General features: G+C 64.4%; 52 protein-coding genes (1 of these 52 only partly in view). 41 read left to right on the top strand and 11 right to left on the bottom strand.

What is annotated here, in order from left to right; translation table 11 throughout:
• The 21 genes from ACM42_RS18620 to ACM42_RS18520 form a co-directional block, all read left to right on the top strand.
• Positions 1-168 carry the final stretch of a NuoB/complex I 20 kDa subunit family protein gene (locus ACM42_RS18620; RefSeq protein WP_371740171.1) on the top strand. It extends 414 nt beyond the left edge of the window, so only the last 168 of its 582 coding nucleotides appear in the window; its start codon lies beyond the left edge, outside the window; the stop codon is at positions 166-168.
• An 11-nt stretch (positions 169-179) separates the two neighbouring features.
• Entirely contained in the window at positions 180-791 is a 612-nt protein-coding gene (locus ACM42_RS18615) for an NADH-quinone oxidoreductase subunit C (RefSeq protein ID WP_271529320.1), read from the top strand.
• Positions 792-793: 2 nt separating this feature from the next.
• Positions 794-1,990, top strand: coding sequence for an NADH-quinone oxidoreductase subunit D (locus tag ACM42_RS18610; RefSeq protein ID WP_028178213.1), 1,197 nt, complete (start codon positions 794-796; stop codon positions 1,988-1,990).
• A complete protein-coding gene (locus tag ACM42_RS18605) occupies positions 1,990-2,955 on the top strand; it encodes an FkbM family methyltransferase (RefSeq protein WP_271529319.1) in 966 nt (321 codons plus the stop codon). Before ACM42_RS18610 ends, ACM42_RS18605 begins: the two co-directional genes overlap by 1 nt.
• Positions 2,956-2,965: 10 nt before the next feature.
• A complete protein-coding gene (gene nuoE, locus ACM42_RS18600) occupies positions 2,966-3,577 on the top strand; it encodes an NADH-quinone oxidoreductase subunit NuoE (protein WP_271529318.1) in 612 nt (203 codons plus the stop codon).
• A complete protein-coding gene (locus ACM42_RS18595; RefSeq protein ID WP_028178210.1) occupies positions 3,577-3,783 on the top strand; it encodes a hypothetical protein in 207 nt (68 codons plus the stop codon). The genes nuoE and ACM42_RS18595 overlap by 1 nt, the downstream gene beginning before the upstream one ends.
• 15 nt (positions 3,784-3,798) lie before the next feature.
• On the top strand, positions 3,799-5,124 hold the full coding sequence (gene nuoF / locus ACM42_RS18590) for an NADH-quinone oxidoreductase subunit NuoF (protein WP_028178209.1): 1,326 nt from the start codon (positions 3,799-3,801) through the stop codon (positions 5,122-5,124).
• A gap of 5 nt (positions 5,125-5,129) precedes the next feature.
• Positions 5,130-7,205: an NADH-quinone oxidoreductase subunit NuoG gene (gene nuoG / locus ACM42_RS18585; protein WP_271529317.1), complete on the top strand. Its 2,076-nt coding sequence runs from the start codon at positions 5,130-5,132 to the stop codon at positions 7,203-7,205.
• Positions 7,206-7,215: 10 nt separating this feature from the next.
• On the top strand, positions 7,216-8,283 hold the full coding sequence (nuoH, locus tag ACM42_RS18580) for an NADH-quinone oxidoreductase subunit NuoH (RefSeq protein ID WP_271529316.1): 1,068 nt from the start codon (positions 7,216-7,218) through the stop codon (positions 8,281-8,283).
• A gap of 8 nt (positions 8,284-8,291) precedes the next feature.
• On the top strand, positions 8,292-8,786 hold the full coding sequence (nuoI, locus tag ACM42_RS18575) for an NADH-quinone oxidoreductase subunit NuoI (RefSeq protein WP_191093171.1): 495 nt from the start codon (positions 8,292-8,294) through the stop codon (positions 8,784-8,786).
• A gap of 137 nt (positions 8,787-8,923) precedes the next feature.
• The gene (locus tag ACM42_RS18570; RefSeq protein WP_271529315.1) at positions 8,924-9,562 is read left to right on the top strand and encodes an NADH-quinone oxidoreductase subunit J; all 639 of its coding nucleotides are present in this window, start codon (positions 8,924-8,926) and stop codon (positions 9,560-9,562) included.
• Positions 9,559-9,867 carry an NADH-quinone oxidoreductase subunit NuoK gene (gene nuoK, locus ACM42_RS18565; protein ID WP_008547737.1) on the top strand — a complete coding sequence of 103 codons (309 nt, stop codon included), beginning with the start codon at positions 9,559-9,561 and terminating at the stop codon, positions 9,865-9,867. Before ACM42_RS18570 ends, nuoK begins: the two co-directional genes overlap by 4 nt.
• A gap of 8 nt (positions 9,868-9,875) precedes the next feature.
• Positions 9,876-11,960: an NADH-quinone oxidoreductase subunit L gene (nuoL, locus tag ACM42_RS18560; RefSeq protein WP_271529314.1), complete on the top strand. Its 2,085-nt coding sequence runs from the start codon at positions 9,876-9,878 to the stop codon at positions 11,958-11,960.
• Positions 11,961-13,469 (top strand): NADH-quinone oxidoreductase subunit M, encoded by a 1,509-nt coding sequence (locus ACM42_RS18555; protein WP_271529313.1) that lies wholly within the window; start codon positions 11,961-11,963, stop codon positions 13,467-13,469.
• A gap of 22 nt (positions 13,470-13,491) precedes the next feature.
• The gene (gene nuoN / locus ACM42_RS18550) at positions 13,492-14,928 is read left to right on the top strand and encodes an NADH-quinone oxidoreductase subunit NuoN (protein WP_271529312.1); all 1,437 of its coding nucleotides are present in this window, start codon (positions 13,492-13,494) and stop codon (positions 14,926-14,928) included.
• A gap of 1 nt (position 14,929) precedes the next feature.
• The gene (locus tag ACM42_RS18545) at positions 14,930-15,736 is read left to right on the top strand and encodes a biotin--[acetyl-CoA-carboxylase] ligase (protein WP_271529311.1); all 807 of its coding nucleotides are present in this window, start codon (positions 14,930-14,932) and stop codon (positions 15,734-15,736) included.
• Entirely contained in the window at positions 15,736-17,406 is a 1,671-nt protein-coding gene (locus tag ACM42_RS18540; RefSeq protein WP_271529310.1) for a ribonuclease J, read from the top strand. Before ACM42_RS18545 ends, ACM42_RS18540 begins: the two co-directional genes overlap by 1 nt.
• Positions 17,407-17,472: 66 nt before the next feature.
• The gene (gene mce / locus ACM42_RS18535; RefSeq protein ID WP_239623841.1) at positions 17,473-17,877 is read left to right on the top strand and encodes a methylmalonyl-CoA epimerase; all 405 of its coding nucleotides are present in this window, start codon (positions 17,473-17,475) and stop codon (positions 17,875-17,877) included.
• 9 nt (positions 17,878-17,886) lie between these two features.
• Positions 17,887-18,162, top strand: a complete 276-nt coding sequence (locus ACM42_RS18530) for a DUF1467 family protein (protein WP_271529309.1) — start codon at positions 17,887-17,889, stop codon at positions 18,160-18,162.
• A 239-nt stretch (positions 18,163-18,401) separates the two neighbouring features.
• On the top strand, positions 18,402-18,755 hold the full coding sequence (locus ACM42_RS18525; RefSeq protein WP_271529308.1) for a hypothetical protein: 354 nt from the start codon (positions 18,402-18,404) through the stop codon (positions 18,753-18,755).
• A gap of 27 nt (positions 18,756-18,782) precedes the next feature.
• Positions 18,783-19,391, top strand: a complete 609-nt coding sequence (locus tag ACM42_RS18520) for a class I SAM-dependent DNA methyltransferase (protein ID WP_271529307.1) — start codon at positions 18,783-18,785, stop codon at positions 19,389-19,391.
• A gap of 345 nt (positions 19,392-19,736) precedes the next feature.
• Here ACM42_RS18520 and ACM42_RS18515 read toward each other — a convergent pair whose 3' ends face one another.
• Both ACM42_RS18515 and ACM42_RS18510 read right to left on the bottom strand, forming a co-directional pair.
• Positions 19,737-20,000: a GlsB/YeaQ/YmgE family stress response membrane protein gene (locus ACM42_RS18515; protein ID WP_028178196.1), complete on the bottom strand. Its 264-nt coding sequence runs from the start codon at positions 19,998-20,000 to the stop codon at positions 19,737-19,739.
• Positions 20,001-20,032: 32 nt separating this feature from the next.
• Positions 20,033-20,482, bottom strand: coding sequence for a YidB family protein (locus tag ACM42_RS18510; RefSeq protein WP_271529306.1), 450 nt, complete (start codon positions 20,480-20,482; stop codon positions 20,033-20,035).
• 269 nt (positions 20,483-20,751) lie between these two features.
• Between ACM42_RS18510 and mtnK the strand changes: the two genes are divergently transcribed.
• Together mtnK and ACM42_RS18500 are read left to right on the top strand one after the other, a co-directional pair.
• Positions 20,752-22,041 (top strand): S-methyl-5-thioribose kinase, encoded by a 1,290-nt coding sequence (gene mtnK / locus ACM42_RS18505; RefSeq protein ID WP_271529305.1) that lies wholly within the window; start codon positions 20,752-20,754, stop codon positions 22,039-22,041.
• Positions 22,042-22,465: 424 nt separating this feature from the next.
• A complete protein-coding gene (locus ACM42_RS18500) occupies positions 22,466-24,226 on the top strand; it encodes a B12-binding domain-containing radical SAM protein (RefSeq protein WP_271529304.1) in 1,761 nt (586 codons plus the stop codon).
• 53 nt (positions 24,227-24,279) lie between these two features.
• Here the strand turns inward: ACM42_RS18500 and ACM42_RS18495 are convergent, their stop codons facing one another.
• Positions 24,280-24,906 carry a LysR family transcriptional regulator gene (locus ACM42_RS18495; protein WP_271529569.1) on the bottom strand — a complete coding sequence of 209 codons (627 nt, stop codon included), beginning with the start codon at positions 24,904-24,906 and terminating at the stop codon, positions 24,280-24,282.
• Positions 24,907-25,036: 130 nt separating this feature from the next.
• On the opposite strand from ACM42_RS18495, the gene ACM42_RS18490 reads away from it, so the two are divergent.
• Positions 25,037-25,312 carry a RidA family protein gene (locus tag ACM42_RS18490; RefSeq protein ID WP_271529303.1) on the top strand — a complete coding sequence of 92 codons (276 nt, stop codon included), beginning with the start codon at positions 25,037-25,039 and terminating at the stop codon, positions 25,310-25,312.
• Complete coding sequence (locus tag ACM42_RS18485; protein ID WP_271529302.1) at positions 25,305-25,994, top strand: L-2-amino-thiazoline-4-carboxylic acid hydrolase; 690 nt, start codon at positions 25,305-25,307, stop codon at positions 25,992-25,994. Before ACM42_RS18490 ends, ACM42_RS18485 begins: the two co-directional genes overlap by 8 nt.
• A 204-nt stretch (positions 25,995-26,198) precedes the next feature.
• Here ACM42_RS18485 and ACM42_RS18480 read toward each other — a convergent pair whose 3' ends face one another.
• The 4 genes from ACM42_RS18480 to ACM42_RS18465 form a co-directional block, all read right to left on the bottom strand.
• The gene (locus ACM42_RS18480; protein ID WP_271529301.1) at positions 26,199-27,224 is read right to left on the bottom strand and encodes an ABC transporter permease; all 1,026 of its coding nucleotides are present in this window, start codon (positions 27,222-27,224) and stop codon (positions 26,199-26,201) included.
• 11 nt (positions 27,225-27,235) lie between these two features.
• Positions 27,236-28,738 (bottom strand): sugar ABC transporter ATP-binding protein, encoded by a 1,503-nt coding sequence (locus ACM42_RS18475; protein WP_271529300.1) that lies wholly within the window; start codon positions 28,736-28,738, stop codon positions 27,236-27,238.
• Positions 28,739-28,759: 21 nt separating this feature from the next.
• The gene (locus tag ACM42_RS18470; RefSeq protein WP_028177658.1) at positions 28,760-29,782 is read right to left on the bottom strand and encodes a sugar ABC transporter substrate-binding protein; all 1,023 of its coding nucleotides are present in this window, start codon (positions 29,780-29,782) and stop codon (positions 28,760-28,762) included.
• A 95-nt stretch (positions 29,783-29,877) separates the two neighbouring features.
• The gene (locus ACM42_RS18465; protein WP_333921690.1) at positions 29,878-30,135 is read right to left on the bottom strand and encodes a hypothetical protein; all 258 of its coding nucleotides are present in this window, start codon (positions 30,133-30,135) and stop codon (positions 29,878-29,880) included.
• Between the two features lie 552 nt (positions 30,136-30,687).
• Between ACM42_RS18465 and ACM42_RS18460 the strand changes: the two genes are divergently transcribed.
• The 8 genes from ACM42_RS18460 (at position 30,688) to ACM42_RS18420 (ending at position 39,663) form a co-directional block, all read left to right on the top strand.
• Positions 30,688-31,053, top strand: a complete 366-nt coding sequence (locus ACM42_RS18460; RefSeq protein ID WP_271529568.1) for a DUF2946 domain-containing protein — start codon at positions 30,688-30,690, stop codon at positions 31,051-31,053.
• 95 nt (positions 31,054-31,148) lie between these two features.
• Positions 31,149-33,548, top strand: a complete 2,400-nt coding sequence (locus ACM42_RS18455; RefSeq protein ID WP_271529299.1) for a TonB-dependent receptor family protein — start codon at positions 31,149-31,151, stop codon at positions 33,546-33,548.
• 26 nt (positions 33,549-33,574) lie between these two features.
• Positions 33,575-34,786 (top strand): sialidase family protein, encoded by a 1,212-nt coding sequence (locus ACM42_RS18450; protein ID WP_271529298.1) that lies wholly within the window; start codon positions 33,575-33,577, stop codon positions 34,784-34,786.
• Positions 34,783-35,280, top strand: a complete 498-nt coding sequence (locus ACM42_RS18445; protein WP_271529567.1) for a TlpA family protein disulfide reductase — start codon at positions 34,783-34,785, stop codon at positions 35,278-35,280. Before ACM42_RS18450 ends, ACM42_RS18445 begins: the two co-directional genes overlap by 4 nt.
• A 27-nt stretch (positions 35,281-35,307) precedes the next feature.
• The gene (locus ACM42_RS18440) at positions 35,308-35,844 is read left to right on the top strand and encodes a copper chaperone PCu(A)C (protein ID WP_271529297.1); all 537 of its coding nucleotides are present in this window, start codon (positions 35,308-35,310) and stop codon (positions 35,842-35,844) included.
• A gap of 433 nt (positions 35,845-36,277) precedes the next feature.
• On the top strand, positions 36,278-37,597 hold the full coding sequence (proS, locus tag ACM42_RS18430; protein WP_271529296.1) for a proline--tRNA ligase: 1,320 nt from the start codon (positions 36,278-36,280) through the stop codon (positions 37,595-37,597).
• A gap of 73 nt (positions 37,598-37,670) precedes the next feature.
• Entirely contained in the window at positions 37,671-38,951 is a 1,281-nt protein-coding gene (locus ACM42_RS18425) for a lipoprotein-releasing ABC transporter permease subunit (protein WP_271529295.1), read from the top strand.
• Between the two features lie 7 nt (positions 38,952-38,958).
• Positions 38,959-39,663 (top strand): ABC transporter ATP-binding protein, encoded by a 705-nt coding sequence (locus ACM42_RS18420; protein WP_271529294.1) that lies wholly within the window; start codon positions 38,959-38,961, stop codon positions 39,661-39,663.
• Between the two features lie 94 nt (positions 39,664-39,757).
• On the opposite strand, the gene ACM42_RS18415 is transcribed toward ACM42_RS18420, so the two are convergent.
• Entirely contained in the window at positions 39,758-40,837 is a 1,080-nt protein-coding gene (locus tag ACM42_RS18415) for a zinc-binding alcohol dehydrogenase family protein (protein WP_271529293.1), read from the bottom strand.
• A gap of 108 nt (positions 40,838-40,945) precedes the next feature.
• On the opposite strand from ACM42_RS18415, the gene ACM42_RS18410 reads away from it, so the two are divergent.
• Entirely contained in the window at positions 40,946-41,731 is a 786-nt protein-coding gene (locus ACM42_RS18410; RefSeq protein ID WP_271529292.1) for a helix-turn-helix transcriptional regulator, read from the top strand.
• A gap of 255 nt (positions 41,732-41,986) precedes the next feature.
• Positions 41,987-45,136 (top strand): GAF domain-containing protein, encoded by a 3,150-nt coding sequence (locus tag ACM42_RS18405; RefSeq protein WP_271529291.1) that lies wholly within the window; start codon positions 41,987-41,989, stop codon positions 45,134-45,136.
• A 148-nt stretch (positions 45,137-45,284) separates the two neighbouring features.
• Here the strand turns inward: ACM42_RS18405 and pdxR are convergent, their stop codons facing one another.
• Positions 45,285-46,691, bottom strand: coding sequence for a MocR-like pyridoxine biosynthesis transcription factor PdxR (pdxR, locus tag ACM42_RS18400; protein WP_271529290.1), 1,407 nt, complete (start codon positions 46,689-46,691; stop codon positions 45,285-45,287).
• Between the two features lie 116 nt (positions 46,692-46,807).
• Here pdxR and ACM42_RS18395 point away from each other — a divergent pair, with 116 nt between their 5' ends.
• Together ACM42_RS18395 and ACM42_RS18390 are read left to right on the top strand one after the other, a co-directional pair.
• Positions 46,808-47,269 (top strand): carboxymuconolactone decarboxylase family protein, encoded by a 462-nt coding sequence (locus ACM42_RS18395; RefSeq protein WP_271529289.1) that lies wholly within the window; start codon positions 46,808-46,810, stop codon positions 47,267-47,269.
• A 42-nt stretch (positions 47,270-47,311) separates the two neighbouring features.
• Positions 47,312-47,950: an HD domain-containing protein gene (locus tag ACM42_RS18390; protein WP_271529288.1), complete on the top strand. Its 639-nt coding sequence runs from the start codon at positions 47,312-47,314 to the stop codon at positions 47,948-47,950.
• A gap of 52 nt (positions 47,951-48,002) precedes the next feature.
• Here the strand turns inward: ACM42_RS18390 and ACM42_RS18385 are convergent, their stop codons facing one another.
• A complete protein-coding gene (locus ACM42_RS18385) occupies positions 48,003-48,269 on the bottom strand; it encodes a DUF3551 domain-containing protein (RefSeq protein ID WP_271529287.1) in 267 nt (88 codons plus the stop codon).
• Position 48,270: 1 nt separating this feature from the next.
• Positions 48,271-48,579, bottom strand: a complete 309-nt coding sequence (locus ACM42_RS18380; protein ID WP_271529286.1) for a DUF3551 domain-containing protein — start codon at positions 48,577-48,579, stop codon at positions 48,271-48,273.
• Between the two features lie 255 nt (positions 48,580-48,834).
• Between ACM42_RS18380 and ACM42_RS18375 the strand changes: the two genes are divergently transcribed.
• From ACM42_RS18375 to ACM42_RS18360, 4 genes are all read left to right on the top strand, one after another.
• Entirely contained in the window at positions 48,835-49,560 is a 726-nt protein-coding gene (locus ACM42_RS18375) for an outer membrane protein (protein ID WP_271529285.1), read from the top strand.
• Positions 49,561-50,132: 572 nt separating this feature from the next.
• Entirely contained in the window at positions 50,133-53,636 is a 3,504-nt protein-coding gene (gene dnaE, locus ACM42_RS18370) for a DNA polymerase III subunit alpha (RefSeq protein ID WP_271529284.1), read from the top strand.
• Positions 53,637-53,765: 129 nt separating this feature from the next.
• Positions 53,766-54,509, top strand: coding sequence for a carbonic anhydrase (locus ACM42_RS18365; RefSeq protein WP_271529283.1), 744 nt, complete (start codon positions 53,766-53,768; stop codon positions 54,507-54,509).
• A gap of 360 nt (positions 54,510-54,869) precedes the next feature.
• On the top strand, positions 54,870-57,177 hold a 2,308-nt coding region (locus ACM42_RS18360), incomplete at its 3' end, for a caspase family protein (protein WP_271529282.1).

Genomic DNA, 57,177 nt, shown 5'->3' with positions numbered 1-57,177 from the left:
AATGGCGGCGGCTACTACCACTATTCCTACTCGGTCGTGCGCGGCTGCGACCGCATCGTGCCGATCGACATCTACGTGCCGGGCTGCCCGCCCACGGCGGAAGCGCTGCTCTACGGCGTGCTGCTGCTGCAGAAGAAGATCCGGCGCACCGGCACCATCGAACGCTAAGGTTTTACGTCATGGATGACGCCAAGCTCGACGCCCTGGGGCAGACGATCGTTAGTGCGCTTCCGGGCGCCGCTACCGGTCACTCGGTGGCGTTCAACCAGCTCACCGTGGATGTCGAGGCCGCCAAGATCGTCGAGGTGGTCAAGTACCTCCGCGACGATCCGAACTGCCGTTTCGTCAACATCACCGACATCACGGCGGTGGACTATCCCGATCGCGAAAAGCGTTTCGACGTGATCTACCACTTCCTGTCCCCGACGCTGAACACGCGGATCCGGCTCAAGGCGCAAGCGGACGAGACCACGCAGGTGCCGTCGCTGATCGAGGAATTCCCCGGCGCGGATTGGTTCGAGCGCGAGGCCTACGACCTCTATGGCGTGTTCTTCGTCGGTCATCCCGACATGCGCCGCCTCCTTACCGACTACGGCTTCGAGGGGCATCCGCTGCGCAAGGACTTCCCGCTCACCGGTTTCGTCGAGGTCCGCTACGACGATCAGGAGAAGCGCGTGGTCTACGAGCCCGTGCGGCTCAACCAGGAATTCCGCAAGTTCGATTTCCTCTCGCCGTGGGAAGGGGCGGACTATCCGCTGCCCGGTGACGAGAAGGCGGGGCCGAAGGTCTGATCATGAACGAGCAACCCGAAAACCTCCGTAACTTCACCATCAACTTTGGTCCGCAGCATCCGGCCGCGCACGGCGTGTTGCGGCTGGTGCTGGAGCTCGACGGCGAAGTGGTCGAGCGCGTCGATCCGCATATCGGCCTGCTGCATCGCGGCACCGAGAAGCTGATCGAGCAGAAGACCTATCTCCAGGCGATCCCGTATTTCGACCGGCTCGATTACGTCGCGCCGATGAACCAGGAGCACGCCTTCTGCCTCGCAGCCGAAAAGCTGCTCGGCATCGAGGTGCCGCGCCGCGGCCAGCTGATCCGCGTGCTCTATTGCGAAATCGGCCGCATCCTGTCGCATCTGCTCAACGTCACCACGCAGGCGATGGACGTTGGCGCGCTGACCCCGCCGCTGTGGGGCTTCGAAGAGCGCGAGAAGCTGATGGTGTTCTACGAGCGTGCCTCGGGCAGCCGCATGCACGCGGCCTTCTTCCGCGTTGGCGGCGTGCATCAGGACCTGCCTCAGAAGCTGGTCGACGACATCGAGGCCTGGTGCGATCCGTTCCTGAAGGTGGTCGATGACCTCGACCGGCTGCTTACCGCCAACCGCATCTTCAAGCAGCGCAACGTCGACATCGGCGTCGTGTCGCTCAAGGAAGCCTGGGAGTGGGGCTTTTCGGGCGTGATGGTGCGCGGCTCCGGCGCGGCCTGGGACCTGCGCAAGTCGCAGCCCTACGAGTGCTACGCCGAGATGGATTTCGACATTCCGATCGGCAAGAACGGCGACTGCTACGACCGCTATTTGATCCGCATGGAAGAGATGCGTCAGTCCGTGCGCATCATGAAGCAGTGCATCCAGAAGCTGAACGCGCCTGAGGGCAAGGGCCCCGTCGTCGTCGAGGACAACAAGGTCGCGCCGCCGCGCCGTGGCGAGATGAAGCGCTCGATGGAAGCGCTGATCCACCACTTCAAGCTCTACACCGAGGGCGTCCACGTGCCGGCCGGCGAAGTCTATGCCGCGGTCGAAGCGCCGAAGGGTGAGTTCGGCGTCTATCTCGTCGCCGACGGCACCAACAAGCCCTATAAGTGCAAGATCCGCGCGCCGGGCTTTGCGCATCTGCAGGCCATGCATCACATCTGCCGCGGCCATCTGCTCGCCGACGTCTCGGCGATCCTCGGCTCGCTTGACATCGTGTTCGGAGAGGTCGATCGCTGATGGGGCAGCAGGCGCCAATCCAGTTCGACCGCGCCTCGGGGGCCCTTGAAGGGGCCAACCTGTGGGAGCGGACGGCTGCCCTGGCGCTGATGACGGGATCGAAGATCTCCTCGCACTTCTCGCATATGGGCTACATCGCCTGCGCCAATCTGCTGCGCAGGACGCTGCCCGAGCGCAACATCGCGATCAGGCTCAATCCCGACGCCGTGTTCGAATTCCCTTACGGCGACGGCTACTGGAGCAAGCTGCTCAACCGCTCCTACAATTACGAGGACGAGCTCGAGCTGCTGTTCGCCGACTCGATCGACGTCGATTACACGCTGCTCGATTGCGGCGCCAATTACGGCTACTGGTCGGTGCTGGTGTCGAGCAAGCCGTTCGGTTCGCACAAGGCGATCGCGATCGAGCCATCGGGGCAGAACTATCCGAAGCTCGCCAACAACGCCCGCGTCAACGGCAACCGCTTCGAGACCATGAAGTGCGCCATCGGCGCGGCCCGCGGCACCGCGCGGCTGTCCGGCACCAAGCACGAGGCCTTCAGCATTGCCGGCGATCCGTCGGCGGGCGGTGAAGAAGTGTCCGTGATCGCGCTCGACAACCTCATCGACGACGGCAAGGTCGCGGCCACCGGCAAATACCTGATCAAGCTCGACGTCGAGGGCGTCGAGATCGAGGCGATCAAGGGCGGCGCCCGGCTGCTTGAGGCCGACAGCGTCATCATGTGCGAGGAGCACGGCAGCGACCGCTCCCATGCCGTGTCGCGCTTCATCCTCGAACAGACCCCGCTGAAGCTGATCGTGTTCGATCCGCGCAGTAACCGGATGGAGACCGTGACCGAGCTGTCGATCCTCGACCGCATCAAGGTCTCGACCCACGTCGGCTACAACGTTTTCGGCACCGCAAGCGCATTCTGGCAGGACAGGATCGATGCCCTGAATGCGAAAACCGCGCGCCGTATGCAGTGAGAGATTAGAGATGTCCGTTCGCCGATTAGCACCGAAGGAAGTCCAGCCCGCGAGCTTTGCGTTCACGGAGGAGAACCTCGCATTCGCCAGGCAGCAGATCGCGAAATATCCGGCCGGCCGCCAGGCTTCCGCTGTCATCGCCATCCTCTGGCGCGCGCAGGAGCAGAACGACGGCTGGGTGTCGGAAGCCGCGATCCGCGTCATCGCCGACATGCTCGACATGCCCTATATCCGCGTGCTGGAAGTCGCGACCTTCTACACGATGTTCCAGCTCGCCCCGGTCGGCAAGAAGGCCCATGTCCAGGTCTGCGGCACCACGCCGTGCCGCCTGCGCGGCGCCGAGGATCTGATCCACGTCTGCGAGCACCGCATCCATCACGAGCCCTTCCATCTCTCCAAGGACGGCAATTTCAGCTGGGAAGAGGTGGAGTGCCTGGGCGCCTGCGTGAACGCGCCGATGGTGCTGATCGGCAAGGATACTTACGAGGACCTGACCAAGGAAAGCTTCGGCAAGGTGCTCGACGGTTTTGCTTCGGGCAATCCGCCCAAGCCGGGTCCGCAGAACGGCCGCCAGTTCTCGGCGCCGATCACCGGGCCGACCACACTGAAGGAGATCACCTGATGCGTGATCTCTCGTCGCCGGCAATGCAGGGGAGCGGTGCCATGGAGAAGTGGGGCTTCATCGCGATGCACGCCGTTGTGGCGGCCGCTTTCATCTTCCTGCTTCAGCGCTTCGGCCTGAACGCATCGCTGGAATCTAGTCTGCTCTGGGCGCTGACGTTTGGTATCTGCGCCGCCGGACTTGCCTACAAGCAGTCCAATCGTTGATCGGAAAGCACTGATATGCTCGAGGACAAGGACCGCATCTTCAAGAACCTCTACGGCCTCCACGATTGGGGGCTCGAGGGCGCGCGGCGCCGCGGCGCCTGGGACGGCACGAAGAACATCATCGACAAGGGCCGCGACTGGATCATCAACGAGATGAAGGCCTCGGGGCTCCGCGGCCGCGGCGGCGCCGGCTTCCCGACCGGTCTGAAATGGTCCTTCATGCCGAAGGAATCGACCGACGGCCGGCCGAGCTATCTGGTCGTCAACGCCGACGAATCCGAGCCCGGCACCTGCAAGGATCGCGAGATCATGCGGCACGATCCGCATCTCCTGATCGAGGGCTGCCTGATCGCCAGCTGCGCGATGAACGCGCACGCCTGTTACATCTATGTCCGCGGCGAGTTCATCCGCGAGCGTGAGCACCTCCAGGCCGCGATCGACCAGGCCTACGAGGCCAAGCTGGTCGGCAAGGACAACGTCAACGGTTGGCCGTTCGACATCTATGTCGCCCACGGCGCCGGCGCCTATATCTGCGGCGAGGAAACCGCGCTGCTCGAAAGCCTCGAAGGCAAGAAGGGCCAGCCGCGCCTGAAGCCGCCGTTCCCGGCGAACGTCGGTCTGTTCGGCTGCCCGACCACCGTCAACAACGTCGAGTCGATCGCCGTTGCGCCGGATATCCTGCGCCGCGGCGCGGCGTGGTTCGCCGGCATCGGCCGCCCGAACAACGTCGGCACCAAGCTCTTCTGCATCTCCGGCCATGTCGAGCGGCCCTGCAACGTCGAAGAAGCCATGGGCATTCCGTTCCGTGAGCTGATCGAGAAGCATTGCGGCGGCATTCGCGGCGGCTGGGACAACCTCAAGGCCGTGATCCCCGGCGGCTCGTCGGTGCGCATGGTGCCAGCCGAGCAGATCATCGACACGCCGATGGATTTCGATTCCTTGAGCAAGCTGCGCTCGGGCCTCGGCACCGCGGCCGTGATCGTGATGGACAAGTCCACCGATTTGATCCGCGCCATTGCCCGCATCTCCTATTTCTACAAGCACGAGAGCTGCGGCCAGTGCACGCCGTGCCGCGAGGGCACCGGCTGGATGTGGCGGGTCCTGACCCGCATGGCCGAGGGCCGCGCCCACAAGCGCGAGATCGACATGCTGCTTGAAGTGACAAAACAGGTCGAAGGCCACACCATCTGCGCGCTCGGCGACGCGGCGGCCTGGCCGATCCAGGGCCTGATCACGCATTTCCGTCACGAGATCGAAGCGCGCATCGACCAGTATTCGCACAAGGCTGACATCGACGATATCGGCGTCCGCGATCCCGTGAACATGGTCGCGGCGGAGTAAGAGACATGACCAAGCTCATCATCGACGGCAAGGAGATCGACGTCCCCGCCGAATACACGCTGCTCCAGGCGTGCGAGGCGGCCGGTGCCGAGATTCCGCGCTTCTGCTATCACGAGCGGCTGTCGATCGCCGGCAATTGCCGGATGTGCCTCGTCGAGGTGAAGGGCGGCCCGAAGCCGGTCGCCAGCTGCGCCTGGGGCGTGCGCGACTGCCGTCCAGGCCCCAAGGGCGAGCCGCCGGAGATCTCCACCCGTTCGCCGATGGTGAAGAAGGCGCGCGAAGGCGTGATGGAGTTCCTTCTCATCAACCATCCGCTGGACTGCCCGATCTGCGACCAGGGCGGTGAGTGCGACCTCCAGGACCAGGCGATGGGCTATGGTGTCGACACCAGCCGCTTCGCCGAGAACAAGCGTGCGGTCGAGGACAAATATCTCGGCGCGCTGGTCAAGACCTCGATGAACCGCTGCATCCAGTGCACGCGCTGCGTCCGCTTCTCGGCGGAAGTCGCCGGCGCCCCCGAGATGGGCGCGACCGGCCGCGGCGAGGACATGGAGATCACGACCTATCTCGAGCACGCGCTGACGTCGGAACTGCAGGGCAATCTCGTCGACATCTGCCCGGTCGGCGCGCTGACCTCGAAGCCCTATGCGTTCGCGGCGCGTCCGTGGGAGCTCGGCAAGACCCAGTCGATCGACGTCATGGACGGCCTGGGATCGGCGATCCGCGTCGACACCCGCGGCCGTGAGGTGATGCGTATTCTGCCGCGCATCAACGAGGCCGTGAACGAGGAGTGGATCTCCGACAAGACCCGCCACGTCGTCGACGGCCTGCGCACCCAGCGGCTCGACCGGCCCTATATCCGCGAGGCCGGCAAGCTGCGCGCGGCGAGCTGGACCGAGGCCTTCGCCGCGATCGCCGCCAAGGCGGCGCGCACCGACGGCAAGCGCATCGGCGCGATCGCCGGCGACCTCGCCGGTGTCGAGGAGATGTTCGCGCTGAAGGATCTGCTCGCCAAGTATGGCTCGAGCAATCTGGCGGTGCAGGGCGGCGACGCCTTCGATCCCGCGCTCGGCCGCGCCTCCTACATATTCAACCCGACGCTCTTGGGCGTCGAGCAGGCCGATGCGCTGCTCATCATCGGCGCCAACCCGCGGAAAGAGGCGGCCGTGTTCAACGCCCGCATCCGCAAGCGCTGGCGTGCCGGCGGCTTCAAGGTCGGCGTGATCGGCACCAAGGCCGACCTCACCTACGACTATGACCACCTCGGCGCAGGCACCGAGACGCTCGCCGACCTCGCGGCCGGCAAGCACTCCTTCATGGACGTGCTGAAGAACGCCAAGAATCCTATCATCCTGGTCGGTGCGGGTGCGGCCGCCCGTCACGATGGCGCTGCCATCCTCGCTGCCGCCGCCAAGCTCGCGCTCGACGTCGGCGCGGTGAAGGACGGCTGGAACGGTTTTGGCGTGCTGCACGAGACCGCTTCGCGCGTCGGTGCGCTCGACATCGGCTTCTCCGCCACGGGCGGCGGGCTCAACGCTGCGCAGATGACGACGTTCGGCACGCTCGACTTGCTGTTCCTGTTGGGGGCCGACGAGATCAAGGCGCCGGACGGCACCTTCGTCGTCTATATCGGCACCCATGGCGACCGCGGCGCGCATCGCGCCGACGTCATCCTGCCGGCGGCCGCCTACACCGAGAAATCCGCGATCTACGTCAACACCGAGGGCCGCGTGCAGATGACAGGCCGCGCCGCGTTCCCGCCGGGCGAAGCCCGCGAGGACTGGGCGATCATCCGCGCGCTGTCGGAAGCGCTGGGCAAGAAGCTCGGCTACGATTCGCTCGCGCAGTTGCGCCAGGCGATCTTCAAGGCCGTGCCGCATCTGATGCGTCTCGACCAGATCGAGGCCGGCTCCGCCGACCAGATCAAGAAGCTCGCAGGGAAGGGCGGCTCGCCCGAGAAGGCGCCGTTCAAGCCGCTGGTCGAGGACTTCTACCTGACCAACCCAATCGCGCGTGCATCCGCCGTGATGGCGGAATGCTCGCGCCTCGCCTCCGGGCAAATGCTGACCGCAGCGGAGTGAGCGTGATCTGATGGAATTCTTCGAAAGCGCATTCTGGACCGGGTTCCTCTGGCCGCTGATCATCATGGTCGCGCAGAGCGTCCTGGTGCTCGTCGTCCTCCTGGTCGCGATCGCCTACATCCTGCTCGCCGACCGCAAGATCTGGGCGGCGGTGCAGATCCGCCGCGGCCCGAACGTGGTCGGCCCATGGGGCCTGCTGCAATCCTTCGCCGACCTTTTGAAGTTCGTGCTGAAGGAGCCGATCATTCCGGCCGGCGCCAACAAGGGCGTGTTCCTGCTGGCGCCGCTGGTGTCCTGCGTGCTCGCGCTCGCCGCCTGGGCGGTGATCCCGACCAATCTCGGCTGGGTGATCGCCGACATCAATGTCGGCATCCTCTTCATCTTCGCGATCTCGTCGCTGTCGATCTACGGCATCATCATGGCCGGCTGGTCGTCGAACTCGAAATATCCGTTCCTGGCCGCGCTGCGCTCGGCGGCGCAGATGGTGTCGTACGAAGTCTCGATCGGCTTCGTCATCATCACGGTGCTGCTCTGCGCGGGCACGCTGAACCTGTCGGCCGTCGTCGAGGCCCAGCACGCGCGCGGCCTCGCCAGCCTGATCGGGTTGCCGCAGCTCACCATCCTGAACTGGTACGTCTGGCCGCTGTTCCCGATGTTCGTCGTGTTCTACGTCTCGGCGCTGGCGGAAACCAACCGTCCGCCCTTCGACCTCGTCGAAGCGGAATCCGAGCTCGTCGCCGGCTTCATGGTCGAATACGGCTCGACTCCGTACCTTCTGTTCATGCTCGGCGAGTATGTCGCGATCGTCACGATGTGCGCGATGGCGACCATCCTGTTCCTCGGGGGCTGGCTGCCGCCGGTTGACCTGCCGCCCTTCAACTGGGTGCCGGGGATCATCTGGTTCTCGCTGAAGCTGTTCTTCATGTTCTTCCTGTTCGCGATGGCGAAGGCGATCGTGCCCCGCTACCGCTACGATCAACTGATGCGCCTCGGCTGGAAGGTGTTCCTGCCGCTGTCCCTGGCGATGGTGATCGTGGTGGCCGGCGTGCTGCATTTCGCCGGCATCGCGCCGAAGTGAGGGCCGTCATGGGTATCAACGTCAACGCCACTGCACGCTCGCTTCTTCTGTCGGAATTCGTCTCGGCGTTCTTCCTCGCCATGCGCTATTTCTTCCAGCCGAAGCCGACGCTGAACTATCCGTTCGAGAAGGGCCCGATCTCGCCGCGCTTCCGAGGCGAGCACGCGCTGCGCCGCTATCCGAACGGCGAAGAGCGCTGCATCGCCTGCAAGCTGTGCGAAGCGGTCTGCCCGGCGCAGGCCATCACCATCGAGGCCGGTCCGCGCCGCAACGACGGCACCCGCCGCACCGTGCGTTACGACATCGACATGGTGAAGTGCATCTATTGCGGCCTCTGCCAGGAGGCCTGTCCTGTGGACGCCATCGTCGAAGGCCCGAACTTCGAGTTCGCGACCGAGACCCGCGAGGAACTGTTCTATGACAAGGCCAAGCTGCTCGCCAACGGCGACCGCTGGGAACGCGAGATCGCGAAAGCGATCGAGCTCGACGCGCCGTACCGGTGAGGTGAGGGCATGATCCTTCCCGCCATTTCCTCGTCATTCCGGGGCGCGCGAAGCGCGAACCCGGAATCTCGCGCCACAACCTCCAGATTCCGGGTTCGCGGGCTTTGCCCACGCCCCGGAATGACGGGGAATGCCTGATGATCCTTCCCGCGCTGTTCTTCTATCTGTTCGCCGGAGTCTGCGTCGCCTCGGCCGTGATGGTGATTGTCTCGCGCAATCCCGTGCACTCCGTGCTGTACCTGATCCTGGCCTTCGTCAACGCCTCCGGCCTGTTCGTGCTGATGGGCGCCGAGTTCCTGGCGATGATCCTGATCGTCGTCTATGTCGGCGCGGTCGCGGTGCTGTTCCTGTTCGTGATCATGATGCTCGACGTCGACTTCACCGAGCTGCGCGAGGGCTTCATCGAGTACCTGCCGGTCGGCCTCGTGATCGGCGGCATCTTCCTGTTCGAGCTGCTGCTCACGGTCGGCTTCTGGGTCATCAATCCCGGCGTCTCCAAGACGATCACGGCGGCGATCCCGGCCAATGTCAGCAACACCGAGGCGCTCGGCCTCGTGCTCTATACGAAGTACATCCACTACTTCCAGCTCTCGGGCATGGTGCTGCTGGTCGCCATGATCGGCGCCATCGTGCTGACGCTCCGGCACAAGGCGAGCGTGAAGCGGCAGGACATCAACGTTCAGAACGCGCGCACGCCCGAGATGGCGATGGCGATGCGCAAGGTGGTGCCGGGGCAGGGGCTCTCGGACGCCGATGCGGCGGAGTGGGTGAAATGACGATCGGGCTCGGACATTATCTGGCGGTCGGCGCGATCCTGTTCACGCTCGGCATCCTCGGCATCTTCCTGAACCGCAAGAACATCATCGTCATCCTGATGTCGATCGAGCTGATCCTGCTCTCGGTCAACATCAACCTCGTGGCGTTCTCGACCTTCCTCGGCGACATCGTCGGCCAGGTCTTCGCGCTGCTGGTGCTGACGGTTGCGGCTGCTGAAGCTGCGATCGGTCTCGCCATCCTGGTGGTCTATTTCCGCAACCGCGGCTCGATCGCGGTTGAGGACGTCAATCTGATGAAGGGCTGAGCTCTCAAATGGTTCAGGCAATCGTTTTCCTGCCTCTGCTGGGCGCCATTCTGGCTGGCCTGATCGCGCTCGTCGGCGCGCATGCCCGCAACCCCTCGGGCGACGAGCTCGACCATCACGGCGATCACGGGCATGGCCACGGCGACGCTCATGCGTCGGCCGCCCATGATGACCATGGTCACGACGATCACGGCCACGACGATCACGGCCATGGCCCGACCGAGCCGCCCGCGGCGGGCTCGCGCGGCGCCGAGCTGATCACCACGGCGCTGCTGTTCGTCTCGGCGGCGTTGTCCTGGATGACGCTGGTCGATGTCGGCTTCATGCACCACGACTACAGGATCCAGCTGCTGCCCTGGATCTTCTCCGGCGACCTCCAGGTCTGGTGGACGCTGCGCGTTGACACGCTCACCGCCGTGATGCTGGTGGTGGTGACGACCGTGTCCTCACTCGTGCACCTCTATTCCATCGGCTACATGGACGAGGATCCGAACCGGCCGCGCTTCTTCGGTTATCTCAGCCTGTTCACCTTCGCCATGCTGATGCTGGTGACGGCGGACAACCTCGTGCAGCTGTTCTTCGGCTGGGAAGGCGTGGGTCTGGCCAGCTACCTGCTGATCGGCTTCTGGTACCAGAAGCCGTCGGCGAACGCGGCCGCGATCAAGGCCTTCGTGGTCAACCGCGTCGGCGATTTTGGTTTCGCGCTCGGCATCTTCGCGATCTTCATGCTGGTCGGCTCGACCGATTTCGAGACCATCTTCCACGCGGCGCCCGGCCTCACCGGCAAGACCGTCAACTTCCTCGGTTGGCACGCCGACGCGCTGACCCTGACCTGTTTGCTCTTATTCATGGGCGCGATGGGCAAGTCGGCGCAGTTCCTGCTGCACACCTGGTTGCCGGACGCGATGGAAGGCCCGACCCCGGTCTCGGCGCTGATCCATGCCGCGACCATGGTCACCGCCGGCGTGTTCATGGTGGCGCGCCTGTCGCCGCTGTTCGAGCTCGCCCCGAATGCCCAGGCCGTCGTGATGTTCTTCGGCGCCACCACCGCGTTCTTCGCCGCGACCATCGGCCTCGTCCAGAACGACATCAAGCGCATCGTCGCCTATTCGACCTGTTCGCAACTCGGCTACATGTTCGTGGCGATGGGAGCGGGGGCCTATTCGGTCGGCATGTTCCACCTGTTCACGCACGCCTTCTTCAAGGCGCTGCTGTTCTTGGGGAGCGGCTCGGTGATCTACGCGATGCACCACGAGCAGGACATCCGCAACATGGGCGGCCTCTGGAAGAAGATCCCCTACACCTACGCGGTGATGGTGGTCGGCACCCTGGCGCTCACCGGCTTTCCGCTCACCGCCGGCTACTTCTCCAAGGACGCGATCATCGAGTCCGCCTACGCCTCGCACAATCCGTTCGGGGTCTACGGCTTCCTGATGACGATCGTCGCCGCCGGCCTGACCTCGTTCTACTCCTGGCGCCTGATCTTCAAGACCTTCCACGGCGAGCCGCATGACGAGCATCACTACGAGGCCGCGCATGAGGCTCCGATCTGGATGCTGATCCCGATCGGCGTGCTCGCGGTCGGCTCGTTCGTCGCGGGGCTGCCGTTCAAGGAGCTGTTCGCCGGTCACGGCATCGAGGAGTTCTTCCGCGAATCCGTGAAGATGAACCCGCACATCATCGAGGAGATGCACCACATCCCGCAGGCCATCGCGTTCCTGCCGACGGTGATGATGGTGCTGGGCTTCCTGGTGTCGTACCTGTTCTACATCCGCCGACCCTACTTGCCGGTCGAGCTCGCGAAGACGCAGCCGATGCTGTACCAGTTCCTGCTCAACAAATGGTACTTCGACGAGCTCTACGACCTCATCTTCGTCCGTCCGGCGAAGTGGATCGGCTATCAGCTCTGGAAGAAGGGCGACGGGTTCATCATCGACGGCTTCGGTCCCGACGGCGTCTCGGCCCGCGTGCTGGACGTCACCCGCAACGTCGTGAAGATCCAGACCGGCTATCTCTATCACTACGCATTCGCCATGCTGATCGGCGCCGCCGGCCTGATCACCTGGTTCATGTTCGGCTTTGGAGGCCAGTAAATGACAACCTGGCCCATTCTTTCGGTCACGACGTTCCTGCCACTGGTCGGCGCGCTGATCGTCTATCTCAGCCGCGGTGACGACGAGGCGGCCAAGCGCAACTCGCGCTGGATCGCGCTGTGGACCACGCTGATCACCTTCGCGGTGTCGGTGATCCTGGTCATGCGCTTCGACCCCAGCAACCCCGACTTCCAGTTCGTCGAGAAGGCGAACTGGCTCGCCGCCGGCATCACCTATCACATGGGCGTCGACGGCATCTCGCTGCCGCTGGTGATCCTCACCACCGCCGTGATGCCGTTCTGCATCATCGCGAGCTGGAAGGCGATCACGAGCCGCGTCCGCGAATACATGATGGCGTTCCTGATCCTGGAGACGCTGATGATCGGCACCTTCTCGGCGCTCGATCTCGTGCTGTTCTACCTGTTCTTCGAGGGTGGCCTGATCCCGATGTTCCTGATCATCGGCGTCTGGGGCGGCCCGCGCCGGGTCTACGCGTCGTTCAAGTTCTTCCTCTACACGCTGCTCGGCTCGGTCCTGATGCTGCTCGCCATCATGGCGCTGTACTGGAACGGCGGCACCACCGACATCCCGACCCTGATGCACACGTCCGTGCCGCGGTCCCTGCAGACCTGGGCGTGGCTCGCCTTCTTCGCCTCCTTTGCGGTGAAGATGCCGATGTGGCCGGTCCACACTTGGCTTCCCGACGCGCACGTCGAGGCGCCGACCGCGGGCTCTGTGGTCCTCGCCGCGATCCTCCTGAAGATGGGCGGTTACGGCTTCCTGCGCTTCTCGCTGCCGATGTTCCCGCTGGCCTCGCACGACTTCGCGCCGCTGGTGTTCACGCTCTCGGCCATCGCCATCATCTACACCTCGCTGGTGGCCCTGATGCAGGAGGACATGAAGAAGCTGATCGCGTACTCGTCGGTGGCGCATATGGGCTTCGTCACCATGGGCATCTTCGCCGGCACCATGCAGGGTGTCGCCGGCGGCGTGTTCCAGATGATCTCGCACGGCATCGTCTCCGGCGCGCTGTTCCTCTGCGTCGGCATCGTCTACGACCGCCTGCACACCCGCGAGATCGCGGCCTATGGCGGCCTCGTCAACCGGATGCCGCTCTACGCGATGACCTTCATGGTCTTCACCATGGCCAATGTCGGCCTGCCCGGAACGAGCGGCTTCGTCGGCGAGTTCATGACGCTGCTCGGCACCTTCAAGGTCTCGATCCCGACCGCGTTCTTCGCCAGCTTCGGCGTGATCCTGTCGGCGGCCTATGCGCTGTGGCTCTATCGCAAGGTGGTGTTCGGGGCCCTGGTCAAGCCGTCGCTGATGAGCATGAAGGATCTCACCTTCCGGGAGTGCCTGACGCTGTTCCCGATGATCGCGCTGACGATCCTGTTCGGCGTCTATCCGAAGCCGGTGCTCGACATGTCGGCCGCTTCGGTCCAGCAACTCGTCAACAACTACAACACCGCTGTGACGGCCATGAAGGCCGCCGCACTGCTCCAGTGATCGGGCAGGTCAGGATATCGCCATGAGCTTTGAGACTGCAGGTTATCAACTGGCGCCGGTGCTGCCCGAACTCGTGCTCGCGGTCGGCGCGATGGCGCTTCTGATGCTGGGAGCCTATCGCGGGCAGGAGACGACCAGGACGGTCACGCTGCTGTCGGTGGTGCTCCTGATCGTGGTCGGCGCGCTCGTCTACATGCAGCCCGCGGGCAAGCAGGTGACCTTCGGCGGCAGCTTCATCGCCGACGACTTCGCCCGCTTCATGAAGATCCTGGCCCTGATCGGCTCGGCGGTGACCCTGGTCCTGTCGACCGAGTTCCTGTCCGACCCGTCGCGCCGCATCTTCGAATATTCGATCCTGGTGCTGCTCTCGACGCTCGGCATGATGGTGCTGATCTCGGCCGGCGACCTGATCTCGCTCTATCTCGGCCTCGAGCTGATGTCGCTGGCGCTTTACGTCGTGGCGGCCTCGAACCGCGACAATGCCAAGTCGACCGAAGCCGGCTTGAAGTATTTCGTGCTCGGCGCGCTGTCCTCGGGCATGCTGCTCTACGGTTCCTCGCTGATCTACGGCTTCACCGGCACGGTGAGCTTCACCGGCATCGCCGCGGCGGCCACGGTCTCGAATGTCGGCCTGGTCTTCGGCCTCGTCTTCCTGCTCGCCGGCCTCTGCTTCAAGGTCTCGGCGGTGCCGTTCCACATGTGGACGCCCGACGTCTATGAGGGCGCCCCGACCCCGGTCACCGCCTTCTTCGCGTCGGCGCCGAAGGTGGCCGCGCTCGCCGTCTTCACCCGCGTGACGCTGACCGCATTCCCCGGCATCGTCTCGCAGTGGCAGCAGATCCTGGTGTTCGTGTCGATCGCCTCGATGGCGCTCGGCTCCTTCGCCGCGATCGGCCAGAGCAACATCAAGCGCCTGATGGCCTATTCGTCGATCGGCCACATGGGCTTCGCGCTGGTCGGCCTCGCCTCCGGCACGGTCGAGGGCGCGCAGGGCGTCCTGATGTACATCGTGATCTATGTCGCGATGACGCTCGGCTCGTTCTCGATCATCCTCGCCATGAAGCGCAACGGCCAGGCGGTGGAGCAGATCAGCGATTTCGCAGGCCTCTCGCGGACCAATCCGCTGCTCGCCTTCATGTTCGCGATGCTGCTGTTCTCGCTCGCCGGCATCCCGCCGCTCGCCGGCTTCTTCGCCAAATGGTACGTCTTCGTCGCCGCCATCAAGGCGAACCTGTTCACGCTCGCCGTCATCGGCGTGCTGACCAGCGTGGTCGGTGCCTATTACTATCTCGCCATCGTCAAGACGATGTACTTCGACGAGCCGGCCGGCCAGGTCGATCCGGTGCGCATCGAAGTGCGGACGGTGCTGGCGGTCGCGGGCCTGTTCAACATCCTGTTCGCGCTGTTCGCAGGTCCGGTGGTGAGCGTCGCCTCCGCCGCGGCAAAGTCGCTGTTCTAGGATGGCTTTCACGCTCGGTCCTCGCGCACTGTCGGCGGGCTACAAGCTCGCAGCTTTCGAGCGGACCGGCTCGACCAATACCGAGGCGATCGAGCACGCCAGGGCCGGCGAGCGTGGCCCGATGTGGTTCGTCACGTCGGAACAGACCGCCGGCCGCGGCCGCCGCCAGCGCGCCTGGATTGCGCCGCGCGGCAATCTCGCCGCCAGCATCCTCGAAGTGATGGACGTTACCCCGGCCGTCGCCGCCACGCTGGGCTTTGCCGCCGGGCTGGCGGAGGAGGCTGCGCTGGAGAAGGTGAGCCTCGAGGCCGCGCTCCGCCTCGGCGAGGGCCGCCCCCGCTACGCCCTGAAATGGCCGAATGATGTGCTCGCCGGCGGCAAGAAGCTGGTCGGCATTGGGCTTGAAGCCGAGGCCGTTGGCAACGGTCTCGCCATCGTCGTCGGCATCGGCACCAACGTGGTTGCAGCGCCCGAGGGCACCCCGACGCCTGCGGTGTCGCTGGCCGCCCTCGGCGTCCAGATCAGCGCGGAGGAGCTGTTCTCGGCCCTCTCGGATGCCTGGGTCGAGTTCCGGGGGATCTGGGACAATGGCCGCGGCTTTGCCGAGATCCGGAAGCTCTGGCTCGAGCGCGCTGCCGGCCTCGGCGAGCGGGTCGCGATCCACACGGGAGCGATGACGCTGGAAGGCGTTTTTGACACAATCGACGACACCGGCTGCCTGATTGTCCGCACCGCGGAGGGCCGTCGCGTGCCGGTGGCCGCGGGCGAGGTGTTCTTCGGCCCCGTCGCCTCCGTGGGAGCTGCGTGATGGCAAGGCCCGACGAACTGGTGTTTGCGCCCCTCGGCGGCGTCGGCGAGATCGGCATGAACCTGTCGATCTACGGCCTCGGCAACCGCCACCAGCGCGCCTGGCTGGCGGTCGATCTCGGCGTGTCATTCGGTGACGAGGAGCATCTGCCGGGCATCGACCTGATCATGCCCGACATCAGCTTCCTGGAGAAGGAGCGCAAGAACCTGATGGGCCTCGTGCTGACCCACGCCCATGAGGACCATTTCGGCGCCATCATCGATCTCTGGCCGAAACTGAAATGCCCGATCTACGCCACCAGGTTCAGCGCGGCGCTGTTCGAGGCCAAATGCGCTGCCGAGCGCAATGCGCCCGAGATCCCTGTCACCGTGGTGCCATCAGGCGGCCGCGTCGATATCGGCCCGTTCAACGTCGAGTTCATTCCCGTCGCGCATTCGATTCCGGAAGCGCATGCGCTGGCGATCCACACCGAAGCCGGCATCGTGCTGCATACCGGCGACTGGAAGATCGACCCGACTCCGACCCTTGGGGCGCCGACCGACGAGAAGCGGCTGCGCGAATTGGGCGAGCAGGGCGTGCTCGCCTTGATCGGCGATTCCACCAACGCCGTGCGCGATGGCCGCTCGCCGTCGGAAGCCGAGGTCGCCCGGACCATCATCGAGCTCGTCAAATCAGCCAAGGGCCGCGTTGCGGTCACGACCTTCGCCTCCAACGTCGCCCGCATCAAGGCGGTCGCCGATGCGGCGAAGGCTGCCGACCGCGAGGTCGTCGTGGTCGGCCGCGCCATGGAGCGCGTGGTGCAGGTCGCCCGCGAGACCGGCTATCTCGACGGCGTGCAGAATTTCCGTTCGCCTGAGGTCTACGGTCACCTTCCGCAGGACAAGGTGCTGGCCCTGTGCACCGGCAGCCAGGGCGAGTCGCGTGCGGCGCTGGCGCGCATCGCCAACGACGACCATCCTGAGATCACGCTCAACCGCGGCGACAGCGTCATCTTCTCCTCGCGCACCATTCCAGGCAACGAGAAGGCTGTCAGCTCGATCGTCAACAATCTCGTGCTCCAGGGCGTCGAGATCATCACCGACCGCGACGCTCTGGTCCACGTCTCCGGCCATCCCCGCCGCGACGAGCTGCGCGACCTGATTTCCTGGGTGAAGCCGCAACTCCTGATCCCGGTCCATGGCGAGGCCCTGCATCTGCACGAGCACGCAAAGCTGGCCCGCGCCGCCGGCGTGCCGCGCGTGCTGGTCTGCCGCGACGGTGACCTCGTCAGGCTCGGCCCCGGCGATCCCGGCATCATCGGGGAGGTGCCTTTCGGCCGTCTCTACAAGGACGGGACGATTCTGGAGGACTCCAAGTCCCGCGCGGTGATCGAGCGTCGCCGCATGGCCTTTTCCGGCTGCGCCTTCGTCGCCATCGCGATGACTGGGCAGGGCGAGCTCGCCGACGATCCCGAGGTCGATCTCGTCGGCATCCCCGAGAAGAATAGGGCGGGCGAGCTCTTCGACGACATCGTCTTCGACGCCGTGATGTCCACCATCGAGGGCCTGCCAAAGGCGCGTCGCCGCGATCCCGACGCCTTGGGCGAGTCGGTGCGACGCGCCGTCCGGGCCGTGATCAACGAACATTGGGGCAAAAAGCCTCCCTGTCTGGTACACGTACTGACAGTGTAATTGTGTCAGCATCCCGGGAAGGCGGCCCGCCGCTTGTCCGGATCACGCGCTGAGGGAGAAGAAACCATGCTGGGCCGGCTCAACCATGTCGCGATCGCAACCAAGGACGCGGTCAAGGCCGCGAAGATCTACGGTGCGGCGTTCGGGGCCGAGATCTCGGAGGCCGTTCCGCTGCCCGAGCACGGCGTCACCACCGTGTTCGCGACCTTGCCCAACACCAAGATCGAGTTCATCGAGCCGCTTGGCGAGGCCTCGCCGATCGCGAAGTTCCTCGAGCGCAACGCCGACGGCGGCATCCACCATGTCTGCTACGAGGTCGTGGACATCATCGCCTCGCGCGACACCTTGGTGAAGGAGGGCGCGCGGGTGCTCGGCGACGGCGTGCCGAAGATCGGGGCCCACGGCAAGCCGGTGCTGTTCCTGCACCCGAAGGACTTTTCCGGCGCGCTGGTCGAGATCGAGCAGGCGTAAGGCCGTCCCATGGCCATCCAGATATCGACCGCACTTGCGATCTACTTCGTCATCTGGTGGGTCGCGCTGTTCCTGACGCTGCCGTTCGGCGTGCGCAGCCAGCACGAGGATGGCGTCGGCGCACCCGGCACCGACCCCGGCGCGCCGATCCTGACGCGGATGGGGCGCAAGCTGATCTGGACCACGATCATCTCGGCGGTGATCTACGGCATCGGCGTAGCGGCCTATCATGCCGGCTATCTCTCGATCGAGCGCCTGTCGAAATTGATGGGAATGCCGTTCTAGGGCATGGTTGGCTGCGCGTGGTTCACCTCTCCCCAGCGGGGAGAGGTCGGATTGCGCAGCAACCCGGGTGAGGGGCCGCGGCGCTCAGCGAGTCCAGAACCCCTCATCCGGATCGCATCTTCGATTCGATCCGACCTCTCCCTATGGGAGAGGTGAATCGGAGCCCGGAGCTCACATCGATTCAATCAAGATGCGTTCGATTAGGATTTCTTCGCGCGTTGTTCTTTCGGGGGAAACAAATGACTTTTCAGCGTATCGTCGTCGCGCTTCTGGTGCTGATCGTCGCCGGCCTCGGTGCAATTGGCTATTTTGAGTGGAAGATGGCCGTGCAGGTCCGCACCCTGAAGGCGTTCGTCGAGGGCTATGTCTTCAACGAGGCGGTGCTGGCCTGCGAGCAGTCGAAGAGCTCGACGCCGTTCAGGTGGAACGGAGGCAAGACCACCTCGGTGATCGGCCTGAGCTCGGTCAAGCTCGACAAATACAACGTCAGCGCCAGCTACACGCTGGTGGCGGACGGCGTCTATTGTGACTACGATCCCATCAAGAGAAAGGCCGACATCGGCTCCAGCTTCCTGGAGCGGGAGACCTTTTAGTCGCGAGCGAAGCGCGTGAGCTCTCGAATGGCATCGGACGCCGCCGACCACATCATCGATCTCTATCAGCGCAAGGCATCGGACTGGATCGAGAGCCGTGCACGGAGCAGTCTGTTCGAACAGGCCTGGCTCGACCGTTTCCGCGCGCTGCTGCCGCCTGCCGGCTCCGTCCTCGATCTCGGCTGCGGCTCGGCAGAGCCGATGGCGGGATATCTGATCGGGCTCGACCATCCCGTGACGGGGGTGGATTCCTCGCCGGCCATGATCGATGCGTGCGGACAGCGCTTCCCGCAGCAGGAATGGATCGTTGCCGATATGCGCCAGCTTGCGTTGGGACGGCGATTTGGCGGCATCCTCGCCTGGGATAGCTTCTTCCACCTCTGTTTTGACGACCAGCGCCGCATGTTCCCGATCTTTCGCGACCATGCGAGGCCGGAGGCGGCGCTGATGTTCACAAGCGGCCCGGCGCAGGGCGAGGCGATCGGAGCGCTCGGCGGCGAGCCGCTGTATCATGCCAGCCTGGATCCGGCCGAATATCGTTCACTGCTGGATCGGCATGGATTCCGCGTCGTGTCGCACGTGGTCGAGGACCCCGATTGCGGTGGGCACACCATCTGGCTGGCGCAGCGCCTTTGAGACGCTGCGGCCACCTCGCGGCAGCAGCGGCGTCGCCGTGAAGCAGGCATCCGGCGAGCCTTCCGTCACACATTCCGCTTGAGCGAGTCCGCCAGCAGGTCTCGGCCAGTTCTAAAGCATGATGCGAGTAGGTTTGATTGCGCCACCGGCGGTGCACTTCCTCTCCGCTTGCGGGAGAGGGTTGGGGAGAGGGTGTTTCCGCAATGGGACAATCCCCTCGAGGAGAAAGCCCTCACGCGGCGCGCGGGACGATGCTTCGCATCGCCCGGACGCGTCGACCCTCTCCCGCAAGCGGGAGAGGTGTACGAGCCGCACCGATCATCTATTCAACCTAAGCCATTCCGCTTAGATCGCCCGGCGTTGCCGGCCAGCGAAGAGACCGTAAACAAACAGCACGACGATCGCGCCGACCACCGCACCGATCAGGCCGGCCCCTTCACCAGGGCGATACCAGCCCAGCGCTTGCCCGAGATAAGAGGCCACGAACGCGCCGACGATGCCGAGAATGGTCGTCAGGATGAAGCCGGAAGGTTCATTGTCGCCCGGCATGATGAACTTGGCGATCACGCCGGCGAGAAAGCCAATGATGATGGTCCAAAGAATGCTCATGGGTACATCTCTTCTGAGTTAAGCCGCTGCTTCTATGCTTCGGGCAGGCGTCCATCCGGCGTGTATTTGTCGATTGCGGAAGGAAGTTCACGGGACAGCCGTGTGATGATCTCGTCTTGAGAAAGCCCGGTCTGCTCTGCGAGCTTCTCCAGGACGTCGCCGCCGATAGCTTGTTTGAGCTGCGGCGAGGAGATGTCCTTGTTGGGCCCGGGCTTCACCCATGAGTCGGCGATTTCGCCCTGGCCATTCTGGTTGAACCTCTCCAGGAGCTCGCCAATTCCGCCATTGAGCAGGCCCCCGATTCCGCCCGCGCCGAGCATGCCGCCGAGATTGCCGAGCATGCCCCCAGGCGGCTGCGGACCGCCCGCAGACGAGCCGCCCCCTGCGCCTTTCAACAGCTCAGCCAATTTGTCGCGGTTCTGATATCCGGCAATGGCCAGCATCGCCAGAAAGGCAGTCATGGAGGGCATTCCGCGGCTCATCTGCAGCTCCTCTACAAGGTCAGAAACTCAAAACTGTCTCAGCCTGCTTGGGTTCCTCAATCAGCCAATCCTGGCTCGCGGCCAAGCGTCCCAGCTGGTTGCCCGATGCCCATAACGTGCGCCCATGTCCCGCGCGCCGGCACGACAACGCACCAGGTGGCGGGCGGCGTTGATTGCGATTACGATCCGATCAAAAGAATGGCCGGGATCGGCTCGGGCTTGCCAGCCTCGGGAGTAACGATCCGGCCCAGACAAGGGATGGGATCGTCATGAGCGGGGACCGGGCAGGGCACTACCGAATTCTGCACGAAGGCGACCTGCGCGACTATCTCGCGGGCCTCTCCGGGCTCAGGGCATTGCTTGGCGGCGAGCCGGCGTCCTGGTCCATCACCGAGGTCGGCGACGGCAATCTCAACCTCGTCTTCATCGTCAAGGGCGCGGGCGGCGGCATCGCGGTGAAGCAGGCGCTGCCCTACGTCCGCCTCGTCGGCGAGAGCTGGCCGCTGCCGCTGTCGCGGGCCCATTACGAGTATCTCGCGCTGTCCCGGCAGGCCCAGCTCGCGCCCGGCCTGGTGCCAGCCGTGCTGCACCACAACGACGCCCTGGCCCTGACGGTCATGGAGCTGCTCGAGCCCCACATCATCATGCGCAAGGGGTTGGTTGCGGGGAAGCAATATCCGCGCTTCGTCGACGACATCACGGCCTTCATGGCGAGGACGCTGTTCTTCACCTCCGACCTCGCGCTCTCCGCGGCCGAGAAGAAGGAGGGGATCGCCGCCTTCGCCGGCAATCACGCGCTTTGCAAGATCACCGAAGACCTGATCTTCACCGATCCCTACCGCATTGCCGAGCAGAACCGCTGGACCGCCCCGTACCTCGACAGCCTGGCCGCGGAGCTGCGTAACGACATGGAGCTGCATGTCTCGGTCTCCCGCCTGAAGCTGAAGTTCATGGCAAGCCCGGAAGCGCTGCTGCATGGCGATCTCCACACCGGCTCGATCATGGTGACGGAGAGCGAGACGCGCGTGATCGATCCGGAATTCGCGTTCTACGGCCCGATGGGTTTCGACTCCGGCGCCGTGCTGGCCAATCTCCTGATGGCTTATTTCGCCTCCGTCGGCCACGAGCGCGCGGCGGGCGAGCGGGCTGCCTTCGAGGGTTGGGTTCTAGAGACCGTCGAAAAGGTCTGGACCGAGTTCGCCCGCAAATTCCTCGGCCTCTGGCGCGCTGAAGCCACCGGGGACGCCTATCCGGTCTCGCTGTTCACCGGCGACAAGGGAGCCGCACGGCTGGAAACGGAGCGACAGGCCTACATGCAGCGCCTGTTCGCCGACACCGTCGGCTTCGCGGCGGCCAAGATCATCCGTCGCATCTTCGGTCTCGCCCACAACATCGACTTCGAGCTGATCGAGGACCCGCGACGGCGAGCGATCTGCGAGGCGCGCGCGGTGCGGCTGGCGCGGGCGATGATGGTGGAGGCGGCGGCGTTTCCGACGATCGCTGACGTCACCGGCGCTGCGCGAAAACTGCGGGATTGGCAGCCGGAATTGTCTGGCTGAGACGGAGCTTCTCCGTCCGTCAGGGGTCACTTCGACATGCTCGCGCGATGCGCCCGGGCGCTGGGCCAATGCGCCGATGGGGGGAAGGCGGCGTCCATTCCACCAGGGCGTGTACTCACCAGGGTCGAACATGTCAGCGCAAAGGGGCATGGGGAAATCTTGCGATCAATCAGAGCATTATCGCGCGTGACCCGGAGCGGACGTCTTGCGCGCTAAAGCGAGATGAGACTTGGATCAGCAATCATCGCGCTTTAGGTCGTTGTTTGCGCATGACCTTTCCGGAAATCGCTTCGCACTTTCAACCTGCCATGGCGCCGTCTGCGGTCAGCTGACAGGATGTTTTCGGGCCACAGCTCATCGTCTTTTCGCGAGGAGCTGGCGGAAACCAGTTGGCCTTTGACCGAGATCGAGCTACCCATTGCTCATGAGGAAGAACAAGACTTTCCGGCTTGTTCTGATCAAGCCGTCACATTACGACGACGAAGGCTATGTCATTCGATGGTGGCGCGGCGGCCTGCCTTCGAATTCACTGGCCTGCCTTTACGGCATCGCGCTCGATTGTCGTGAACGCGGGGTTCTCGGGCCCGATTGCAACATCGAGATCGACGCCATCGATGAGACCAACTGGAAGGTGCGTGTCGCGGACCTGGCGCGCGCGATCAAGGCTGCGGATGCCGGCATGGTGATGCTGGTCGGGGTCCAGTCCAACCAGTTTCCCCGATCGCTCGATCTAGCGAGAGAGTTTCGCAAGCTCGGAATCCACGTTGCGATCGGCGGCTTCCATGTGTCCGGCACCCTCTCGATGCTGCCGAAGCGCGATTCCGGCGTTCAGGAGATGATGGACCTCGGTGTGTCGGTCTTCGCAGGCGAAGCCGAGGGACGGCTCGAGGAGCTGTTGCAGGATGCGGTCGCCGGGCGATTGCAGCCTCTCTACAACTACATCGACGATCTGCCAGACCTGGAAAGCCAGCCTTTGCCGATCATTCCCCGCCAGCAGATCGGACGGGTCATCGGCCACACCACGAGCTTCGACGCGGGGCGCGGCTGCCCGTTCCAGTGCTCGTTCTGCACCATCATTAACGTACAGGGCCGCAAGTCGCGGCGCCGCAGCGCCGACGACATCGAGGCCGTGATCCGCGCCAACGTCGCTCAGGGCGTCTTCGCCTTCTTTCTCACCGACGACAATTTTGCGCGCAACAGGGATTGGGAAAGTTTGCTCGACCGCATCATCGCGTTGCGTGAGAAGGAGGGCTGGGACCTCCGTTTCACGATCCAGGTCGACACGCTCTGCCACAAGCTGCCTGACTTCATCGAGAAATGCGCGAAGGCCGGCGTCCGGCGTTGCTTCATCGGTCTTGAAAACATCAACCCGGACAGTCTGCTCGGCGCCAAGAAGCGGCAGAACAAGATCACCGACTATCGCGAGATGATGCTGGCCTGGAAGAGGGCCAGGATCATGACGATCGGCGGCTACATTATCGGCTTTCCCAACGACACACCGGAATCGATCGTCCGCGACATCGAGATCATCAAGCATGAGCTGCCGATCGACATGCTGGAGTTCTTCTTCCTGACGCCGCTGCCAGGCTCGGAAGACCACAAGACGCTCTACCTGAAGGGCGTCGCGATGGATGCGGACCTCAACAAATACGACCTGGACCACGTCACGACGGACCACCCCGCCATGTCCAAGGCGGACTGGGAGCGCGCCTACGAGCTCGCCTGGAACACCTATTACACCTGGGAGCACATCGAGACGCTGATGCGACGTGCCGCGGTGACGGGCAATAATGTTGGCAAGATCGGCACCTACGCGCTCTATTTCAAAGGCTACCATCCCATCGAGCGCGTCCATCCGCTCGAAGGGGGTGTGCTGCGGCTGAAGAGCCGCGATGAGCGCCGTCCGCATCTGCCGGTCGAGCCGGCCTGGTCGTTCTATCCTCGCTATGCCGCCGACACTGCCGTGAAGGCCGTACAATGGGTTTCGCTCGCTCTGCGCCTCCACCGGCTGGCGCGCAAGGTCAAGTCGGATCCGCACCGGCTCGCCTATGTCGATGCGGCGATCACCCTGCAGGCTGACGAGACCGCGAGTCTGGATTTGTACAAGACGCGGTCCAGCCAGGCGTTTCTCGATCAGCGGCGGCATATCGAAGAGGCACAGAAACCTAAGTTAGCCGGGGGATAGGGTGCGTTGAGTTGAACGGCAGCCCTGGGCCTCGGCCCGCACGTTGGGCACCCTCAACTCCCGATACCACCGACCAGACGCGGGCGCCGATTTGCGAGCGGTTTCGCCGCGGGCAGGGCGCGTAGCCAGACGCGAAAACTGACGATCTCCGGACAATCCGCCGTGCCTTCCGGCGCAACAAGCCAATCACCCGGGCCCGATCCCTCATCGATCCGTTCGCAACGATAGCCCGGATGGTGGCTTACGCCGCGGGCGATCAGCACGTCCACCTTGCCCTCGACCAGCTCGTGCAGGCCGGCGGGATGCAGCACGCGCACACCGATCTCCGCATGTGCGCTGCGAAATGCCGCAAGTTCGAGGCGGCGCAGGTCGTAACTGCCGTGGACCCCCACTTGCAGCAGCACCGTGCCTGCCGGCTTCAGCTGCGAGGTCGCCTCGGCAATGTGGCGGAAGCCTTCGGAGATTCCGGGCAGATAGGCTTGGCCGGCCTCGGTCAGGATGAGCTGCTTGTGCAGCCGCTCGAACAGCTGCACGCCGAGGCGCGCCTCCAGCGCTTTCACCTGCTGCCCCACGGCCGCAGGCGTGACGTGCAGCTCGTGCGCGGCGAACTTGAAGCTGAGATGGCGCGCGGCGGCCTCGAAGGCGCGGAGCGCGTTGAGTGGGGGCAGGGCGTAGGTCATCGCAACTGCACCTTGACACCGGTAGGCCGCGTCCTTGCAATAGATTTTCTTGCGCTGAACCGGAGCAATGATGCTTTGCGCTAGCGCGATGCCGCCGGATACGGTCGGCCCGCAAATCCGGAGAAACGCCATGCCGCCAGCTCACATCGTCAGCCACAATCCCGCAACGGTTCATCCGCCCGCCGGCGGCTACTGCATGGGCCTGGAGCTGAAGCAGCATCGCCGTTTGCTGTTCATCAGCGGCCAAGTGCCTCAAAATTCCGATGGCACCGTGCCCGATGGCTTCGAGGCGCAATGCGAGCAGGCCTGGCGCAATGTGGCTGCTGGAGATCGAGGCGATCGCCGCCGAATGAGGCGGCTCGTCGATGTTGCAATGAGCCAATCATGTCGGGTGTCCAATGGCTGAGATCCATCCGTTCTACCAGACGCACCGGCAGGCGATGGAGGCCGCCATGCGCGAGCGACTGGACCTTGCCGAAGCGATGCTCCGCGAGCGCGCGCATCTCTCCGATATCGACGCGATCAGGCAGGAGGTGATGGACGAATTCGAGATCGTGCTCACCCAGATGCCCTATGTCGGTGGCGCGGCAAGCCGCATGAGCGATTTCTTCATGCGCCTGACCGGCTTCATGGCCATCAGCCGGGTGCTGCGGCGCCACGGCGTGCCGGTACCGCTGATCGGGGAGATCGAGCGGGAAACCTACAGGGCGCAGCTGCTAACGATTCCCGAAGCCGAGCTTCTCGCCGCAGGGCGTCAGTTCATGTCGCCGGAGAACCAGGCCTTGATGCGCGAACAGGCGGCAAGGAGCGTTACAAGGACTCACCAAGCGGAGTTTCCGGAAGATTTCGTCTACGATTTCGTCGAGCCGGGTCCGCAGGACACTTTCGAATTCGGCATCGACTACAAGGCGTGCGGCTTCTGCAAGCTCGCGGCGCGCCGCGGCGACACGGAGATCCTGCCGAACATCTGCGGCCTCGATTTCGACGCCTACGCCACGCGAGGCATCCGCCTGGAACGGACACAGACGCTGGCGGGCGGCGCCAGCCACTGCAATTTCCGCTTCTCGCGACTAGACCGCACCCGTTGAGCCGCGATAGGTGATGGCTAATGACGGGGGCCCCAGCCTTCGAAGCCGGCTGCCGATCATGACATCATACCTCTGTTTTGCCCGACGGAGCAAATCGACTTCGTAAAACCCGCAATTTTGCGGCACTCGCAGGCAAGCTATTGATTCCACTGGCCCCGTCTACTGTGCATGGGGTTGTTTTCGCACTTTTGCTTTGGCGGCCGTCTACTCCGCCGCTTTTTCCCTCAAGCGCTGCGCGTAGACGTTGATCACCAGCGCTGCAAGCAGGATCAGGCCGCGGATCAGGATCTTCAGGAAGCTGTCGATGTTGACGTGGTCCAGCCCGTTGTTGAGCACGCCGAGCACGAACAGCCCGACGATGGTGTTGCCGATGCCGCCGCGGCCGCCGAACAGGCTGGTGCCGCCGACCACGACGGCGGCGATGGAGTCGAGCAGGTAGGTGTCGAACTCGTTCTGCTGCGCGCTGCCGAAATGGGCGACGCCGAGCATGCCGCCGATGCCGGAGCAGACCGCCGAGATCACCATCACTGCGCCCAGGATGAGCTTGACGTTGAGGCCGGAATATTCCGCCGCCTCGCGATTGCCCCCGACCATGTAGACGTAACGGCCGAAGCGCGTATAGGTCAGCACCAGGTGCCCGCCGAGCAGCATGATGGCGGCGACGATGACGATCCATGGGATCCCGCCGATCGAGCCAGAGCCGAGCGTCGTGATCAGGCTCGGCACCTTGTAGGCGATCTGGCCGCGCACCAGCAGCGCGGAGATGCCGGCGGCGATCTGCATCATCGCCAGGGTCATGATGAAGGAGGGGATGCCGATCACGGTCAGGCCAAGCGCATTGACGAGGCCGAGCAGCGCGCAGAGCAGGATCGACAGGATGATCGCGACCGCGCCGGGCAGGGGGACGTTGGCGATGTTGACGTAGGATTCCTGCAGCGTGAAGTAGGCGACCGCAATGCCCGTGACGTTGGCGATGCTGGCGATGGAGAGGTCGATCTCGGCGCACAGGATCACGAAGGTGAGGCCGACGGCGATGATCCCCGTGACCGACACCTGGGTCAGGATGTTGCCGAGATTGTCGAGCGTCGCGAAGGAGGGGCTGGCGAAGGCGAAGAAGGCGGTCAGGAAGATCAGCGTCAGGAAGGGTGCGATATTGCGCATCTGCGAGCGCAGGAAGGGCGCAAGGCCCCGCGCCCTCCGTCCCGTCGCCAAAGCCGTCTCGCTGCTCATGTGCTTCTCCGTCACGCCGCTTCCAGCAGGCGGTCCTTGCTGACCGGCTCGTTCCTGAACTCCCGCACCACTGTGCCGCGCTTGAGCACGAGGATGCGGTCGGCCAGCGACAGCACCGTTTCCGGCTCGGTCGACAGCACGATGATGGCGAGCCCCCTGGCGCGGAGGTCGCGGACGATGTTGATGACGTCGTTCTTGGCGCCGACATCCATGCCGCGGGTCGGCTCGCACAGCACCAGGAGCTTGGGCGGATAGGTCAGCCATTTCGCCAGCGCGACCTTCTGCTGGTTGCCGCCCGAGAGCATGCCGAGATCGAGGCCGACCACCGGCGGCCGGATCTGCAATTGCTCGACCTGGCGCTTGGCGATGTCGCGCTCCCGCGCCGGCTTGAGCAGCAGGGACGAGATGCGATCGAGAATGCTGATCGAGATGTTCTTGTAGACCGGCTCCTGGTGAAACAGCATGTCGCGCCGGCTCTCCGGCACCAGCGCCACGCCGGCGCGCCGCGCCGCCGCCGTGCTGGCGAAGGTCTTGGGCGTGCCCTCGACGGCAAGCGTGCCGCCGTCCGGCTTCAGCTTGCCGAACAGGATGCGCGACAGCTCCTGCTGGCCGCAGCCCATGAAGCCGTAGATGCCGAGCACCTCGCCGGCGCGCGCTTCGAACGAGATGTCCTGAAGGCTGCGGGACAGCGACAGCTGATCGGCCTTGAGAACGACCTTCCTGTCACTCGGCTGCGGCAGCATCAGGTCGTCGGTGTAGCTATGCCCGAGCGCCTCGCCGCCGCGGCCGATCATGGCCTCGATCAGCGCGCCCTTGCTGGTCGCGGCGCTTGCCGTCTCCGCGACCTTGCGCCCGTTCCGGAACACGGTCACCGTGTCCGACACGCGCAAAATATCCTCGATGAAATGCGAGATGAAGACGATTGCCGTACCGGCCTCGCGCAGCCGCTTGAGCGTGGCGAACAGCCGCTCGACCTCGGGCGGGGAGAGGGCTGAGGTCGGCTCGTCCAGGATGACGATGCGCGCGCCGGAGAACAGCACGCGTGCGATCTCGATCAGCTGCTGCAGCCCGATCGGGAGATCGCCGAGCCGGCTCATCGGATCGACGTCGATGCCGAAGCGGGCGAGCTGCTCGCCCGCCTCGCGCGCCATCCGCCGCCATTGCACGAGGCCCAGCCGATTGATCGGCTGGTTGCCCAGGAAGACGTTCTCCGCGACCGTCAGATCGGGCGCGACACTGAGCTCCTGATGCACCATGGCGATGCCGGCGGCGTGCGCATCGCGGGCCGAGCGGAAATGCATCTCCTTCCCGTCGACCAGGAAGCGGCCGGAGAATTCGGTGTGCACGCCGGCGATGATCTTCATCAGCGTGCTTTTTCCGGCGCCGTTCTCGCCGACGAGACCATGGATCTCGCCGGGATAGAGCGCGAAGTCGACACCACGAAGCGCTTCGACCCCGCCGAAGCTCTTCGTGATGCCCTGCAGTTCCAGGATGGGCTGTTGTCCCTCGGGCATGAAAATTCAGATCTTGGAGGCTCAGATCAGGAAGTGATCCTGCATCCACTGCATCCCGGCGGCGTTGGCCTTGGTCACGACCGGGCCGTCGGTGACGACGTTCTTCGGGATCCCCTGTCCGCTCTTCTCGCCGCCGACCACGGCCGACACGCCTGCAATGATGGCGCCGCCATGGATGCGGCAGGAGGGATTGCGCACCGTGGCGAACATGCGGCCTTCGCTCACCGCCTGGATCGCCGGCGGCATGGCATCGACGCCGCCGATCAGGATGTTGGTGCGGCCCCGCGCCTTCATGATGTTGGCGGCGGCGAGCGCCATGTCGTCATTGTGGAAGAACGCCGCGTCGATCTGCGGGTATTTCGTCAGGTACGTTTCCCAGAGGCGGGCGGTCTTGGAGACGTCCCAGTCGGCCGGCTGCGTGTCGAGCACCTCGATGCCGGGGAATTGCTTGACCACCGAGTTGAAGCCCTTGGCCCGTCCTTGCGCGCCGGTATGCCCGAGCGCGCCCTGCGTCATGATGATCTTGCCCTTGCCGCCCATGGCGTTGCACAGCGCCTGCGTCACCGAGGCGCCCATGAACTCGTTGTCGGGGGCGAGGAAGGAGTGGACGTTGATCTGATCGAGCGGCGCGATCAGCGTGTCCATGTCGATCACGGGCGTGCCGGCGTCGATCATCTTCTGTACGGGCTGGGTGAGGGTGCCGATGCCGAAGGCCTGGATCGCGACGAAATCCCATTTCTGCGAGGCCATGTTGTCGATCGCCGCGCGCTGCTTCACGGCGTCGAGCTGGCCGTCGAACCAGGTGACCTCGACGTTGAACAGCTTGCCCCAGAATTCCGCGGCCTGCTTTCCTTGCGCGCACCAGGTGGCCTGGAGGCCTGCATTGGAGAAGGCCGCCTTCAGCGGCTTCTCGCTGCGTCCGACCGCGGCTGCCAGTGCGGGGTTTATGCCCATGCTGCCGAGGATGGCAGTTGCGGCGCCGGCGGTCGCTGCCGCCTGAAGAAGATCGCGCCTCGTCGTCGAGAAATCTTTCGTCCCGGACATCGCTCGCTCCCATGAATTTTGTCGTCGGCGCGTCATTGCTTGCGCGACCGATCTCCGAAAGTCTCTCACAAGAGTTGTTAGCACTCAATCTGCAATCAGCCGCGAGATCGCCGCAGCCAGTGTTGGTGCAACGCAAAGCGTCGGGCCGGAGCGGCGGCGCATGCGTCGATATCCGCGAGCAATGTATCCCAGGCCTGCGCGATCTCCGGCGTCCATTCACGTCGAGCAGATCGCGGAGCGTATCCCTGACGACGCGGCGTGCCGTAAGCATCGTGAGAGGCGACCTCGCAGGCGATCAGCCGGAAATCCCCGCGGCGCTCACCGGCGAAGTCGAGGATCGCTTCGACCGTCAATCCCTCACCAACTCGCTGCCTTCGAGCGGAACATCGCGTTATCTAGGATTGGATGAGAGGCCACGTTCATCGGCAGTTCAGCCGCGCCGGGCAAAAAAAGAGCGGGGCCCTGGCCCCGCTCGAAAATTGTGTCGACCCTATTATCCCCGATTCTAAGATTTGCTCTTGATTGACGGGGCGACGCTGCGTTTTGCGCGCCAGGGGCTCCTCCCGAGACTTGGACCACCAGACTTCGACCTCGCGGCCAGCCTGAGCAAGGGAGATGCTAAATCAACTTTTCTCACTTGTCATCATTTTCGGCAACGAATGTTCAAAATTCGAGCAGTTAACGAAATGATCGAGCTTCAGGTCAGCTAAATATATGACAGATATAAGAAATTTGTGGACAAGCGGGAGGGTTGCCCTGCCTTAAATGGCGGACCGGCGCCGGTGCTGGAGCGCGCCGACCACAGTCTTCGAGAAATTTGCGCTGGGCCAAGAAGGCGGCGGAACTGACCTCGACTCGGCCCTGACTGCAGTGTTTAGTTGGCTGACGAACGAATGGTTCGGCGGATGCGCGCACGGCTACAGAAGTTCCTACCCATCGTCCTGCTCGCCCTGGTGATGCAGGTGCTGGCGCCGATCGCCGCGTGCTTGGCGGCCGGCCAGGCTATGGCCGATCCGCTTTCCGCCGCCGTCATCTGCCACAGCGCGAGCGAGCAGGGCGGCGGACCGAACGATCCGACCGCGCATGCCGGCGCGTGCGCCTTGTGTTGCCTGGCCCAGGCCAACGTGACGCTCGATTCGCCGCCGCCGGTTGCGCTCGCCACTCCCTTGCGTCACGCCGAACGCGTGGTGTGGCTCGTGGCGGATGTGTCCGCCATCCCCGCTTACAAAGGCTCGAGCGCCCAGGCTCGCGCACCCCCTCGATTTTCCTGACGTAGCGACAAACCGAACCATTGGCGCGCGCCGTTGCCGTGCCGATGGCGTGTGCAATGGACCGGCCGACGTGCCGGATGTCAGGAATTCAAGAGATGTTACGCATTCGTGCGATCAGCCGCGCGAGCTTGCCCGTGCTTTGCGGGCTGGTGTCCTCGATCGGCTCGGACGCGCTGGCCCAAGGCGCCTCGGAATCGCTTCCCGCGGTGACGGTTGAGGCGCCGCAGCCTTCGCGTCCCAAACCAATCACCCGACCATCGCGACTGCGTTCAGCTTCGGCGGGACGCGCAGCGAGACCCGTTGCGCAGAACGCGACCGCCAGCGCGCCAGCCCAAAACCTGGCCACGTCTGCCGGCGCAGCGCGGGCTGGTCTCAATCAGTCGCCGGCCGGCCAGACCGCAACAACCATCGATCGCAGCCAGTTCGACAATCGCCCGGCGTTTTCGGTCAGCGACGTCTTGCGGGACAGTCCGGGCATTTCGATCAAGCAGGGGAACGGTCCCCGCGATTTCGGCATCTCAATCCGTGGCTCCAACGCCCGCAACGGTTTCGCCATCCGCAATCTCGTGATCTTCGAGGACGGCTTTCCGGTGACGCAACCGGACGGCCTGTCGCGCAGCGACCTGATTGATCCCCACGCCTATGGCGCGATCGACGTCATCCGCGGCCCCTCGTCGGCGCTCTACGGCAACTATGCGACCGGCGGTGCGCTGAATTTTCGGACGCGGCCCGGCGGCACGATCGACGGCGTCGAATATGGCGTCGACGGGGGCAGTTACGGCTATCTCAACAACTACCTCGCGGCCGGCAAGAAGGTCGGGAATTTCGAGGGCTCGCTGTTCGCAAGCGACGTGCGGGGCGACGGCTATATCGGCAACAGCTGGTTCAATACGCAGACCGTCAACTTCCTCGGCACGCTGAAGGCGACGCCGGACGATCGTTTCACGGTCAAGATCATCAACAATGATCTCAGCACGCGGTTGCCGATCCGGCAGTCGCTGAACCAGTACTACCTCAACCCGTTCCAGCAGGGATGTGCCACCGGTACCACCGCCGCGCCGGGGTGCGGGACGGTCAGGCTGTTCAACAACGGCTTCAACGCAACTGCCGGAACCGACACGGAAACGGCCCTGCAGGCCGGCCTCGGCCGCAACGATCGCCGCACCATCGTCGGCGGTCGATGGGAGCACGATTTCGACAACACGATGACGTGGCGCAACCAGTTCGTGTTCGACGACAGGAACATCAACCAGCCGACCGGACAGACCAGCTCGATCGGAGATTATCCGTCGTACAACTACATGAGCGATCTCACCAAGCGCGGCGAGATCTTCGGGATGGAGTCGACCGCCTTCTTCGGCGCCTTCTACAATACCCTGACGGCGTCGAGTGACACTCGAAATGTGATGCCGGGGGGCAATGCCACGCTCGGCAGGCTCTCGAGCAATCTCTTCAGCGAGACGACTAATTATGGTGTGCGTGCCAGGGAAGAGCTCAGGCTGACGACCTCGCTGACGGCGGTCGCCGGCATTGGTTGGGAGACCACGCTACTCAAGGGGACAAACACGGCGTATGCGTACGCGGGTCCGACCGGCATCACCACATCAACCCTGACGACCGCGGACCGGCAATTTCAAAATGCTGCGCCAGAACTAGCGCTGCTGTACAATCTCAACAATGAATGGCTGTTCCGCGGACGAGTCGCCACGGGATATGGCACTCCGCAGGTTTCGAATCTCTTTGTCCTTCCGACCGGGTTGTCAGGCAACAATACCCAGCTCCAGGCTCAGAAAAATCTGGGCTACGATCTCGGTTTCGACTGGACTCCGAACAACACGCTCAAGCTCAGCGCGACCGGCTTCTACGAGTTCTTCCGCAACGAGATCGTCAGTCAGGCGACTCCGATATCCGGCATATCTTATACGTTCAACGCGCCGCGGTCGGAGCACCGCGGGATAGAGCTTGCCGCCGATTGGAAGTTCTATCCGGGCTGGCGGTTCACTGCGGCGTACACCTATCTCGACGAGGTCTACACCGAGTATGTCGAGAACATCACCAATGGCGCGGTGTTCAGCTTCAACCGGGCAGGCAACAAGATTCCCGGCATCTCCCCCAACGAGCTGACGGCGCGAATTGGATATGACGAGTTCGCCGGGCCGCTTGCAGGTCTCGGAGGTTTTGTCGAACTGCAGTGGAAGGACTCCTTCTACATGGACAACGCGAATCTGCTGAAGGCGCCCGGCTATGAGCTGGTCAATTTGAATGTTCACTACAAGACCGATCTGATGTCGGACACCTTCAGATCGCTGAATCTGTTTCTCGAGGTCAGGAACGTATTCGACCGTACCTACATCGCTTCGGCAAACAACGTCGCCAACACGGTGACGGCGGCTGGCCTTCAAAATCCTGCGAGTGTGCTCGCAAACACGACAGGATCGATCTATGCGGGCTCGCCGCGCGCCTTTGTTGCGGGTATGAAGGTGGCCTTCAAATGATCCGGGCTCTTGAAGGGAGTAGGGCCATGATCCGAACTGGCCTGCTCGGGATCGTCGCTCTCGCATTCCTGCAAGGTGCGGCGCTCGGACAGATGCGTGCTCCGCATGCGTCCGAAGCTGCGTGTGAGGAGCCGACGCTGCGCTGTGCAACCAAGGCGACGCCCGCATTCGCTCCGGACGGAACGCTGTGGCTGGTCTGGATGGCGGGAGGGCAAGTCTCGGTCGCGAACTCGCAGGACGCGGGCCGCAATTTCTCGGCCCCCATCCAGGTCACGACGAAGCGGCTGAACCTTGATTGGGGGCCGGATGCGAGGCCGAAGATCGTGGTCGATCGCAGGGGCGGCATTGCCGTCGCGTTCTCGATCTTCAGGGACGAAGCCTTCAACGGCCAGGTGCTCTATACGCGTTCGGCCGATGGCGGAAAGAGCTTCGCGGAGCTGAAACCCATCACCGCAAGCAACGAGAGCCAGCGTTTCGAAGCGCTGGCGCTCGATCAGGACGGAACGATCTTTGCGGCCTGGCTCGACAAGCGCAATCGTGTCCCCGCAAGGGAGGCGGGACGAAAATACGAGGGAGCGGCGCTGTTCTTTGCCTCGTCTCGCGATGGCGGCGCCACCTACACCGAGGCCCGTCTCGCGCGTGACGGCACCTGCGAGTGCTGCCGATTGGGGCTGACGTTCGCGGCGCCCGGACGGCCGGCCGTGATCTTCAGAAACATCTTCGAGGGGGGCGTGCGCGATCACGCGATCATGACGTTCACCGACGTTTCGACGCCAGGGGAAATCCATCGGGTCAGCAACGACGACTGGCAGATCAATGCCTGCCCCCACCACGGGCCGAGCCTCACGGTTGCGCCGAACGGAACCTATCACGTCGCCTGGTACACGAACGGGAAGGCTCGTAAAGGGTTGTTCTACGCCCACTCGCGCGACGAAGGTCGCACGTTCTCTGCGCCGATGGCGTTGGGGCGGCCGGATCGCAATCCGACGCGCCCCTTCGTGCTCGCGGGCCCGGCGGGGACGGTGATGGTGTGGAAGGAGTTCGATGGCGAGAAGACCACGGTCCGGATGACGATCTCTCACGACGATGGCGAGACCTGGTCGCCACCGAAGGCGATATCGAGCACGACCGACACATCCGATCATCCTTTGCTCGTCTCCAATGGCGAGCAGGTCTACCTGTCATGGATGACGAAAGCAGATGGCTATCGCCTCACAACGATCGAGGACCAACGATGAGACGTCGATTTGCAGCCATTCTGGGTCTGGGTATCCTGATCGCATCGGCGTCCGCCCTCGGATCGCCTCCGGGCCTCAAACCGTTCGAGCGCGGCACCTGGCAAGGCGTGCTGAGGGGGCATGCAGGTCGTCCGACGCTCGTGCATTTCTGGGGCGTGACCTGCGGGCCCTGCAAAGTCGAGCTGCCGTTGCTCGGGAAGTTTGCGAAGGACCATCCCGAAATCGATGTCGTCACGGTCAGCGCCGATTTCGTGCCGAACCTGCCGGCCGCGACGCAATCGATGCTCGACAAGGCGGGGCTGTCGTCGACCGAGAACTTCATCTTCAACGACGGCTTTGTCGAGCGCTTGCGGTTCGAGATCGATCCTGGCTGGCAGGGCGACATCCCCCGGACGATGCTCATCTCTCGGGACGGGATCATTACGACGATCGAAGGCTCTGCCGAAATTTCTGACCTGGAGAAATGGTCGGCGCAGCAAATCTCCAAACACTGACGTTCATTCTGCAAAGGGAATACCGATATGAAGACAAGGTTGAAAGATGTGCTGCTCGCTGCGTTCGCTCTTGCACTCTGCGCGGCACCGGCGGTCGCCGACGACGTCAAGGCCGGCGATCTCGTCATTTCACAGGCGTGGAGCCGTGCGACGCCGGGCGGTGCGAAGGTCGCCGGCGGCTATCTGATCATCGAGAACAAGGGGACCGCGGCGGACAAGCTGGTCGGCGTGTCCGCCGATATCGCCGGCAAGGCCGAGATCCACGAGATGGCCATGGACAACGGCGTGATGAAGATGCGCCCGCTCGACAAGGGGCTCGCGATCGATCCCGGCAAGACGGTGAAGCTTGCGCCCGGCGGCTATCACCTGATGCTCCAGGAGCTGAAGGGCCCGTTCAAGCAGGGCGACAAGGTGCCCGTGACGCTGCAATTCGAGAAGGCCGGCAAGGTCGCCGTCTCTCTCGACGTCCAGGGCGTCGGCGCGCAGGCGCCGGGCGATGCAGGGCACTCGGGTCACATGGACATGAAGAAAATGCCGGATCACTCGGGAATGAAGATGAAATGAGACGGATCAAGGTTCTCGGGAGCCAAGGCAATGCGAGGCCGGCGTCAGCCGCTGGATCGAAGTCCCGCCCGAGGGGGCAGGGCATTCGCATGAGGTCAAGGCGCCCGCGCCTGGCGTGAAGCTCCTGTCAAAAGGCTGATGTGCCTGTTGCGCTCGCGACGCTGCTCTTCATTGCCAGCTTCGCGAGCGGTGCGCATGCGGCGCTCATTCGTTGGGGTTGGGCCTTGATCTTGTCGAGCACCCGCTGCCGGCTTTCGTGACGGCCCTCCCTGGAACGCCGCCTTCGCAAGCAACGCTTCAAGCTGAACCTGAAGCCGACGGAAAAATGACAAGGAATTTCGCTGCGTTAGCGGCTTTTCCTCATTCCCGGCCTTGTATTTTCGCTCTTAATCCGGTTTCACTGCGGACGATCACTGATTCTCAGAGTGCTACCATGCGGTTGTCGCGGTTCTTTCTGCCCATCCTGAAGGAAAATCCGAAAGAAGCGGAGATCGTCTCGCATCGGCTGATGCTGCGCGCCGGCATGATCCGGCAGGAGGCCGCCGGCATCTATGCCTGGCTGCCGCTCGGCTTTCGCGTGCTGAAGAAGATCGAGCAGATCGTGCGCGAGGAGCAGGACCGCTCCGGCGCGATCGAGGTCTTGATGCCGACCTTGCAGCTCGCCGATCTCTGGCGCGAGAGCGGCCGCTACGACGCCTATGGCCCGGAGATGCTGCGCATCGCCGACCGTCACAAGCGCGAGCTCTTGTACGGGCCGACCAACGAGGAAATGATCACCGAGATCTTCCGCGCCTACGTCAAGTCCTACAAGAACCTGCCGCTCAATCTCTATCACATCCAATGGAAATTCCGCGACGAGCAGCGCCCGCGTTTCGGCGTGATGCGCGGCCGCGAGTTCCTGATGAAGGACGCCTATTCGTTCGACCTCAACGAGGCCGCGGCGCGCGTCGCCTACAACAAGATGTTCGTCGCCTATTTGCGCACTTTCGCGCGGATGGGGCTGAAGGCGATCCCGATGCGCGCCGAGACCGGCCCGATCGGCGGGGATCTCAGCCACGAATTCATCGTGCTCGCCGAGACCGGTGAATCCGGCGTGTTCATCAATCGCGACGTGCTGGACCTGCCGGTGCCGGACGAGAACGTCGACTACAACAGCGACCTGACGCCGATCATCAAGCAGTGGACGTCGGTCTATGCGGCGACGGAGGACGTTCACGACGCCGCGCGCTTCGAGCGGGAGGTGCCCGCGGACAAGCGGGTCAACACCCGCGGCATCGAGGTCGGGCAGATCTTCTACTTCGGCACCAAATATTCCGAGCCGATGAAGGCGCTGGTGGCGGGCCCCGACGGCGTCGACGTGCCGATCCATGGCGGGTCCTACGGCGTCGGCGTCTCGCGCCTGTTAGGTGCCATCATCGAGGCCTGCCACGACGATGCCGGGATCAAATGGCCGGAGGCCGTGGCGCCGTTCCGCGTGTCGATTCTCAACCTCAAGCAGGGCGATGCGGCCGTCGATGCGGCCTGCGAGAAGCTTTATGCCGAGCTCACGGCCAAGGGCGTCGACGTGCTCTACGACGACACGGATCAGCGAGCCGGCGCCAAATTCGCCGCCGCCGACCTGATCGGCATCCCCTGGCAGATCATGATCGGGCCGAAGGGGCTCGCCGACGGCAAGGTCGAGATCAAACGACGCAGCGACGGCGCGCGCGAGACGATGTCGCCTGCCGACGCTGTCGCCCGGCTGGTCGGCTGAATATTGTTCATCGCCCGAGATCGCGGCCGCCAATCCGGCCACAATTGACCCCGAATCATGGGATTATCGAGCGATGGATGAGACCATGACCGAAACCGTGCAAACCGCGCCTTTTGCGCCATTCGAGTGGATGCTGTCGGCGCGCTATCTGCGTGCGCGGCGGAAGGAAGGATTCATCTCGGTCATCGCCGGGTTCTCCTTTCTTGGCATCATGCTGGGCGTCGCGACGCTGATCATCGTCATGGCCGTGATGAACGGCTTCCGCAAAGAGCTGCTCGACAAGATCCTCGGCCTCAACGGCCACATCCTGGTCCAACCGCTGGAATCGCCGCTGACCGACTGGAAGGACGTCGCCGAGCGCATCAGCCAGGTCGAGGGCATCCGCCTCGCGGCGCCCGTCGTGGATGGTCAGGCGCTGGCGTCGTCGCCATGGAACGCCTCGGGCGTCCTGGTGCGGGGCATCCGCTCCGACGATCTCAACAACCTCACCTCGATCGCCAAGAACATCAAGCAAGGCTCGCTCGAAGGCTTTGACGAGGGGCAGGGCGTCGCGATCGGCCGCCGCCTCGCCGACCAGCTGTCGCTGCATGCCGGCGACAGCGTGACGCTGGTGGCGCCGAAGGGCGCGGTCACGCCGATGGGCACGACGCCGCGGATCAAGCCCTACAAGATCGTTGCGGTGTTCGAGATCGGCATGTCCGAATATGATCTCGGCTTCGTCTTCATGCCGCTGGCCGAGGCACAGGCCTATTTCAACCGCAGCAACGACGTGACCTCGATCGAGGTGTTCACCACCAACCCCGACAGGATCGACGCCTTTCGCAAGGCGGTGACGGAGGCGGCGGGTCGGCCGGTGTTTCTGGTCGACTGGCGGCAGCGCAACTCGACCTTCTTCAATGCGCTCCAGGTCGAGCGCAACGTGATGTTCCTGATCCTGACGATGATCGTGCTTGTCGCCGCGCTCAACATCGTCTCCGGCCTGATCATGCTGGTGAAGGACAAGGGCAGCGACATCGCGATCCTGCGCACGATGGGCGCCTCGCAGGGCTCGATCATGCGCATCTTCCTGATCACGGGCGCCTCGATCGGCGTGGTCGGCACGCTGGTCGGCTTCTGCGTTGGCCTCGTGATCTGCCTCAACATCGAATCGATCCGGCAATTCCTGTCCTGGCTGACCAGCACCGAGCTGTTCTCGCCGGAACTCTATTTCCTGTCAAAACTGCCCGCTGAAATCGACGTCGGCGAGACCACGGCGGTGGTCGTCATGGCGCTGACGCTGTCGTTCCTGGCGACACTCTATCCGTCGTGGCGCGCCGCGCGCCTCGATCCCGTCGAAGCGCTGCGGTACGAGTGAGGGGCTGATGGAGCAGCAGCAGGGGGCGGAAGATGTACCGGTCATCTATCTCCACGAGATTAAGCGGCAGTACTTGCAGGGCGAGGTGCCGCTGACGATCCTCGACGGTGCCAATCTGGCGCTGTGGGCAGGCCAGTCCGTCGCGCTGGTGGCGCCGTCGGGCTCGGGCAAGTCGACGCTGCTGCATATCGCGGGGCTGCTCGAAGCGCCCGATTCCGGCGAGGTCTATGTCTCGGGCGCGCCGACCTCGCAGCTGCCGGACATCGAGCGCACGCAGCTTCGCCGCACCGACATCGGCTTCGTCTACCAGTCGCACCGGCTGCTGCCGGAGTTCTCGGCGCTCGAGAACGTCATGCTGCCGCAGATGATCCGCGGCCTGAAGAAGTCCGAGAGCGTCAAGCGCGCCAAGGAGATCCTGGGCTATCTCGGCCTCGGCGACCGCATCACCCACCGCCCGGCCGAGCTGTCCGGTGGCGAGCAGCAGCGTGTTGCGATCGCACGTGCGGTCGCCAACGCGCCGCGCGTGCTGTTCGCGGACGAGCCGACCGGCAATCTCGACCCGCACACGGCGGATCACGTGTTTCAGGCGCTGATGCAGCTGGTCAAGGCGACCAGGGTTTCGATGCTGATCGCGACCCACAACATGGACCTCGCCGGCCGCATGGACCGGCGCGTCTCGCTCTCGAACGGCCAGGTGGTCGAGCTCGATTAGCAAAACTGCGAAAACAACCCCATGCACAGTAGCCAAGTGCTTGGCGGGATTGGCGAAAAAAGCGACGATGGCGGCTTTGCCGCCGCCCGAAGGCTCAAGGCCTGATCACCGTCAATCTGAACGGCCCGCCATCGGCGGCGGCGTGCTCGACGGCCTCGTTGGCATGGTCGAGGTCGAAGGCCGTCGCCTTATACTCCTCCAGCCTGAGCAGCCCCGCGCGCACCAGCGCGATCAGGCGGCTCGCCGCATCCGGCGGGTACATCCAGACGCCGTGGATGCTGATGCAGTTGCGCATGATCCAGGGGTAGGGCAGCTCGAGGCCCGCGCCGCCCGCCATGCCGACGCCGCCCATCAGCACGACGCGGCCGTAAGCGCGCACCGTCATGACCGCCGCCCGCACGACGGTCGGGTTCACCGAGGGCGGCATGATGTCGAACACGCAGTCGATCGGGCCCGGCGCGGCGCGCTTCATGCTCTCGCGGTCGTCGTCCTCGTTACCGGTGAGCCTGACCGGCCTCACGCGGTCGCCGAAGCGACGGACGAGGTCGGCGAGAATCTTTTCGTTGCGGCCCAGCGCCACCACGCAGGCTGCGCCCATCGCCAGCGCAACGGATACCGCAGCGCTGCCGAAATTGCCGGTGGCGCCGCTCACCAGCACGGTCTCGCCCGGCCGAAGATCTGCGGCGAGGAAGCCGCCATAGGGCACCAGCAGCGTGCCCAGCGCGCACCAGCGCGTCGCTTCCTCCGACGTGATCGCGCCGAGGCGTTTGACGTTCTCGGTCGGCAGGCGCATCTGCTCGGCGAAGGAGCCATGGCGAAAGTGCTTTTGCAGAAGCATGCCGCCGGGCCCGGCGGCGGTGAGGCCTTGCAGCGCGATATCGGGCGCAACGGAGTCATCGCGCGAGCGCACTGTGGGGTCGCAGAACACCCAGTCGCCGACGGCAAGCCTGGTCGCGTCCGGACCGATCGCGCGGACCCGGCCGATGCCGCCGGGGCCCGGCACGATGGGCAGGTCGAGCGCATAATTGCGCGTCCCGTCGAGGACCTCGTTCATGTAGGACAGCACGCGCGTGGCGACGACGTCGACGATCACCTCGCCGGTGCCGATGGCTGGGTCCGGAACGTCCTCGATCACGAGCGGCGATCCAAAGGATTTGAGCACGGCAGCTTTCATGATGTTCACCTCAAGGTCGGGTGAAGCTCTATCCGCTGTCTTGGAGGGGACAGGAAGGCCTGGTATTATCCTAGTATTATACAGGCCCTCCATTGCAGGACACGCGTCATGGCCGATCCACGCCGGGTTGAATTCGGCGACTTCCTGAGGTCCCGCCGCGAAAAGCTGTCGCCGAAGGCCGTCGGGCTTCCAATGGGCCGGCGCCGGCGTACCGCGGGGCTGCGCCGCGAGGAGGTCGCGCAACTCGCCGGCATCGGCGTCGACTGGTACATCCGCCTCGAGCAGGGCCGCACGGTCAGCCCGTCCGTCACCACGATCGACGCGCTGGCCCGCGCGCTGCGCCTCAGCAAGACCGAGCACGCGCACCTGAGGGCGCTGGCGCGCGACGGAGACAAGCGCCCGTTCACGCGCGAAATCGTGCCGCCGCCGATCCGGCGGATGATCGAGAGCCTGCACCAGCCGGCCTACATCACCGGGCGCCGCTGGGATGTGCTGGCCTGGAACGAGGCGGCCGAGGACGTCTTCGCCTTCGGGCGATTGCCGGAGCAGGATCGCAACACGCTGCTCCTCATGATGACGAACAAGCAGACGCGAAAATCCTACGGCGCCGGCTGGGCGGATGTCGCCAAGGCCATGGTGGCGATGTTTCGCGCGACCCACGACGTCTGGGCCGGCGATCCCGCCTTCACGGAGTTGCTCACGCGACTGCGCCAGGGCAGTCCGGAATTCGTCAAATGGTGGGAGGCACACGATATCCGCAGCACCATCTCGGGCCGCAAGACCATGAACCATCCGACCAAGGGTGTGCTGCACTTCGAGCACACCAGCTTCCAGGCCAACGACGATCCCGCGCTGAAGCTCGTGATCTATACGCCGGTGCAGGGCGGACACTGATTCAATAGAGCGTCTCTCTTCGAAGCCATTCAGGCTTTCGAATACGACCGCTGCAGATCTCGTTCCGAGCGCAATGAAGCGACTTCAGCCGGATCCCAAGGGCCCGCGGAACCCAAGTGTCACCCGGAGGTTAATTGGTCGGTCAGTCGACATCGACGTCAGGTCGGGCTGCCCCGATCGAATTGAACTGCGCAACGCGGAATACCGTTTCATCAGCCTATTGAGTGGAGGCAGGGAAGTGTCCGGGGAAGACCGATGACGACAGCGACCGGGCTGCTCTCGGCCGACCGTAATGCCGTCTTGGCCACCCTCGGCGACTACATTCGAGAAATCGGCAACCCCGACGATCTCGCCTATGCCGCGGCTGAGCTGCTCGGCCGCAGCCTCAATGTCAGCCGGGCAGGTTACGGCACCGTCGATACCTCAGCCGAAACCATCACGATCGCTCGCGACTGGAACGCTCCCGGGATCTCGAGCCTGGCCGGCGTGCTGCGCTTTCGCGACTATGGCAGCTATATCGAAGACTTGAAGCGCGGCGAAACGGTCGTCTGCGCCGATGCCGAGAAAGACCCTCGCGTCGGCGACCGTGCCCGTGCTCTCGAGGCGATCTCTGCACGTGCACTCGTCAACATGCCGATCTCCGAGGCCGACGGGGTCGTGGCGCTGTTGTACCTCAACAATGCCGCGCCGCGCGAATGGAGCCCTGAAGAGCTGGAGCTCATTCGCGATGTTGCCGAGCGCACGCGCACCGCGGTCGAACGCCGCCGTGCGGAAACGGCCGTGCGCGAGAACGAAGCCCGGCTGCTCTTCCTGGACGCCCTCAACAAGGAGACGGCCAAGACCCGCGATGCCGATGGCGTGATGGCGGTGACGACGAGAATGGTCGGTGAGCATCTCGGCGTCTCGAACTGCGCCTATGCCGACATGGATCCTGATCAGGACGGCTTCACCATACGCGGGGACTGGGCAGCCCCCGGTGCGATGCACATCCTGGGGCACTATAGCCTTGGCGACTTCGGTGAGAAGGCGGTGCGAGAGCTGAGCGCCGGCAGGCCCCTTGTCATCAACGACAATCTGAAGGAGATCGCGCCAGAGGAAGCCGCCGCTTTCCAGCGCATCGGCATAGGTTCGACCATTTGCATGCCCTTGGTGAAGGAAGGGCGACTGACTGCCTTGATGGCGATACATCACCGGGGCCCGCATCTCTGGACGCCACGGGAGCTTGCCTTGCTCACCGAGGTGACGGAGCGATCATGGGCGCACATCGAGCGCGTCCGGTCGGAGCAGGCAGCCCGGGAAGCTGCCGAACGGCTGGTCCTCGCGAACAAGGCGGCGGGCATCGGCACCTGGGACTACGATCCGCTCAACGATATTCTCCGATGGGACAGCCGCTGCAAGGAGGTGTTCGGTCTCCCACCTGGCGCCGACGTCAGCTATGAAGGGTCGTTCCTGAAGGGCATTCATCCCGAGGACAGGCAGCGCGCCCATGAGGCCGTATCGGCAGCCCTGAAGCCCCATTCTCCGGCAAGTTACAACATCGAATACCGAACCGTCGGTATCGAGGATGGCGTCGAGCGCTGGATCGCCGCAACCGGTCGCGCAATTTTTTCCAAGGGCCAGGCTACTCGCTTCATTGGGACCGTGCTGGATATCTCGGCGCAAAAGAAGACCGAACGTCATCTCAGGATACTCAACGATACAGGGGCATCGGTTGCCCGCGAACGCGATCTCGAGAAGATCGTTCAGATCGTGACGGATGCCGGCGTCGAGCTGACGGGCGCCCAATTCGGAGCCTTCTTCTACAACGTCCTGGCAGCGGGCGGCGACAGCTACATGCTGTATTCGCTGTCCGGCGTGCCTCGGTCCGCTTTCGAAAACTTCCCGATGCCGCGCAACACCGCCGTGTTCGAGCCGACGTTCAGGGGCACGGGCGTGGTGAGGTCGGACGACATTCTGCAGGACCCGCGCTATGGCAGGAATGCGCCGCGGAAAGGCATGCCCGAGGGCCATCTTCCGGTCCGCTCCTACCTGGCGGTCCCCGTGATCTCGCGAAGCGGCGAAGTGCTCGGTGGGCTGTTCCTGGGTCATGCGGAGGTAGGTCAATTCCACGAAGAGCATGAGGCCGCATTGCTCGGCATCGCCGGACATGCCGCGACGGCCATCGACAACGCTCGGCTCTTGACCAAGCTCGAGGCGCTCAATGCCGAGCTGGAGCAACGTGTCGCCGACGAGATCGGCGAGCGCATGAAGGCCGAGGAGCAATTGCGGCAATCGCAGAAGATGGAAGCCGTCGGGCAATTGACAGGAGGCATCGCCCACGACTTCAACAATATGCTGGCCGTGATATTGGGCAGCCTGAATCTTGCAAAGCGGCGGCTCAGCAAGGGCGAGGTCAACGTCGACCGCTTCCTCGAGGGTGCCATCGACGGCGCAAACCGCGCGGCCACCTTGACGCAAAGGCTGCTCGCGTTCTCGCGTCAGCAGCCTCTTGCGCCGGAGGTCCTGGACATCAACAAGATGGTCGGCGAGATGAGCGAGCTGCTCGAGCGATCGCTTGGCGAACTGGTCCACCTCGAAACGGTCCTCGCTGCGGGTCTCTGGCGCGTCAAAGCCGACCCCGCCCAGCTGGAAAGCGCGGTCATCAATCTCGCGGTGAATGCGCGCGACGCCATGCCGAAGGGCGGCAGGCTGACGATCGAAACCAGCAACGCGTCGATTGATCGAAAATATGCCCGCGAATACGCACTGGCACCCGGGCAGTATGTTCTCATTGCCGTCACGGACAACGGCACCGGAATTCCGGCGGAGATGCTCGGAAAGGTCTTCGATCCGTTTTTCACGACCAAGGTCGTGGGCAAGGGCACCGGCCTCGGACTTAGCCAGGTCTACGGCTTCGTGCGGCAATCGGGCGGCCATGTCAAAATCTACTCGGAAGTCGACGTTGGCACGACCGTGAAGATCTACCTTCCACGTTTCATCGGCGAGGAGGCAATCCCGGACTCGTCGCGCGGGATCATACATCCCGGCGCAAGCCATCAGAACGAGACGATTCTCGTCGTGGAGGACGATGAGCGTGTCCGCAGCATCTCATCCGAAAGCCTGCGCGAGCTCGGCTATACCGTCATCGAAGCTGCGAGCGCCATACAGGCGATCAGGACGATCGAGAACGGCACCGTTCCGGATCTGCTGTTTACGGATGTCGTCATGCCCGAAATGACCGGCGCCGAACTCGCGGCACAATTGTCGAAACGACATCCCGGCCTGAAGGTGTTGTTTACCACCGGCTACACCCGCAATGCGATCGTTCACAACGGCATGCTCGACGCCGGCAAGCATCTGTTGTCGAAGCCCTTCGCGATCGAAGACTTGGCCGCCAAAATTCGCAATCTGCTCGACGAGAGTTGAGCACGTCGTGTCAGACGCCTTTCGATTCGAGCACGCCGGGCGATGATGCTCGTCCCAGACGATCTTCGGATGGATCTCTCCCGTTGCATGAGGGCGTTGTCCAGGCTTTCGCGAGTAGACATTTGAGGGACACGCCGACGCGTATCGGTCACGTCAGTCGATCGATGATCTGAAGGAGCCGATCGCAGGACGCCTCGATCTTCGTTAGAGGTGACGTTGCGACGCCGAGCAACAGTCCTGGGCGCGCTGAGCCTTTCGACGCAGACCAGAGCGACAGCGGCGTAGGCGCCAGTCCAAGCGCAGCTGCTTCCCTGGCGATGGCCAGATCGCGTGCTCCATCCGGCAACCGCAGGACCGCCGCCAATCCGGCAATCGCAACGTTTGCAGCGCGCGGGCGCAGGTATTTCAGCAACGCATCGCCTTGCGCTGCGTAGACCCGTTTCGTGCGCCGAAGATGCCGGAGATAATGGCCCTCGCTGATGAAATCGGCCAGCGCGAGCTGCACCGCGGGTCCAGGCGCAGGTGCGAGGCACGCCGCAACTTCGGCAAATCGCGACGCCAGAGCGGCGGGTGCAACCACAAAGCCCAGTCGCAGGGCAGGAGTCACGGTCTTGCTGAAAGAGCCGATGTGAATGACGCGGCCGGCGCGGTCGAGCGAGGCAAGCGCCGGTGTCGCCCGGCCCTTGAGCTGAAGCTCGCTCAGATAGTCATCCTCGATCACCCACGCCTTGCTTTGCGTGGCCCAGTCGAGCAGGCGTGAGCGTCTTGCCAGCGACAATGTCGCTCCGAGCGGCGCCTGCTGCCCTGGCGTCACGACCGCCAGCGCCGCATCAGGAGCATGCTTCAGGCCGAAATCGACATCGATGCCGTCGGCGTCAACGGGGATCGGCAGGATCGATGATCGCGCAAGCTTCAGGCCGTGCCGGGTGAAGGGAAAGCCTGGATCCTCCATCCAGGCCTTCTTCTGCTCGAGGCCGAGGACGCGGAGAGTCAGGCCGAGGCCGCCGCTGAAACCGCCGGTGATGATGATCTGGGAGGGCGCGCATTCGATCCCGCGCGCCAGCGCAAGGTAGGCGGCGATCTCGCGCCGCAACGCCGGCTCACCGCGCGGATCAGGATAGATCGCCGGTGCGCTCATCTCGATGCGGACCGCCTGCGCGCGCATCCGCGCCAGTAACGTCGCAGGAAAGGTCTCCTGCGCAGGCACGCCCATCTGGAAGATCGCCGGCCCGGCCGTGAGCTCCTGGTACATCTCCATGAGCGAGCCTGGGGCCGGGGCCTTGTCCCGCCGCACCGGAAAGCGCGGCCGGTCCGCGACATGTGTTCCAGTCGCGCGGCTTGCGACGATCAGTTGCGCGGATGAGAGCTTTTCGTATGCGACGCGCACGGTGCCGCGCGCGACGCCGAGCTGGGCGGCCAGATCCTGCCAGGAGGGCAGGCGCGCGCCCGGGGCGAGCACGCCGCTCTCGATGGCGGCCCTGATTCCCTTGTGGATCTGCTCGGCCAAGGGCGTCTTCGCAGATCGATCCAGCTCCAGGCGCAGCGGCTTGGTCATGCCTGAATGGTACACGATTTTTGTGCATTCTTGGTTCTTTTTTGTGAACCAGAGCAACGACACCTAAGGGGCAAAGGGGGAGTGTTCATCCCCTCCGATCATCAAGGAGCAAACAGATGAGCGAACGTCTCGACTACAACCACGTTGCACCGGCAGGCGCGAAGGCACTGGGCGGCGTCTACGGCTACGTCATGCAGAGCGGGCTTCCCGCGACGCTGGTCACCCTGGTCTATCTCCGCGTGTCGCAGATCAACAACTGCGCCTATTGCCTCGACATGCATACGCGCGACCTGCTCAAGGGCGGCGTCGAGATCGAAAAGCTCGCGCTGGTGCAGGCGTGGGCGGAGGCCGGCAATCTCTTCGACGAACGCGAGCGAGCCGCCCTTGCATGGGCAGAGACGGTCACCCGCGTTGCCGAGACCAACGTTCCGGATGATGCCTATCGAGCCGCCCGCAAGGTCTTCAATGAGCGCGAGCTCGTCGATCTCACGATCGCGATCAGCCTGATGAATGCGTACAATCGCATGTCGATCAGCTTCCGGAAAACGCCGCAGGCCGTGCTCGAGAGTGCCGCCTGACGACGAATGGCATCAGCCGAAACAGAAAACAGGAGCCTGAAAATGACGAGCATGATCTCCGGCGTCAAAATTCCCGACAGCCAATTGGCGCGCGAGGCTGCCGAACTCGTGCGCAGTTACGAAGGCGAGATGTTGTTCAACCATTCGGTTCGCGTCTACGTGTTCGGCGCGATCAAGGGGCTGCGTCAGAAGCTGAAGTTCGATCCCGAGCTGCTGTATGTCGCGGCGCTGTTTCACGACCTCGGTCTCGTCGATCACTACCACACCGATACCAAGCGGTTTGAGGTCGACGGCGCCGACGCCGCGCGCGACTTTCTGCGGGCGCGCGGCATTGCCGAGCCGCAAGCCGACCTGGTGTGGGAAGCAATCGCGCTACACACCACCCCCGGCATTCCGCAATATATGAAACCGGAGATCGCGCTCACCAACGCAGGCGTCCTGGTGGACGTCGTGGGCATTGGATATGACGAGTACACGCCGGAGCAGCGCGACCAGGTGATCTCCGCGTTTCCGCGCGGCGACTTCAAGAACGAGTTCTTGAAGGTGCAGACCTGCTCAGCGCTGAAGAAGCCGCAGACGACGTTCGGGACGGTCAACTTCGATTACATCGAAGATCACGATCCGAGCTTCCGCAAGCCGAACGCGTGCACGCGCATCCGCAACACGCCCTGGCAGAGCTGAGGAGAGGCTGTCGCTCCGTCACGGCATGCCCGGCATCAGCGCAACGGCTTGATCATCCGGCGCGAACGGCGGGGCGTCTCGGGCGGTGAGGGGGCGCCGGCTTGCTCGATGGAAAATACGGATTCACCACGCAACTCGCGGAGCGCCCGACGGCGAGATATCGACACTGCGCAAGCGAACCGTAGCGGCAGTCGAAATAGCCGACGGGACCATAGATCTGCATGCAGACGGGATAGCTCGGATCGTAGGTCTGTGCATGCGCAAGTCCGCCGGCAGAGAGCTGGGCGATCGCGACGAGCGCGAGGTGAGCGCGGCGCATCTCAGCGCGGCAGGAAGTAGCCCGGCGTCTGTGCGCGCGGACGATTTTGATACGCGTATGGATCGTCGCTCTGTCCGACGAAATACGGATTGGCGATGCAGGTCAGCGCGCGACCGGATGCGCTCTCCTGACACTGCGCATAGGTGTCGAACCTGCAATTGCTCAGTCCCGGCCATTCATCACCGGTGAGGCAGAATGGATGATTTTTGCCGAATGCGTGCGCCGGTGTGCTTGCAGCCGAGGCGAATGCAAATGTGGCGAATGCGAGCGAAAATGTGGCGACAATAGGCAAGGGAACTCGACCGCGCATTTCGATTCTCCAATCACGTGAATGTGCGCGCGATGCCATTACGCGCACATGCAGTTTATGTCCTGTAGTCGACATTGGAACTCGCGAAAACACTTGTTCCAAAGGGTTTCCGCACACCTGCTGATAAACATTCGTTAATGCAGCGAGGTCCTTTCGACCCAACTGTTGCGTCGCGGTTACAGCAATTCCGTCGTCCGCTGCTAAGACATTGCGCACGGCCCGGGGGCCTACTGAAGAAACTGGAACGGGAACCAAATGAAAAAGAATTTGTTGCTTGCCGCTGTCAGCCTCGTCGCGCTCAGCGCGGCTGCGCCGGCGATGGCTGCTGACCTCGCGGCGCGGCCCTACACGAAAGCTCCGCCCGCGGCGATCGCCGCCGTCTACGACTGGAGCGGGTTCTACATCGGCGTCAACGGTGGTGGCGGTTCGGCGGATACGTCGTGGGACCTCGTCAACTTTGGCCCTGAAGGTTCGCACAACTCGACCGGCGGCACGGTCGGTGGCCAGATCGGCTATCGCTGGCAGACCGGCCAGTTCGTTTTCGGTGTGGAAGGCCAGGGCAACTGGGCCGACTTCTCGGGCGACAACATCAGCCTGATCGCCGCCGGCAATCGTAACCGGACCAGGATGGACGCCTTTGGGCTCATCACCGGTCAGGTTGGCTATGCCTGGAACAACGTCCTGTTCTACGCGAAGGGCGGTGCGGCTGTTGTCAGCAACAAGTACGACGTCTACAGCGTCGCCACGGGTGCGAACATCGACAATGCGGACGAGACCCGCTGGGGCGGCACGGTTGGCGCGGGCCTGGAGTTCGGTTTTGCTCCGAACTGGACGGTCGGCGTCGAGTACAACCACATCTTCCTCGGCGACCAGAATGTCACCTTCGCCAGTGGCGCAGTCGACCGCATCAAGCAGGACGTCGACATGGGCCTCGTTCGCCTGAACTACAAGTTCGGCGGCCCGCTGCTGGCCCGCTACTAAGACAGATCGCTCAACGCGAGCGGCTGACGAAAGCCCCGGCTTCGGCCGGGGCTTTTTTATTGTTTGCATCCAGCGAGTTAACCATCCCGTTTCGCGTGGTCTCGGACCGCTTGACTCCCCTGAACAAAATGAGAACAATGTTCTTCATACGTTCCAACAAGGGAGCAGGCCATGTTCAGGGTTTTCGTGGAAGAAGCCGCCGCACTGGCGTCCATCACGCTGTTCGTCGGGATGATCGCGATCTGGGCGCAGGTGATTCCGCAGCTCTAAAGCGCGATGAGATTTGGGATGAGTCGTCATCGCGCTTCAGGTTCTGTTGGAGCATGATCTTTTCGGACAACCGCCGCACACTTTTCCGGGATCATGCTCTGGGCCGGAGAGCTTGCTGCTGCCGCTGGGGAAAAGCGGGACGACTCGGCCGATCGGCCGCTCCGGCGTGGACTCTGGAGCAGTGACGCCCCACCATTGCGAGGCGAGTCGCCCGGGCGGTGCAGGATCCTCTTTTGATCTACCTGACATCTCCCGGCGCTGGCGACCGCTCCATTTCATCTGCAAGAGGCCGTCACGCGACCATGCCGAGCGCCGGATTCGTTCACCTTCACGTTCACTCGGCCTATTCGCTGCTCAAGGGCTCGATCAAGATCGCCAAGCTCGCCGAGCTTGCGAAGAAGGACCACCAGCCCGCGCTGGCGCTGACCGACACCGACAATCTGTTCGGTGCGCTGGAGTTCTCCGACAAGATGGCGAGTTCCGGCATCCAGCCGATCGTCGGCTGCGAGCTGGCCGTCGATTTCGGCGACCAGGATCCGAATGCGCGGAACGCGATGGGGCCGTCGCGGGTGGTGCTGCTGGGAGCGCAGGAGCGCGGCTATCGCAGCCTGATGCGGCTGAACTCGCGCGCGTTCCTGGAATCGCCGGACAGCCATGCTCCCTTCATCAGGTTCGATTGGCTCGAGGGCGAGACCGAAGGCCTGATCGCGCTGACGGGCGGACCGGATGGGCCGATCTCGCTGGCGCTCGCCGGCGGTCATGCCGAGCTCGCCGCCCAGCGCTGCGAGCGTCTGGCCGGCCTGTTCGGCGACCGCCTCTACGTCGAATTGCAGCGCCACAACACCGAGAAGGAGCGGCGCGTCGAAAGCGGCTTGATCGACATCGCCTACGCCAAGGGACTGCCGCTGGTTGCGACCAACGAGCCGTATTTCGCCGCAACCGACGACTACGAAGCCCATGACGCGCTCCTCTGCATCGCGGGCGGGAGGCTGATCGCCGAGACCGAGCGCGAGCAGCTCACGCCGGATCATCGCTTCAAGACGCGCGCCGAGATGGCGGTGCTGTTCGCCGACATCCCGGAGGCGCTGGCCTCGACGGTGGAGATCGCCGAGCGCTGCTCGTTCCGGCCGATGACGCGCAAGCCCATCCTGCCGTTCTTCACCGTCGGCGCCGCGTCGAGCTCGGATGCGGCTGCGGTGGAGGCCGCCGAATTGAAGCGCCAGGCGGAGGAGGGGCTCGCCAACCGCCTGCGGGTGCATGGCCTGTCGCAGGGCACGACGGAAGAGACCTACGCCAAGCGGCTCGCCTTCGAGCTCGACGTCATCATGCGGATGAAATACGCGGGCTACTTCCTGATCGTGTCCGACTTCATCAAATGGGCGAAGTCGCAAGGGATTCCGGTCGGGCCGGGCCGCGGCTCCGGCGCCGGCTCGCTGGTCGCCTGGGCGCTGACCATCACCGACCTCGATCCGATCAAGTTCGGCCTGCTGTTCGAGCGCTTCCTCAATCCCGAGCGCGTCTCGATGCCGGACTTCGACATCGACTTCTGCCAGGACCGCCGCGGCGAGGTCATCCAGTACGTGCAGCAGCGCTACGGCCGCGACCAGGTCGCGCAGATCATCACCTTCGGTACGCTGCAGGCGCGCGGCGTGCTGCGCGACGTCGGCCGCGTCCTCCAGATGCCCTATGGCCAGGTCGACAAGCTCACAAAACTGGTGCCGCAGAATCCGGCGGCACCGGTGACGCTGGCCGCCGCGATCGAGAGCGAGCCGAAGCTCCAGGCGTTCCGCGACGAAGACCCGGTGGTGGCGCGCGCCTTCGACATCGCGCAGCGCCTCGAAGGCCTGACGCGCCACGCCTCGACCCACGCGGCCGGCATCGTGATCGGTGATCGCCCGCTGAGCGAGCTCGTGCCGCTCTACCGCGATCCCAAATCCGACATGCCGGTGACCCAGTTCAACATGAAATGGGTCGAGCCCGCGGGGCTCGTGAAGTTCGACTTCCTCGGCCTGAAAACGCTCACAGTCCTCGACGTCGCAGTCAAACTGCTCAAGCCGCGCGGCATCGATGTCGATCTCGCCACGCTGCCGATCGACGATGCCGAGAGCTACCAGATGCTGGCCCGGGGCGACGTGGTCGGCGTGTTCCAGGTTGAAAGCCAGGGCATGCGGCGGGCGCTGATCGACATGCGCCCGGACCGTTTCGAAGACATCATCGCGCTGGTCGCGCTCTATCGACCGGGCCCGATGGCGAACATCCCGACCTACTGCGCGCGCAAGCACGGCGACGAGGAGCCGGAATATCTGCATCCCGTGCTGGAGCCGATCCTCAAGGAGACGTTCGGCGTCATCATCTACCAGGAACAGGTGATGCAGATCGCGCAGGTGATGTCCGGCTATTCGCTCGGCGACGCCGACCTCCTGCGCCGCGCCATGGGCAAGAAGATCCGCGCCGAGATGGACAAGCAGCGCGACATCTTCGTCGCGGGCGCGGTGAAGAACGGCGTTCCGAAGGGGCAGGCCGAGACCATCTTCGAGCTCTTGGCGAAGTTTGCCGACTACGGCTTCAACAAGAGCCACGCGGCGGCTTACGCGCTGGTGTCCTACCACACCGCCTACATGAAGGCGCATTATCCGGTGGAGTTCATCGCGGCGTCGATGACGCTCGATCTCAACAACACCGACAAGCTCTCCGAATTCCGCTCCGAAGCGCAGCGTCTCGGCATCAAGGTCGAGCCGCCCAACATCAACCGGTCAGGCGCGACCTTCGAGGTCGGCGAGAAGACGATCTACTACGCGCTCGCAGCGCTCAAGGGCGTCGGCATCCAGGCGATCGAGCAGATCATCGCGGAGCGAACGAAGAACGGCCTGTTCACCTCGCTCGCCGATTTCGCCGCCCGGGTCTCGCCGCGCGCGATCAACAAGCGCATCATCGAAAGTCTCGCCGCCGCCGGCGCCTTCGATACGCTGGAGCCGAACCGGGCGCGCGTCTTCGCCGGTGCCGACTCGATCCTCGCCGCGTGCCAGCGCGCGCACGAGGCCGCGACCGTCGGCCAGAACGACATGTTCGGCAGCGCGGCCGACGCGCCGACCATCATGCTGCCGCAGGTCGAGCCGTGGCTGCCGGCCGAGCGGCTGCGCCGCGAATACGACGCGATCGGCTTCTTCCTGTCGGGACATCCGCTCGACGACTACGCGACCGTGCTGAAGCGGCTGCGGGTGCAGAGCTGGGCCGAGTTCTCGCGCGCGGTGAAGACCGGCGCGACCGCCGGCAAGGTCGCCGCGACCGTGGTCTCGCGCATGGAGCGGCGCACCAAGACCGGCAACAAGATGGGCATCATGGGCCTGTCGGATCCGACCGGCCATTTCGAGGCGGTGCTGTTCTCCGAAGGCCTCGCGCAATATCGCGACGTGCTGGAGCCGGGCGCGGCCGTGCTGCTGCAGCTGGGGGCCGAGCTCCAGGGCGAGGACGTGCGCGCCCGCGTGCTGCATGCCGAGCCGCTCGATGACGCCGCGGCCAAGACGCAGAAGGGCCTGCGCATCTTCCTGCGCGACACCAAGCCGCTGGACTCGATCGCCAAGCGTCTCGCCGGGCCAGACATGGCGGCCTCGAACGGCGGCGCGCCGAAAGTCGGGAGTCCCGCGCTTGCGCCGCGCTCCAACGGCGACGGCGAGGTCTCGCTGGTGATGATGCTCGACCTCGAGACCGAGGTCGAGATGAAGCTGCCCGGCCGCTTCAAGGTCTCGCCGCAGATCGCCGGCGCGATCAAGGCGGTCGCGGGCGTGGTGGACGTGCAGCAGCTCTGATGTTGCCGGCACCGCGCAAACCAAAGCTTAACTATTTGGCTCGCGCGTGGTTTCGAAGTCGCTCGAGCGCAGCTATCAGTTGTCGACTCGACAATCTCGTTTGACGAGAAACCTGGAAGGACAACAACCATGTGCGAAAAGTGCTCCGAAAATCTGCATCAACCTGTTGCTCCCTCCCGGCGCTCCATGATGCTGCTCGCCACGTCGGCGCTTGCGGCGGCGGCGTTTGGCGGGACCGCCTTCGCCAAGGAGAAGAAGGCGCCGCCGAAACCGCAGAACGTGCTGTCGCCCGATGCGGCGCTGAAGCGGCTGATGGACGGCAATGCGCGCTACGTCTCGGGCGTGTCGCGCCGCCACGACTTCAAGCATGAGCGCGAGGCATTGGTCGGCGGTCAGAATCCCTACGCGGCCGTTCTGAGCTGCGCCGATTCTCGCATCGCGCCCGAATATGCCTTCGACAGCGGACGCGGAGACCTGTTCGTGTGCCGCGTCGCCGGCAATTTCGCTGGCGACGAGACCGTTGCGAGCATGGAATACACCGTCGCGGTGCTCGGAACGCCCCTGATCCTGGTGCTCGGCCACGACAATTGCGGCGCGGTCGATGCGACCATCAAGTCGCTGAAGGACGACAAGCCGCTGCCGGGGCACATCCCCACGCTGGTCTCGGCGATCGCGCCGGCGGTGAAGACGGCGGCCCAGCAGAGCGGGAATGCGCTCGACAACGCCATTCGCCAGAATGTCCTCGACAACGTCGCCAAGCTGAAATCGGCCGCTCCGATCCTCAACGCGGCGGTCGAGCAGGGCAAGCTCAAGGTGGTCGGGGGCATCTATCGGCTGAGCACAGGAAGCGTCGAGTTGGTCGCCCAGGGCTGAGCCCACCCGAGCATCGAGCCTTGCGGTCGCGCCTCTTTCCTCCAGAGGCCGGCCGCAAGGTCGACAAGCAGCAATCACCCTCGCGATGACGTCGGCATACAAGAAATCTGGGCCGGTCGATTTCTCGCCCGTTGATGAATCGGCTGTCCGGACGACCGTCGCCGAATTGAAATTGGCCGAGTGATCCGCTGGCGATAGGACGCGTCGTGTCGCGGCGAGGCTGACGCCGGCGATGGGGCGGCCATGTCACCGCCTCAATCCAAGCTTTTCGTTGTTCGAGCCTTTCGTTCAACCGCCGTTCAGCCGGCTGCGCGCCTCATGCGTGCCGGGACCTCGACAACAATAGCGGGCGAGCAAGCCATGCGTGAGACGCTCAGAGCTTTCATCTGCCTTCTGCTGCCGATTTTGGCCCTCGCCGCCGCCGCACCGGAACCGGCGCGCGCCCAGCAGCCGGAAAAGCGCATCGCGCTCGTGGTCGGCAACGGCGCCTACGCCAAATCGCCGCTGGCGACGACGGCCAACGATGCCGGCCTGATCGCACAGACGCTCCAGGCGGCGGGCTTCGACGTGGTCGGCGCGCGCGATCTCGACGGCGACACGCTGCGCAAGAGCTTGCGCGATTTCATCCAGAAGGCCCAGGCTTCGGGCCCGGGCACCGTCGCGATGATCTATCTCGCCGGCTATGGCGTGCAGCTTGCCGGCGAGAACTATTTCATCCCGGTCGATTCCAACATCATCCGCGACACCGACATACCGACCGAGGCCCTGCGCATCAGCGACTATGCGCGCCAGATCGCGTCCATTCCGCTCAAGGCCAGCATCGTCGTGCTCGACGCTGCGCGCGCGCAGCCCTTCATCGAGGGCGGTCAGCCGATCGCGAGCGGCCTGGCGCTGGTCGAGCCCGAGGCGAGCATGCTGATCGCCTTCAACGCCGCGCCCGGCACGGTGGCGCCGGAGGAGGCGGGGCCTTACGGCATCTATGCACAATCGCTCGCCGAGATGATCCGCACCGGCGGCCTGCCGCTGCCCGAGGTGTTCGACCGCGTGCGCTTACGCGTCAACGAGGCCTCCAAGGGCGCGCAGGTGCCCTGGAACGAGCAGAAGATATCGGCGCAATTTTCGTTCTTCGAGCGTGGGCCCGACGCGCCGCCGCCGGAGACCACGCCCGACCAGGTCGCCGCGATCCGCAACAAGCCGATCCGCGATCTCGGCGTGCAGGATGCCTATGCCGCCGCGCTCGAGCGCGACACGCTGGCGGCCTATGAGGAATTCCTCGCGACCTATCCGAATGACCCGCTTGCAAAGCGCGTCACGGCGATCGTGGCGGCGCGCCGCGAGGCGATCACCTGGCGGCGGACCTATCGCGCCGATACGCCGGACGCCTATTGGTCGTATCTGCGCCGCTACCCGCGCGGGCCGCATGCGGGCGATGCCCGGCGCAGGCTCGCGATCCTGACTGCGCCGCTCGAGCCGCCGCCGACTTTCACGATGCTGGACTACGACGTGCCGCCACCGCCGCCGGAGGAGGTGATCTATGTCGACCGTCCGGTGCTGTATTTCAGCGATCCCGATTTCGGCTTCGCGCCGCCACCGCCGCCGCCGGTCTATTATCTGCCGCCGCCGCCGCCGGATTTCGTCGTGCTGCCGCCGCCGCTGCCTGTGGTCGGCCTCTTCGTGCTGCCGCAGCCGGTGTTCGTGCCGATCCCGGTGTTCGTCAGGCCGCCGGTCTATGTCGCGCCGCCGCCGAACAACATCATCTTTCAGAACATCCACAACACCACGGTCATCAACACCGTGATCAACCGCCCGCCGGCGCCGCCGCCGGCCGCGGGGCCGGCGCCCGGTCCGGGCAATCTGGCCCCGGCGGTTGCCGGCCGCGGCACGCCGGCAGGTGCCGCCGTGCCGCAGGCAGTCATGCAGCGTGCCGCGCTGATCCAGCAGGGAAGGGCGCCGATGCCGCCGAGCGCGACGATCCAGCCGACGGTGAGACCGGGTATCGCGGCTCCAGCTCCAGCCAATGTCGCTCCTGCCACGACAACCCAGCCGCCGGCTGCGGCCAGGCTGCCCCAGGCCAATACCTTGCCGGCACCCAATACCCTGCCGGGAACTCCTGGCGGTCCCCCGGCGGGCACGGCGCCCGGCGCCGTCATGCCGCGCGGCACGCCCAGTCCGGGCGCGACGGCACCCGCCGGCAACGTTCCTGCTGCGACACCGCAAGCACCGGCGGCCACCAGGCTGCCGCAGGCCAACACGCTGCCGGTGCCCGGAACTCCGGGTGGACCGCCTCCGGCCGGGGGAGGGGGCACGCCCGGCGCTGCTCCGCCTCATGGCAGACCCGCTGCCACCGCCACGACGCCCACTGGCAACGTTCCGCCGGCACCGCCGAACGCGGCAACCGCTACTCCGCCCAATCAGCCGACGGCTCCCGGAAGTTCGACGACGCCGTCCGCCGGCCTGCCCAAGCCGCCGGGGCCGACGAGGCCACCTGCGGCTGACCTGCGCGGCAGGCCGGCCGGGTCCCAGTCGGGCGCTTTGCCGCCGCCGAGCGCGGCCCCCGGCAAGCCGGTCGTCCCGCCCACGGTCAAACCCGCGGCACCGCCACCGCCGCCAGTGGCGGCGCGGGGGCCGTCCGGAGTTCGGGATCACCGGCCCGCGCCGCCGCCGCAGG

This window comes from Bradyrhizobium sp. CCBAU 25338 (assembly GCF_028128965.1).
Lineage (GTDB): Bacteria > Pseudomonadota > Alphaproteobacteria > Rhizobiales > Xanthobacteraceae > Bradyrhizobium > Bradyrhizobium liaoningense.
This window is presented reverse-complemented; position numbering and strand designations above follow the sequence as displayed.

Coding starts and splice junctions, on each gene's coding strand:
- ACM42_RS18615 (WP_271529320.1), top strand. CDS start 180: ATGGATGACGCCAAGCTCGACGCCCTGGGGCAGACGATCGTTAGTGCG.
- ACM42_RS18610 (WP_028178213.1), top strand. CDS start 794: ATGAACGAGCAACCCGAAAACCTCCGTAACTTCACCATCAACTTTGGT.
- ACM42_RS18605 (WP_271529319.1), top strand. CDS start 1,990: ATGGGGCAGCAGGCGCCAATCCAGTTCGACCGCGCCTCGGGGGCCCTT.
- nuoE (WP_271529318.1), top strand. CDS start 2,966: ATGTCCGTTCGCCGATTAGCACCGAAGGAAGTCCAGCCCGCGAGCTTT.
- ACM42_RS18595 (WP_028178210.1), top strand. CDS start 3,577: ATGCGTGATCTCTCGTCGCCGGCAATGCAGGGGAGCGGTGCCATGGAG.
- nuoF (WP_028178209.1), top strand. CDS start 3,799: ATGCTCGAGGACAAGGACCGCATCTTCAAGAACCTCTACGGCCTCCAC.
- nuoG (WP_271529317.1), top strand. CDS start 5,130: ATGACCAAGCTCATCATCGACGGCAAGGAGATCGACGTCCCCGCCGAA.
- nuoH (WP_271529316.1), top strand. CDS start 7,216: ATGGAATTCTTCGAAAGCGCATTCTGGACCGGGTTCCTCTGGCCGCTG.
- nuoI (WP_191093171.1), top strand. CDS start 8,292: ATGGGTATCAACGTCAACGCCACTGCACGCTCGCTTCTTCTGTCGGAA.
- ACM42_RS18570 (WP_271529315.1), top strand. CDS start 8,924: ATGATCCTTCCCGCGCTGTTCTTCTATCTGTTCGCCGGAGTCTGCGTC.
- nuoK (WP_008547737.1), top strand. CDS start 9,559: ATGACGATCGGGCTCGGACATTATCTGGCGGTCGGCGCGATCCTGTTC.
- nuoL (WP_271529314.1), top strand. CDS start 9,876: ATGGTTCAGGCAATCGTTTTCCTGCCTCTGCTGGGCGCCATTCTGGCT.
- ACM42_RS18555 (WP_271529313.1), top strand. CDS start 11,961: ATGACAACCTGGCCCATTCTTTCGGTCACGACGTTCCTGCCACTGGTC.
- nuoN (WP_271529312.1), top strand. CDS start 13,492: ATGAGCTTTGAGACTGCAGGTTATCAACTGGCGCCGGTGCTGCCCGAA.
- ACM42_RS18545 (WP_271529311.1), top strand. CDS start 14,930: ATGGCTTTCACGCTCGGTCCTCGCGCACTGTCGGCGGGCTACAAGCTC.
- ACM42_RS18540 (WP_271529310.1), top strand. CDS start 15,736: ATGGCAAGGCCCGACGAACTGGTGTTTGCGCCCCTCGGCGGCGTCGGC.
- mce (WP_239623841.1), top strand. CDS start 17,473: ATGCTGGGCCGGCTCAACCATGTCGCGATCGCAACCAAGGACGCGGTC.
- ACM42_RS18530 (WP_271529309.1), top strand. CDS start 17,887: ATGGCCATCCAGATATCGACCGCACTTGCGATCTACTTCGTCATCTGG.
- ACM42_RS18525 (WP_271529308.1), top strand. CDS start 18,402: ATGACTTTTCAGCGTATCGTCGTCGCGCTTCTGGTGCTGATCGTCGCC.
- ACM42_RS18520 (WP_271529307.1), top strand. CDS start 18,783: ATGGCATCGGACGCCGCCGACCACATCATCGATCTCTATCAGCGCAAG.
- ACM42_RS18515 (WP_028178196.1), bottom strand. CDS start 20,000: ATGAGCATTCTTTGGACCATCATCATTGGCTTTCTCGCCGGCGTGATC.
- ACM42_RS18510 (WP_271529306.1), bottom strand. CDS start 20,482: ATGAGCCGCGGAATGCCCTCCATGACTGCCTTTCTGGCGATGCTGGCC.
- mtnK (WP_271529305.1), top strand. CDS start 20,752: ATGAGCGGGGACCGGGCAGGGCACTACCGAATTCTGCACGAAGGCGAC.
- ACM42_RS18500 (WP_271529304.1), top strand. CDS start 22,466: ATGAGGAAGAACAAGACTTTCCGGCTTGTTCTGATCAAGCCGTCACAT.
- ACM42_RS18495 (WP_271529569.1), bottom strand. CDS start 24,906: ATGACCTACGCCCTGCCCCCACTCAACGCGCTCCGCGCCTTCGAGGCC.
- ACM42_RS18490 (WP_271529303.1), top strand. CDS start 25,037: ATGCCGCCAGCTCACATCGTCAGCCACAATCCCGCAACGGTTCATCCG.
- ACM42_RS18485 (WP_271529302.1), top strand. CDS start 25,305: ATGGCTGAGATCCATCCGTTCTACCAGACGCACCGGCAGGCGATGGAG.
- ACM42_RS18480 (WP_271529301.1), bottom strand. CDS start 27,224: ATGAGCAGCGAGACGGCTTTGGCGACGGGACGGAGGGCGCGGGGCCTT.
- ACM42_RS18475 (WP_271529300.1), bottom strand. CDS start 28,738: ATGCCCGAGGGACAACAGCCCATCCTGGAACTGCAGGGCATCACGAAG.
- ACM42_RS18470 (WP_028177658.1), bottom strand. CDS start 29,782: ATGTCCGGGACGAAAGATTTCTCGACGACGAGGCGCGATCTTCTTCAG.
- ACM42_RS18460 (WP_271529568.1), top strand. CDS start 30,688: ATGCGCGCACGGCTACAGAAGTTCCTACCCATCGTCCTGCTCGCCCTG.
- ACM42_RS18455 (WP_271529299.1), top strand. CDS start 31,149: ATGTTACGCATTCGTGCGATCAGCCGCGCGAGCTTGCCCGTGCTTTGC.
- ACM42_RS18450 (WP_271529298.1), top strand. CDS start 33,575: ATGATCCGAACTGGCCTGCTCGGGATCGTCGCTCTCGCATTCCTGCAA.
- ACM42_RS18445 (WP_271529567.1), top strand. CDS start 34,783: ATGAGACGTCGATTTGCAGCCATTCTGGGTCTGGGTATCCTGATCGCA.
- ACM42_RS18440 (WP_271529297.1), top strand. CDS start 35,308: ATGAAGACAAGGTTGAAAGATGTGCTGCTCGCTGCGTTCGCTCTTGCA.
- proS (WP_271529296.1), top strand. CDS start 36,278: ATGCGGTTGTCGCGGTTCTTTCTGCCCATCCTGAAGGAAAATCCGAAA.
- ACM42_RS18425 (WP_271529295.1), top strand. CDS start 37,671: ATGGATGAGACCATGACCGAAACCGTGCAAACCGCGCCTTTTGCGCCA.
- ACM42_RS18420 (WP_271529294.1), top strand. CDS start 38,959: ATGGAGCAGCAGCAGGGGGCGGAAGATGTACCGGTCATCTATCTCCAC.
- ACM42_RS18415 (WP_271529293.1), bottom strand. CDS start 40,837: ATGAAAGCTGCCGTGCTCAAATCCTTTGGATCGCCGCTCGTGATCGAG.
- ACM42_RS18410 (WP_271529292.1), top strand. CDS start 40,946: ATGGCCGATCCACGCCGGGTTGAATTCGGCGACTTCCTGAGGTCCCGC.
- ACM42_RS18405 (WP_271529291.1), top strand. CDS start 41,987: ATGACGACAGCGACCGGGCTGCTCTCGGCCGACCGTAATGCCGTCTTG.
- pdxR (WP_271529290.1), bottom strand. CDS start 46,691: ATGACCAAGCCGCTGCGCCTGGAGCTGGATCGATCTGCGAAGACGCCC.
- ACM42_RS18395 (WP_271529289.1), top strand. CDS start 46,808: ATGAGCGAACGTCTCGACTACAACCACGTTGCACCGGCAGGCGCGAAG.
- ACM42_RS18390 (WP_271529288.1), top strand. CDS start 47,312: ATGACGAGCATGATCTCCGGCGTCAAAATTCCCGACAGCCAATTGGCG.
- ACM42_RS18385 (WP_271529287.1), bottom strand. CDS start 48,269: ATGCGCCGCGCTCACCTCGCGCTCGTCGCGATCGCCCAGCTCTCTGCC.
- ACM42_RS18380 (WP_271529286.1), bottom strand. CDS start 48,579: ATGCGCGGTCGAGTTCCCTTGCCTATTGTCGCCACATTTTCGCTCGCA.
- ACM42_RS18375 (WP_271529285.1), top strand. CDS start 48,835: ATGAAAAAGAATTTGTTGCTTGCCGCTGTCAGCCTCGTCGCGCTCAGC.
- dnaE (WP_271529284.1), top strand. CDS start 50,133: ATGCCGAGCGCCGGATTCGTTCACCTTCACGTTCACTCGGCCTATTCG.
- ACM42_RS18365 (WP_271529283.1), top strand. CDS start 53,766: ATGTGCGAAAAGTGCTCCGAAAATCTGCATCAACCTGTTGCTCCCTCC.